Source organism: Actinomadura luzonensis (genome assembly GCF_022664455.2).
GTDB classification, from domain to species: Bacteria; Actinomycetota; Actinomycetes; order Streptosporangiales; family Streptosporangiaceae; genus Nonomuraea; species Nonomuraea luzonensis.
Map to the genome: position 1 here is coordinate 4,627,219 of NZ_JAKRKC020000001.1, position 57,671 is coordinate 4,684,889.

38 protein-coding genes and 3 pseudogenes (2 of these 41 only partly in view) are annotated in these 57,671 nt (G+C 75.6%); 22 read left to right on the forward strand and 19 right to left on the reverse strand.

The features are described 5' to 3' along the window. Positions 1-605, forward strand: the 3' portion of a protein-coding gene (locus MF672_RS22135; protein ID WP_242377946.1) for a trimeric intracellular cation channel family protein. Its footprint begins 4 nt before the window's first position; only the last 605 of its 609 coding nucleotides appear in the window; the start codon falls outside the window, past its left edge; it ends in the stop codon at positions 603-605. A 13-nt stretch (positions 606-618) separates the two neighbouring features. On the opposite strand, the gene yczR is transcribed toward MF672_RS22135, so the two are convergent. Continuing rightward, positions 619-2,043 carry a MocR-like transcription factor YczR gene (gene yczR, locus MF672_RS22140; protein WP_242377943.1) on the reverse strand — a complete coding sequence of 475 codons (1,425 nt, stop codon included), beginning with the start codon at positions 2,041-2,043 and terminating at the stop codon, positions 619-621. Positions 2,044-2,105: 62 nt separating this feature from the next. On the opposite strand from yczR, the gene yczE reads away from it, so the two are divergent. The 5 genes from yczE to MF672_RS22165 all read left to right on the forward strand — a co-directional run bounded on the left by yczE (position 2,106) and on the right by MF672_RS22165 (position 7,298). Then, positions 2,106-2,765 (forward strand): membrane protein YczE, encoded by a 660-nt coding sequence (yczE, locus tag MF672_RS22145; RefSeq protein ID WP_242377941.1) that lies wholly within the window; start codon positions 2,106-2,108, stop codon positions 2,763-2,765. 10 nt (positions 2,766-2,775) lie between these two features. Beyond that, complete coding sequence (locus tag MF672_RS22150) at positions 2,776-4,566, forward strand: glycoside hydrolase family 15 protein (RefSeq protein ID WP_242377938.1); 1,791 nt, start codon at positions 2,776-2,778, stop codon at positions 4,564-4,566. Further along, positions 4,563-4,946: a VOC family protein gene (locus tag MF672_RS22155; RefSeq protein ID WP_247815381.1), complete on the forward strand. Its 384-nt coding sequence runs from the start codon at positions 4,563-4,565 to the stop codon at positions 4,944-4,946. The genes MF672_RS22150 and MF672_RS22155 overlap by 4 nt, the downstream gene beginning before the upstream one ends. A 100-nt stretch (positions 4,947-5,046) precedes the next feature. Beyond that, entirely contained in the window at positions 5,047-6,747 is a 1,701-nt protein-coding gene (locus MF672_RS22160) for a hypothetical protein (protein WP_242377934.1), read from the forward strand. After that, entirely contained in the window at positions 6,744-7,298 is a 555-nt protein-coding gene (locus tag MF672_RS22165; protein ID WP_242377931.1) for a hypothetical protein, read from the forward strand. The genes MF672_RS22160 and MF672_RS22165 overlap by 4 nt, the downstream gene beginning before the upstream one ends. 3 nt (positions 7,299-7,301) lie before the next feature. Here MF672_RS22165 and MF672_RS51455 read toward each other — a convergent pair whose 3' ends face one another. Genes MF672_RS51455 through MF672_RS22185 form a run of 4 tightly spaced genes read right to left on the reverse strand, consistent with a single transcriptional unit; the run spans position 7,302 to position 11,555 of the window. Further along, entirely contained in the window at positions 7,302-8,309 is a 1,008-nt protein-coding gene (locus MF672_RS51455) for a lytic transglycosylase domain-containing protein (protein WP_302893247.1), read from the reverse strand. Between the two features lie 59 nt (positions 8,310-8,368). Continuing rightward, positions 8,369-8,737, reverse strand: coding sequence for an STAS domain-containing protein (locus MF672_RS22175; protein ID WP_242377929.1), 369 nt, complete (start codon positions 8,735-8,737; stop codon positions 8,369-8,371). Then, the gene (locus MF672_RS22180) at positions 8,734-9,861 is read right to left on the reverse strand and encodes a cobalamin B12-binding domain-containing protein (RefSeq protein WP_242377927.1); all 1,128 of its coding nucleotides are present in this window, start codon (positions 9,859-9,861) and stop codon (positions 8,734-8,736) included. The genes MF672_RS22175 and MF672_RS22180 overlap by 4 nt, the downstream gene beginning before the upstream one ends. Beyond that, positions 9,858-11,555: a PP2C family protein-serine/threonine phosphatase gene (locus MF672_RS22185; protein ID WP_242377926.1), complete on the reverse strand. Its 1,698-nt coding sequence runs from the start codon at positions 11,553-11,555 to the stop codon at positions 9,858-9,860. The genes MF672_RS22180 and MF672_RS22185 overlap by 4 nt, the downstream gene beginning before the upstream one ends. A 220-nt stretch (positions 11,556-11,775) precedes the next feature. On the opposite strand from MF672_RS22185, the gene MF672_RS22190 reads away from it, so the two are divergent. Beyond that, positions 11,776-13,326, forward strand: coding sequence for an SDR family oxidoreductase (locus tag MF672_RS22190; protein WP_242377925.1), 1,551 nt, complete (start codon positions 11,776-11,778; stop codon positions 13,324-13,326). A gap of 14 nt (positions 13,327-13,340) precedes the next feature. Here MF672_RS22190 and MF672_RS22195 read toward each other — a convergent pair whose 3' ends face one another. From MF672_RS22195 to MF672_RS22225, 7 genes and pseudogenes are all read right to left on the reverse strand, one after another. Continuing rightward, the gene (locus MF672_RS22195; RefSeq protein ID WP_242377924.1) at positions 13,341-14,768 is read right to left on the reverse strand and encodes a condensation domain-containing protein; all 1,428 of its coding nucleotides are present in this window, start codon (positions 14,766-14,768) and stop codon (positions 13,341-13,343) included. Then, positions 14,765-16,039: a 2-oxo acid dehydrogenase subunit E2 gene (locus MF672_RS22200; RefSeq protein WP_242377923.1), complete on the reverse strand. Its 1,275-nt coding sequence runs from the start codon at positions 16,037-16,039 to the stop codon at positions 14,765-14,767. Before MF672_RS22200 ends, MF672_RS22195 begins: the two co-directional genes overlap by 4 nt. After that, positions 16,036-17,049: an alpha-ketoacid dehydrogenase subunit beta gene (locus tag MF672_RS22205; RefSeq protein ID WP_242377922.1), complete on the reverse strand. Its 1,014-nt coding sequence runs from the start codon at positions 17,047-17,049 to the stop codon at positions 16,036-16,038. Before MF672_RS22205 ends, MF672_RS22200 begins: the two co-directional genes overlap by 4 nt. Next, a complete protein-coding gene (locus MF672_RS22210) occupies positions 17,046-18,014 on the reverse strand; it encodes a thiamine pyrophosphate-dependent dehydrogenase E1 component subunit alpha (protein WP_242377921.1) in 969 nt (322 codons plus the stop codon). The genes MF672_RS22205 and MF672_RS22210 overlap by 4 nt, the downstream gene beginning before the upstream one ends. Beyond that, positions 18,011-19,333, reverse strand: a complete 1,323-nt coding sequence (locus MF672_RS22215) for a glycosyltransferase family 4 protein (RefSeq protein ID WP_247815382.1) — start codon at positions 19,331-19,333, stop codon at positions 18,011-18,013. The genes MF672_RS22210 and MF672_RS22215 overlap by 4 nt, the downstream gene beginning before the upstream one ends. Positions 19,334-19,739: 406 nt before the next feature. Next, positions 19,740-20,762 (reverse strand): annotated as a pseudogene (locus MF672_RS52200) (glycosyltransferase); the annotation flags it as partial. Between the two features lie 23 nt (positions 20,763-20,785). Beyond that, on the reverse strand, positions 20,786-21,106 hold the full coding sequence (locus MF672_RS22225) for a phosphopantetheine-binding protein (protein ID WP_242384160.1): 321 nt from the start codon (positions 21,104-21,106) through the stop codon (positions 20,786-20,788). 328 nt (positions 21,107-21,434) lie between these two features. On the opposite strand from MF672_RS22225, the gene MF672_RS22230 reads away from it, so the two are divergent. The 5 genes and pseudogenes from MF672_RS22230 (at position 21,435) to MF672_RS22250 (ending at position 36,377) form a co-directional block, all read left to right on the forward strand. Then, a complete protein-coding gene (locus MF672_RS22230; RefSeq protein WP_247815384.1) occupies positions 21,435-27,788 on the forward strand; it encodes a non-ribosomal peptide synthetase in 6,354 nt (2,117 codons plus the stop codon). Continuing rightward, positions 27,785-29,059 (forward strand): annotated as a pseudogene (locus tag MF672_RS22235) (condensation domain-containing protein); the annotation flags it as partial. The gene MF672_RS22230 and the pseudogene MF672_RS22235, both read left to right, overlap by 4 nt. A gap of 58 nt (positions 29,060-29,117) precedes the next feature. Continuing rightward, positions 29,118-33,359 (forward strand): non-ribosomal peptide synthetase/MFS transporter, encoded by a 4,242-nt coding sequence (locus tag MF672_RS22240; RefSeq protein ID WP_247815385.1) that lies wholly within the window; start codon positions 29,118-29,120, stop codon positions 33,357-33,359. Beyond that, positions 33,338-33,508, forward strand: a complete 171-nt coding sequence (locus MF672_RS22245) for an MbtH family protein (protein ID WP_242382176.1) — start codon at positions 33,338-33,340, stop codon at positions 33,506-33,508. The genes MF672_RS22240 and MF672_RS22245 overlap by 22 nt, the downstream gene beginning before the upstream one ends. A gap of 79 nt (positions 33,509-33,587) precedes the next feature. Continuing rightward, complete coding sequence (locus MF672_RS22250) at positions 33,588-36,377, forward strand: WD40 repeat domain-containing serine/threonine protein kinase (RefSeq protein ID WP_242382175.1); 2,790 nt, start codon at positions 33,588-33,590, stop codon at positions 36,375-36,377. 145 nt (positions 36,378-36,522) lie between these two features. Here MF672_RS22250 and MF672_RS22255 read toward each other — a convergent pair whose 3' ends face one another. Next, positions 36,523-36,696 carry a DUF6203 family protein gene (locus MF672_RS22255; RefSeq protein WP_242382174.1) on the reverse strand — a complete coding sequence of 58 codons (174 nt, stop codon included), beginning with the start codon at positions 36,694-36,696 and terminating at the stop codon, positions 36,523-36,525. A 98-nt stretch (positions 36,697-36,794) separates the two neighbouring features. On the opposite strand from MF672_RS22255, the gene MF672_RS22260 reads away from it, so the two are divergent. Beyond that, the gene (locus MF672_RS22260) at positions 36,795-38,582 is read left to right on the forward strand and encodes an aldehyde ferredoxin oxidoreductase C-terminal domain-containing protein (RefSeq protein WP_242382173.1); all 1,788 of its coding nucleotides are present in this window, start codon (positions 36,795-36,797) and stop codon (positions 38,580-38,582) included. Between the two features lie 52 nt (positions 38,583-38,634). Beyond that, positions 38,635-39,855 carry a PP2C family protein-serine/threonine phosphatase gene (locus MF672_RS22265; RefSeq protein ID WP_242382172.1) on the forward strand — a complete coding sequence of 407 codons (1,221 nt, stop codon included), beginning with the start codon at positions 38,635-38,637 and terminating at the stop codon, positions 39,853-39,855. A 43-nt stretch (positions 39,856-39,898) separates the two neighbouring features. Here the strand turns inward: MF672_RS22265 and MF672_RS22270 are convergent, their stop codons facing one another. Next, positions 39,899-40,483 (reverse strand): hemerythrin domain-containing protein, encoded by a 585-nt coding sequence (locus MF672_RS22270; protein ID WP_242382171.1) that lies wholly within the window; start codon positions 40,481-40,483, stop codon positions 39,899-39,901. A 166-nt stretch (positions 40,484-40,649) separates the two neighbouring features. On the opposite strand from MF672_RS22270, the gene MF672_RS22275 reads away from it, so the two are divergent. Beyond that, positions 40,650-41,855 (forward strand): hypothetical protein, encoded by a 1,206-nt coding sequence (locus MF672_RS22275; RefSeq protein ID WP_242382170.1) that lies wholly within the window; start codon positions 40,650-40,652, stop codon positions 41,853-41,855. Between the two features lie 18 nt (positions 41,856-41,873). Here MF672_RS22275 and MF672_RS22280 read toward each other — a convergent pair whose 3' ends face one another. Then, positions 41,874-43,064: an SGNH/GDSL hydrolase family protein gene (locus MF672_RS22280; protein ID WP_242382169.1), complete on the reverse strand. Its 1,191-nt coding sequence runs from the start codon at positions 43,062-43,064 to the stop codon at positions 41,874-41,876. Further along, positions 43,061-45,676, reverse strand: coding sequence for a beta-galactosidase (locus MF672_RS22285; RefSeq protein WP_247815386.1), 2,616 nt, complete (start codon positions 45,674-45,676; stop codon positions 43,061-43,063). The genes MF672_RS22280 and MF672_RS22285 overlap by 4 nt, the downstream gene beginning before the upstream one ends. A gap of 109 nt (positions 45,677-45,785) precedes the next feature. On the opposite strand from MF672_RS22285, the gene MF672_RS22290 reads away from it, so the two are divergent. Genes MF672_RS22290 through MF672_RS22320 form a run of 7 tightly spaced genes read left to right on the forward strand, consistent with a single transcriptional unit; the run spans position 45,786 to position 55,696 of the window. After that, on the forward strand, positions 45,786-46,805 hold the full coding sequence (locus tag MF672_RS22290) for a LacI family DNA-binding transcriptional regulator (RefSeq protein ID WP_242381409.1): 1,020 nt from the start codon (positions 45,786-45,788) through the stop codon (positions 46,803-46,805). A 5-nt stretch (positions 46,806-46,810) separates the two neighbouring features. Then, on the forward strand, positions 46,811-48,877 hold the full coding sequence (locus tag MF672_RS22295) for a beta-galactosidase (protein ID WP_242381426.1): 2,067 nt from the start codon (positions 46,811-46,813) through the stop codon (positions 48,875-48,877). 21 nt (positions 48,878-48,898) lie between these two features. Then, the gene (locus MF672_RS22300) at positions 48,899-50,224 is read left to right on the forward strand and encodes an ABC transporter substrate-binding protein (RefSeq protein ID WP_242381410.1); all 1,326 of its coding nucleotides are present in this window, start codon (positions 48,899-48,901) and stop codon (positions 50,222-50,224) included. Continuing rightward, positions 50,221-51,126 (forward strand): carbohydrate ABC transporter permease, encoded by a 906-nt coding sequence (locus tag MF672_RS22305; RefSeq protein WP_242381411.1) that lies wholly within the window; start codon positions 50,221-50,223, stop codon positions 51,124-51,126. The genes MF672_RS22300 and MF672_RS22305 overlap by 4 nt, the downstream gene beginning before the upstream one ends. Further along, positions 51,123-51,962 carry a carbohydrate ABC transporter permease gene (locus MF672_RS22310; RefSeq protein ID WP_242381412.1) on the forward strand — a complete coding sequence of 280 codons (840 nt, stop codon included), beginning with the start codon at positions 51,123-51,125 and terminating at the stop codon, positions 51,960-51,962. Before MF672_RS22305 ends, MF672_RS22310 begins: the two co-directional genes overlap by 4 nt. 30 nt (positions 51,963-51,992) lie before the next feature. Beyond that, entirely contained in the window at positions 51,993-54,308 is a 2,316-nt protein-coding gene (yicI, locus tag MF672_RS22315; RefSeq protein ID WP_242381413.1) for an alpha-xylosidase, read from the forward strand. Continuing rightward, entirely contained in the window at positions 54,305-55,696 is a 1,392-nt protein-coding gene (locus MF672_RS22320; protein WP_242381414.1) for a GH1 family beta-glucosidase, read from the forward strand. Before yicI ends, MF672_RS22320 begins: the two co-directional genes overlap by 4 nt. 3 nt (positions 55,697-55,699) lie before the next feature. Here MF672_RS22320 and MF672_RS22325 read toward each other — a convergent pair whose 3' ends face one another. From MF672_RS22325 to MF672_RS22335, 3 genes and pseudogenes are all read right to left on the reverse strand, one after another. Then, a complete protein-coding gene (locus MF672_RS22325; protein ID WP_242381415.1) occupies positions 55,700-56,530 on the reverse strand; it encodes an SAM-dependent methyltransferase in 831 nt (276 codons plus the stop codon). Between the two features lie 112 nt (positions 56,531-56,642). After that, a complete protein-coding gene (locus tag MF672_RS22330) occupies positions 56,643-57,272 on the reverse strand; it encodes a nitroreductase family protein (RefSeq protein ID WP_242381416.1) in 630 nt (209 codons plus the stop codon). 46 nt (positions 57,273-57,318) lie between these two features. Next, positions 57,319-57,671 (reverse strand): annotated as a pseudogene (locus MF672_RS22335) (globin domain-containing protein) (it continues 689 nt past the right edge of the window).

Genomic DNA, 57,671 nt, shown 5'->3' on the forward strand with positions numbered 1-57,671 from the left:
CACAAATCCTGGATCTTGTCGGAATTTTCGTCTTCGCCCTGTCCGGCGCGCTGATGGGCGTGCGCAAGCGGCTCGACGCGGTCGGCATGCTCGTGCTGGCCGGGATGACCGCGCTCGGCGGCGGCGTGCTCCGCGACCTCGTGCTCAACGTGCGGCCGATCGCCTTCCAGAGCCTCGGCTACGTGCTGGTGCCCGTGGCGGCCACGGTCATCGTCTTCTTCTGGCACCCGCACGTGGCCCGGGTGATGCCGGCGATCCTGGTGCTGGACGCGGCCGGGCTCGGCCTGTTCTGCGCGGTCGGCACCGAGAAGGCCCTGGAGTACGGGCTGAACCCGCTGCACGCGACGCTGCTCGGCGTGACCACGGCCGTCGGCGGCGGCATGCTGCGCGACGTCCTGGCCGGCGAGATCCCCACCCTGCTCTACGACCGTCAGCTCTACGCCGTGCCGGCCATGCTGGGGTCGGGGGCGATGGCGGCGCTGTCGGCGTGGGGGCTGCACGGCTGGCCGGCGACGCTCGCGGCGGCGGTGCTGGCCTTCGGGCTGCGCGTCACCGCCATGCGCCGCAACTGGCGCGCCCCGCTGGCCAGGGGCGTCAGCGAGTGAGCGGCGGCGCGGCTCACACCAGGGCGATGAGGGACTCGGGCACGTGCCCGCGCGGGCCGTTCGCGCGGGCGTCGCGCAGCCGGAGCACGGCCTCGGCCAGGGTCTGCGGCGGGAGCGTGAACGGCAGCCGCAGGTAGCCCTCCAGGGTGCCCTCCAGCCCGAACCAGGGGCCGGGCGCGAGCCGCACGCCGTGCCCGGCGGCCGCCTCGGCGAGCGGCGTGGCGGCGTCGCCGTTCAGCCGGACCCAGAGCGTGCCGCCGCCGCGCGGCACCGTGAACGTCCACTCGGGCAGGTGCTCGCGCAGCCCCGACACCAGCGCCGCGCGGCCGGCGCGCAGGCCGCGGCGGCGCTCGGCGCGGGTCTCCTCCAGCCGGTCGAACAGCCGCGCCACGACGAGCTGCTCCAGCACGGGGCTGGCGATGTCGACGGCCGAGCGGTGCACGGCCAGGCGGCGGGCCAGCGCGGCGGTGGCCCGGATCCAGCCGACGCGCAGCCCGCCCCACCACAGCTTGGACGCCGACCCGATGCTGATCACCCGGCTGTCGGTGTCGAAGGCCGCCATCGGGGCGGTCTCCGGCACGTCGTCCAGGGCCAGCTCCTGCCAGGTCTCGTCGATGAGCAGCAGCGTGCCGGCGCGCCGGGCGGCGGCGGCGACGGCGGCGCGGGTGGCGTCGTCCATGAGGGCGCCGGTCGGGTTCTGGAAGTCGGGCATGAGGTAGGCCAGGCGCACCCCGGACTGGAGCATCGCGCCGGCCAGCAGGTCGGGCTGCCAGCCCTCGTGGGTGAGGCCGGCCGGGACGATCCTGGCGCCCCGCCGCCGGGCCGCGTCCACGGCGTGCGGGTACGTCGGCGACTCCACCAGCACCGGGTCGCCCGGGCCGACGAGCAGGTCGAGCGCGAGCAGGATGGCGTGCTGGGAGCCGGTGGTGACGAGGACCTGCTCGGGGCGGGTGGCCAGGCCGCGGGCGGTGTAGCGGGCGGCGATGCGCTCGCGCAGCACCGGCAGGCCCATGGGGTCGTAGCCGTTGCCGAGCCCGAAGCGCGGCAGGTCGTCGACCGCCTCCAGCATCGCCTCGCGCAGCGCGGAGGGCGCGGCCGGGGCGGCGCAGTGGAGCTGGGTCAGGCCGTCGCCGTCGGTGCTGAGCCACGGGTTGTCGGCGGTGGTGGCCGGGCGGGGCAGCGCGGTCCAGCTTCCCGAGCCCTGGCGGCTCTCCAGGTAGCCGCGCTCGCGCAGCAGGTCGTAGGCGGCGGTGACGGTGGTGCGGCTGACCCGCAGCTCCTCGGCCAGGTGCCGCTCGGCGGGCAGGCGGACGCGTACCGGGATCTGGCCGTCGAGGATGCGCGCGCGCACGCCGTCGGCGAGCGCGCGGTAGTAGGGGCGGGCGCCGGGCTCGACGGCGGCGAGCCGGGCCACCTGGACCGCCGAGAGATGTCGCATAAGGCCACTTTCCGGGATTGGCCCTGTTTTGGCAAGCCGGAGCCTGCCAATCTGGGGCCACTATGAGCGACGCCACCCTTCCGCGCCTTCCGCGAGCACGATCCCTCCCCGCCCGTCTGGCCCGCCTGTACGGCGGCCTGGCCCTGTACGGCGCCGGCATCGGCCTCCAGGTCGAGTCCGGGCTCGGCAACGACCCGTGGGACGTGTTCCACCAGGGCCTCGCGCTCCGCGCGCAGGTGTCCATCGGCACGGTCATCATCGCCGTGGGCGCGCTGGTGATGCTGCTGTGGATCCCGCTGCGTCAGCGCCCCGGCCTCGGCACCATCAGCAACGTGGTGTTCCTCGGCCTGTTCGCCGACGCCGCCGTCGCCCTGCTGCCGACGCCGCGCCTGCTCGTGCTCCAGGCCCTGTACGTGGCGCTGGGCGTGACCGCGATCGCGCTGGCGACCGTCCTCTACATCGGCGCCGGCCTCGGCCCCGGGCCGCGCGACGGGATCATGACCGGGCTGGTGCGGCTCGGCCTGTCGGTGCGGCTCGGGCGCTTCCTCATCGAGGTGACCGTGCTGGCCGCGGGCTGGCTGCTCGGCGGCACGGTCGGCGTCGGGACGCTGGTGTTCGCGCTGGCCATCGGGCCGCTGACGCAGTTGTTCACCCGCTGGTTCCCGCTGCGGCGGGAGGAGCCCGCGGGCGGCGTGATCGCCGGATCCCGTCGCGGCGAGTAGCGTCGTAGGCATGCGCCTCGAGGATTACGCCCTGATCGGAGACATGCAGTCGGCCGCGCTCGTGGCCAGGGACGGCTCCATCGACTGGTTGTGCCTGCCCCGGTTCGACTCCCCCTCGTGCTTCACCTCGCTGCTCGGCAACGAGCGCAACGGCCACTGGTGGCTCGGCCCGGCCGGCCGCCGGCCCGCCGACCGCCGGCGCTACCGCCCGGACACGCTCATCCTGGAGAGCGAGTGGGACACCCCGACGGGCACCGTCCGCGTGGTCGACTTCATGCCGCCCCGCGACCGCAACCCCGACGTCGTGCGCATCGTCGAGGGCGTCTCCGGCAGCGTCGAGGTCTCCACGGTGCTGCGCGTGCGCTTCGACTACGGCCGCATCGTGCCGTGGGTGCGGCGCACCGACGGGCACCTGCAGGCCATCGGCGGTCCCGACTCGGTGTGGCTGCACGCGCCGGTGCCGCTCAAGGGCGGCGACTACGCCCACCGCGCCACCTTCACCGTCAACGCGGGCGACCGGCTGCCGTTCGTGTTCACCTGGCACCCCTCGCACGAGCCGATGCCGCCCCGCATCGAGTGCGACGACCAGCTCGCCGAGACCGAGTCCTTCTGGCGCGACTGGGTGGCGCGGTGCAGCTACCAGGGCCCGTACCGGGAGGCGGTGGTGCGCTCGCTCATCACGCTGAAGGCGCTGACGTACGCGCCGACCGGCGGCATCGTCGCCGCCCCCACCACCTCGCTGCCCGAGGACATCGGCGGCGTGCGCAACTGGGACTACCGCTTCTGCTGGCTGCGCGACGCCACGCTCACCCTCGACGCGCTCATCTCCAACGGCTACCTGGAGGAGGCCGCCGACTGGCGGTCGTGGCTGCTGCGGGCCATCGCCGGCCGCCCCCAGGACCTGCAGATCATGTACGGCGTCGCCGGCGAGCGCCGCCTGCCCGAGCTGCGCCTGGACTGGCTGGACGGCTACGAGGACTCCCGGCCGGTCCGCATCGGCAACGAGGCGGTCCGCCAGCTCCAGCTCGACGTGTACGGCGAGGTCATGAACTCCCTGTTCGTCTCGCGCACCCGCGGCCTGGCAGCCGACGACCGGGCCTGGACGATCCAGCGCCAGCTCCTCGACTACGTGGAGGAGCACTGGGACGAGCCCGACGAGGGCCTGTGGGAGGTGCGCGGGCCGCGCCGGCACTTCGTCCACTCCAAGGTGATGTGCTGGGCGGCGCTCGACCGGGCCGTCAAGTACGTCGAGCGGTTCGGCCGCACCGGCCCCGTGGACCGGTGGCGCACGCTGCGCGACACCGTGCACGCCGAGATCTGCGCCAAGGGCTACGACCCCCGGCGCAACACCTTCACCCAGTCCTACGGCTCCTCCGAGCTGGACGCCGCCCTGCTGATGATCCCCATGGTGGGGTTCCTGCCGCCCGACGACCCCCGCGTGGTCGGCACGGTCGCCGCGATCGAGAAGGAGCTGATGTCGGACGGCTTCGTGCTCCGCTACCCGCTCGCCGAGGACAACGACGTGGACGGCCTGCCCGGCGGCGAGGGCGCGTTCCTCGCGTGCAGCTTCTGGCTGGTCGAGGTGATGGCCATGCAGGGCCGCGCGGAGGAGGCGAAGGACCTGTTCGAGCGGCTGCTGGCGCTGCGCAACGACGTCGGGCTGCTGGCCGAGGAGTACGACCCCCGCTACGGCCGGCTGGTCGGCAACTTCCCGCAGGCCTTCAGCCACGTGCCGCTGGTCCACGCGGCCCGCGCGCTGTCGGCGGCTCATCCCGAGACCGCGCCGGGCACCCCGTCGTGACGCCGCCGGACGGGGCTCCGCGGCCGGTCGCCGCCTCCGTGACGGTCGCGACGTCGCGGCCGCGGGAGCTGGCCCGCTTCTACGCCCGGCTGCTGGGGCTGGCGGTCACCACCGAGGAGGACGGCTGGGCGCAGATCCGGCCGCCCGGCGGCGGGCTCACGCTGAGCTTCGAGTTCGACCGCCACCACGCCCGCCCGGTGTGGCCCAGCGAGCCGGGGCGGCAGACCGCCACCCAGCACCTCGACCTCCAGGTACGCGACCTGGACGCGGCGGTGCGCCGGGCGGTGGACTGCGGCGCGGTCCTCGCCGGCCACCAGCCGCAGGACGACGTCCGGGTGCTCCTCGACCCCGACGGCCATCCCTTCTGCCTCTTCCTCTGAAGGCGCCGATCGTCCGGCGTTCACAACCGGTTCATCCGGTTCCGCCACGCTCCGGCCGTAGCCGGAGCACCCTCAGCCCGGCGGGAACGGAGAACGGGCCATGGGCCACGGTCATCACCACGACCACGACCACCAGCACGACCACGCGGCGGGCGAGGAGCGGGACCTGTCGGTCCCCGACGAGGAGCTGCCGCCCGGCCAGCTCTCCCGGCGGCGGATGTTCCGCCGCGCGGGGCTGCTCGGCGCGGGGCTGACCGCCGCCGGCGTGCTGGCCACGACGGGCGAGGCCGCCGCCGACGGCGACCCGCGGCAGGACGCGGGACGCGGCCGCGAGCCCAAGGACGGCTACCTGTGGCTGGCCGGCGACCACCACATCCACACCCAGTACAGCAGCGACGCCGTCTACCGCGTGGTCGACCAGGTCAGGCACGGCAACGCCTACGGCCTCGGCTGGATGGTCATCACCGACCACGGCGGCGCGACGCACGCCAAGATCGGCGTCGACAAGGTCAACCCGGACATCGTGGCCGCCCGCGAGGCCGTCCAGGACACCCTCGTCTTCCAGGGGCTGGAGTGGAACATCCCGGCCGCCGAGCACGGCACGGTGTTCGTCGCCCCCGGCCGCGGCGAGGTGGCGACGCTGAAGGAGTTCGAGAGCTCCTTCGACGGATCGGTGCAGGGCGCGGGCGCGAGCACCCCGCAGAACGAGGCCCTCGCCATCGCCGGGCTGAACTTCCTGGCCGACGCCGTCAGCCGCCGCCGCGTCCCCGACGCGCTGTTCCTCGCCAACCACCCCTCGCGCAAGGGCATCGACTCGCCGCACGAGATCCGCGGCTGGCGCGACGCCCAGCCGCGCATCGCGATCGGCATGGAGGGCGCGCCCGGCCACCAGGCGGCCGGCATCCCCAAGCCGAACGGCCCCGGCGGCGGGCGCGGCTACTACGACGGCAACCCGGGCGCGGACTCCTTCCCCGGCTACCCGGCGGAGAGCTACAGGACGTTCGGCGGGTTCGACTGGATGACGGCGACCGTCGGCGGCCTCTGGGACAGCCTGCTGGCCGAGGGCAAGCCGTGGTGGATCACCGCCAACTCCGACTCGCACTGGGTGCACGGCGACACCAGCGACCGCGGCCCCGGCGGCGACTTCAACGCCAACGGCCGCCACGAGGACCCCGTCTACAAGGGCGTGCCGAACCTCGGCTCCGGCGACTTCTGGCCCGGCTTCTACAGCCGCACCCACGTCGGCGCCGAGTCGTTCTCCTACGCCGCCGTCATGGACGCGCTGCGCGGCGGCCGCGTCTGGGTGGACCACGGCGGGCTCATCGGCGGCCTGGTGGTGCGGGCCCGGCAGGCGGGCGCCGGCGGGCGCGGCGTCACGCTCGGCGGCACCCTCCAGGTCAGGAAGGGCGCGCGGGTCGAGCTGGCCGTCGAGGTCACGCTCGCCGGCCGGCCGAACTGGGCGCAGTTCGTGCCGTCGCTGGCCCGGGTGGACGTCATCCAGGGCGACGTCACCGGCCCGGCCGCCGACAAGGACGTCTTCACCACGCCGGCCACCAAGGTCGTGCAGTCGTACGAGGTGGGCAGGAGCACCGGGACGGTGACGTTCACCTACCAGCTCGGCGCGGTGGACCACCCGGTGTACGTGCGGCTGCGCGGCACCGACGGCAGGCGGAGCGCGCCGGGCCTGCTGGGCGCGGCCGTGGACCCGCACGGGCCGCGGATCGACGTGTACGGCGACGCCGACCCGTGGAACGACCTGTGGTTCTACAGCAACCCGATCTGGGTCCTGGCGCACACATGATCCTCGGCATCGACGCCGGGTCGCGCACCCTCGCGGAGGCCGAGCACCTGCTCCACACCGTGGCGCGGGCGCTCGGCCTGCCGCCGGACGCGATCGGCTGCACGCACTTCGTCCCGGCCGCCGGCGACCGGGAGCCGCACGTGGCCTGCTCGCTGGAGCTGCCGGACGACGCCGCGGACCCCGTACCGCCGGAGGGCGTGTCGTGGGCGCTCGGCGCGCGGCGCGGCGGGCCGCTCGCCGAGGGGACGGCGCTGGCGGCCCGTGAGCACGCGGCGCGCGACGGCGGGCGGGCCGTCACCTACCCCGGCCGGGAGCGGCTGACGGGGGTCCTCACCGTCGCGGACCTGCTCGCCGGGTCGGCCATCGAGCGCGTGACCGTGCTCGCCTCCCCCGGCCCGCCGGATCCCGGCACGGAGGTGGCGACCGCCGGGCACGTCCGGCCGGTGTGGCGGGACGGCGTGCTGACGCTGCCGGTCATGCCCGCCGTGGGCGGCCGGCTCGCCCCCGCCGAGGTGCCGCACCCCACGCCGTGCTGCGCCGACCACGGCTGAGCCCTACCGGGGGCCGGTCAGGCGGCGCTCCCCCCTCGTGGTGATCACGAAGACCTGCCAGTTGTAGTACGCGTAGTAGGCGCGCGGGTCGCGCTCGATCTGGCGGGCGTGCAGGAGGACGGCGTCCACGTACGCCTGGGACGGGTTGTAGGCGCGCAGGGCCCGCCGGTAGTCGCGGGGCGCGCCGGTGGCGCGGAGGTAGTTGGCCGCCGCCATGACCGCGTCCCGGGGGTCCTGGATGTCGCCGCCCATCCCGTACGCCCGCCACGTCGCCGGCATGAACTGCATCGGCCCCTGCGCCCCGGCGTGGCTGTCGGAGCGCACCCGGCCGAACTTCGTCTCGGCGAACATCACCGCCGCCAGCACCTCCCACTTCACCCCGAAGCGGCGCTCGGCCCGCTTGAAGTGGCCGAGCAGCTCGGCGGCCGGGCGGGCCGGCTGCACCTTGAACACGGCGGACGGCTTGATCGGGCGGGCCAGGGCCAGCAGCTCGCGGATGGCGGCGACGTTGTCCCTGGCCTGGGCGGCGAGGGCGGCCGGCAGGCGGGCGAAGGCGCGGTCGGCGAGGTCGCGGTGGCGGGCGGCGTGGCGGTAGAGGCGCTGCTGGTAGAGGGCCAGCAGCTCGACGTCCTGCGGCGGGGCGCTGCTGGCGTCGGGGCGCCAGCGGTCGATGGCGGCGTTCAGCGCGGTGGTGGTCTCGCGGAGCGCGCTCGCCAGGGCGGCGGGGGCGGTGGGGAGCGGCGCGCCCGGGGCGGGGAGCGCCCGGCCGGAGGCGGCGCCGGAGCTGGAGGCCGGGCCGGGCGTGGCGGCAGGGGTCGCGGTGGGCGGGGCGGCAGGGGTCGTCGCGGTCCTGGCGGGGGCGGAGGCGCGGGGCGTGTCCGAGGTCGTCCCGGTGGTGCCCGGGCCGCCGCCGCAGCCCGCCGTCCCGGCGACGACCGCGCCGGCGAGCGCGAGGCGGGCCAGCGTGCGGGCGGGCCAGCGGTCAGGGCGGGGGCGTCGGAGATCGTCCATGGTCGGTCAACCTACCCAAGATCACCGCCGTACCGCGCCCGCCCGCCGGTCCCTGAGGGTCAGTCCTGCGTGGAGGAGTGGCGCGAGGCGGCGGCGGGGGCGCCGGTCAGGTGCTCGTACGTGCCGCTGACGTGCAGCATCCGCTCCAGCACCGGCGGGCGCCGCTCCAGGTGCAGCCGCGTCCCGGCCGCCGTGGCGTGCCGGTGGATCATCAGCAGGGCCGCCAGCCCGCTGGAGTCGCAGATGCGCAGGCCGCCGCAGTCGAGGTGCAGGTCGGTCAGCCGGCCGCCGTCGAGCGCCGCGACGGCGGTGGTCAGGAGGTCTTCGGCGGTGGTGAAGTCCAGGTCGCCGTCGACGGCGACGCGCAGCGCCCCCGGGTGGAGCGTGGCCAGGGCGAGGGTGAGCGGATCGGGGACGAAGGCGGTCATGCGGTCTTTCCGTGGCCAGGGAGAGGGTGGTCATCATCGGCGGCGGAGGAGGAAGGGGGGTCCGGGGAGGACGCGGCGCGCACGGCCTCGCGCCCGTACGCGATCATGCCGGAGGCGCGCGGGAAGTCCTCCAGCCGCCCGCCCAGCAGGTCGAGGGCCGGCAGCAGCGTCGCGGCCGGGACGCCGCGCGCGGTCAGGACGCCGGCCGTCCAGGTGAGGAAGCGGCCGAACAGCCCGGCGTCGTCCACGTAGAGCGCGGCGGCCAGGAAGTCGACGATGTGCGCGAGGTCCTCGGCGGTGTGCCGGCGCTGCTGCGGGGTGTAGGCCGCCATGGCGGGGATGCGTTCCTGGAGGTCGCCGAGGACGTCCCTGACCAGCCGCCGGGCCGACCGGCTGACCATGGTGTACTCCTGGTCGTCCAGGTGCGGCAGGTCGTCCACGGCCTGGCGGGGCGCGGCCGGGCGGGGCAGCGGGCCGGCGGCGAGCCGGTCGGCGGCGGCGCGGCCGTCCGGCGCCCAGGCGTCGGCGCCGAGCAGACGGGCGTAGCGGCCCTCCGGCCCGAACGCGGCGCCGCCCGCCATCACCGGCGTGCCGGTCGCCTGGCAGGCGGTGATGGCGGCGTGCGCGGCGGGCAGCCGGGTCGCGATCGAGCTGGACAGCGCCACCACGTCGCAGGCGGTGCGGTGCAGGTGCGAGATGAGGTGCGGCGTCGGCACCTGCGCGCCGAGGTAGTCGACCCGCCAGCCGCGCAGCCGCAGCACCTCGGCGAGGATCCGGGCCGGCATGGAGTGCCATTCGCCGTCGATGCAGGCGACCGCGAGACGTCCGGTGGCCGGGCCGCTCGCGGCGGCGGCGCGGGCGGCCGGGTGGTGGGCGAGCGCGGCCAGCACCCGCTCGTTGACGGCGGTCGCGGTGTGCTCCTGCGCGACCGAGATCCGGTTGGTCTCCCACTCGCTGCCGACCCGGGCCTGCACGGGGGCGACGATCTCCAGCAGCAGCGTCTCCAGCGGGATGTCGTGGTCGAGCGCGGCGAGCGCGGCGTCGGCCGCGGCGTACTCGTCGCCGGCCACGGCGGCGTTCCAGAGCTTTTCGCGCCAGGCGGAGAACCCGTCTGCGTGCGTCATGCGGTGAACCTTCCCCGTCCGAGACCTCCCACCGCGCTCAGGTGCGCGCCGCGCGGCGCGGTGATGGCGATGACGGCCATGTCGTCGTGATCGCCGCCTCCTACCCACTGGGAGGCCAACATCTCCACCCGTTCGGCGATGGCCTCGGGCGGCATGCCGCCGCACTGCCGGAGGTCCTCCAGCAGCCGCTCCTCGCCGAACATCTCGTCGCCGAGCGGGCCGCCCATGGCCTCGGTGATGCCGTCGGTGAACAGCAGGCAGGTCTCGCCGGGTTCGAGGGTCACCGTGTCGGTGACGCTCGTGACGCGTTCGAGCATGCCGATGAGGGTGCCCCTGGTGCTGGCGGCCTCGACCCGCCCGTCGCCGCGCACGATGAGCGGCGGCGCGTGGCCGGCGCTGGTGAGCCGCAGCCGCACGCGGCCGCCGGCACGCCGGATCGAGGCCAGGACGAGCGTGACGAAGCGGGTGCGTTCGCCGCTCTTGAGCAGCACGCCGTTGAGCAGCTCCAGCACGCGCTGGTGGTCGTCGGCCAGCGGCAGCAGCGCCTGCAGGGTGTGCCGGATCTTGCCGGTCAGCACGGCCGCCTCCAGGCCCTTGCCGGCCACGTCGCCGAGCACCACCAGCGACTCCTGGCCGGGCTCGGCGGACGGGTGGAGGTCGTAGAAGTCGCCGCCGACGCGGGCGGTGTGCTCGGAGGGGCGGTAGCGGGCGGCGAGCTCGACGCCCTCCAGGCTCCGTACGCGGGGCGGCAGGAGCTCGCGCATCAGGGTCTCGGTGATGCCGGCCTGCTCGGCGTACAGGCGGGCCGCGGACATGGCGGCGCCCGCGCGGGCCGCGAACAGCCGCGCGATCACCTCCTCGCCGTCGGAGAAGCAGGACTGGCCGCCGCCGCGCAGCAGCACCAGCGCCCCGGCGGGGACGCCGTGCCCGGGCAGGGCGCTCACCACCATCGAGCCGACCGCGCCCAGCCCGTCGCGGGCCAGCCAGCCGGGGGCGGCGGCGGGGTCGATCCAGCGGGAGGGCAGGGGCGGGTAGCCCTGCAGCGCCTCGGCGAGGCCCGGCACGGTCTCGGGGTCGACGGCCAGCTCCTCGCGGACGACGACGCCGTCCGGGCCGCAGTAGGCGATCGGGTGCCTGCGCCGGTGCGGCGGCAGGATGACCAGGGCGGCGTCGGCCAGGTGGCGGGCGGCCAGCCGGGCGGTGACCTCCATGCAGCGGTCGAGGTTGAGCGAGGACAGCAGCTCGCTGGAGGCGGTGTCGAGGAACGCGGTCCGCTCGCGTTCGACGCGCAGGGCGCGGGTGGCGCGTTCGAGGTCGGTGACGTCGGAGAGCCACCAGGCGACGAGGTCGCCGTCGCGCGCCGGGCGGGCCTCGAACGTGGCCTCGCCGACGGGCCCGCGCACGACGCCGTCCGGTCGCGTGCCGTTGGCCGGAGGTGTGCCGCCGGCCGGTCGCGTGCCGTTGGCCGGGTGGGCGGCGCCGGCGGTCAGGGCTTGATCGTGGGCTTGGGACAGCCAGGCGGGAGCGGCGTCCGCCAGCGACGCGCCCGGCGCCGCCGCAGGCAGCAGGCGCAGCGCCACGTCGTTGGCCTGGGCGATGACACCTGCGGCGTCCACCACCAGAACCGGGTGAGGGGCGCCGCGCCACACGGCCCCGGTCTTGTCCTGCCCCAGGCTGCTCGTCAGACCTGTCACAACAGCGAGCCCGCCGCGGCGGGCTCTGCCTCCCTAAAGTCAATCGACGCATTACACGATCTCCTCCTCACTGTAGCCGAGGCTCGCCGCAGCGGAAGTCGCCGCGTTGATCGGGGGGCCTGGAGCTGCGGCGCGACGGGCGGCGCGCATGGACGCGGGGACCTGCGGGAACGGTGGCGGGCACGGGATCCGCGGCACGCGGGGGACGAGGGGGACGGCGATGGCACGCTGCCTGGTCACGGGGGCGACCGGCTACATCGGGGGACGGCTGGTTCCCGAGCTGCTGGCCGCCGGTCACGAGGTGCGGTGCATGGCGCGGTCGGCGTCCCGGCTGCGGGGCCTACCGTGGGCGGGACGGACGGAGGTCGCCGAGGCCGACGCCACCGACCCCGCCGCGACCCGCCGCGCCCTGGAGGGCGTCGAGGTCGCCTACTACCTGATCCACACGATGGCGGCGACCCGCGAGTTCGCCGAGCGTGACCGGCTGGCGGCCCGCACGTTCGCCGCGGCGGCGGCCGAGGCGGGGGTGCGGCGGATCGTCTACCTGGGCGGGCTCACGGCAGGTGAGGAGCTGCCGGCGGGTGAGGAGCTGCCGGCGGGTGAGGAGCTGCCGGCGGGTGGGGCGCTGTCGGCGGGTGGGGAGCTGTCGCCGCACATGCGCTCGCGGCGCGAGGTGGGCGAGATCTTCCTGCGCGCGCCGGTGCCCGCCGTGGTGCTGCGGGCCGCGGTGATCATCGGGTCGGGCTCGGCCTCGTTCGAGATGTTGCGCCACCTCACCGAGCGGCTGCCGGTCATGACGACGCCGCGCTGGGTCCGTACCCGTACGCAGCCCGTCGCCGTGCGGGACGTGCTGCGCTACCTCACGGCGTGGGCGTCCGTCCCCGGCGAGGTGAACCGGGCCTTCGACATCGGCGGCCCGGACGTGCTGACCTACGCCGACATGATGCGCGGGTACGCGGCCGTGGCCGGGCTCCCCCGCCGGGTGATCATCCCGGTGCCGCCGCTGACGCCCAAGCTGTCGAGCTACTGGGTGGGGCTGGTGACGCCGGTCCCGGCGGGCATCGCCCGTCCGCTGGTGGAGTCGCTGCGCAACGAGGCGGTCTGCCGGGAGCACGACATCGCCCGGTACGTGCCGGACCCGGAGGGCGGGCTCATCGGGTTCCGGCGGGCGGTGGCGCTGGCCCTGATGAAGATCAAGGAGGCGGACGTGGCGACGCGCTGGTCGTCGGCGTCCACGCCGGGCGCCCCCAGCGACCCGCTGCCGACCGACCCTGGCTGGGCGGGCGGCAGCCTCTACATCGACCGCCGCGTCGCCGAGGTCGCCGACCCGGACGCGCTGTGGCGGGTGATCGAGTCGATCGGCGGCGACAACGGCTGGTACTCGCTGCCGGTCGCCTGGCACCTGCGCGGCCTGCTCGACCGCCTGGTGGGCGGCGTCGGCCTGCGGCGCGGCCGGCGCGACCCGGCCCGGCTGCGGGTCGGCGACTCCGTGGACTTCTGGCGGGTGGAGGAGCTGGAGCCGGGCCGGCTGCTGCGCCTGCGCGCCGAGATGCGGCTGCCCGGCCTGGCCTGGCTGGAGCTGGGCGTGGCGCGGAGGGGCGGGCGGGCGTACTACACGCAGCGCGCGATCTTCCACCCGAAGGGCCTGCTCGGGCACCTCTACTGGTGGGGCATCTCCCCGTTCCACGGGCTGATCTTCGGCCGCATGCCGGTCAACGTCGCCGCCGCCGCGAGGATCCGCGCCCGGCGGCCCGCGGAGGGCGCGCGTTAGCGCCCGGCCGGGGCTCAGAGAGACGGGTCCGCGACGACGGCGGCGAGGCGGGCGGCGAGCGCGCCCAGCTCGGCGGGGGCGAAACGGGCCAGGCGGCCGGTCAGCGCCAGCTCGTACCGCGTGCCGCGCGGCGTCGCGGTCAGGCCCAGGTCGAAGCCGCCGTCGTCCACCTCGTGCTCCCAGACGCGGACGTCGAGGCCGGGCCAGCCGCGCGGCGGGGCCGGGTCCTCGCGGTGCACGAAGGCCGCCTGGAACGACGGGTGCACGCCGGGCAGCCGGTGCCCGCCGAGCCCGGAGACCAGCGCGTCGAACGGGATCTCGTTGGCCAGCGCCCCCGCCACGGTCTCGCGTACGCGGGCGAGCAGGGCGGGGAAGCCGGTCAGGCCGCCGAGGTCCACGCGGAGCGGCACCAGGTTGATGAAGCAGCCGACGACCGGCTCCAGCTCGCGGCGGGCGCGGCCCGAGGTGACCGTCCCCACCACCAGGTCGGACCGGCCGGTGAGGCGGCGCAGCAGCACCAGATAGGCGGCCAGCAGCGCGGCGAACGCGGTCACCGGAGCGCCCCCGCCGCCCCCGGCCGGGGCGGCGCGCAGCCGGTCGACCAGGTCCCGCTCGACGCGCACGCTCGCCGTCGCGGCGGCCCGCCCTCCTGTCGCGCCGATCGCGGCGGTGGCGGGGAGGCGCGGGAACAGCGGTTCGAGGCCGGCCAGGCGGTCCCGCCAGTACGGCAGCCGCCCCGGCAGGCGCTCGGCCGCCCGGCGCACCGACCAGGCGGCGTAGTCCGCGTACTGCGGGACGACGGGCGGCAGGTCGGCGCCCCCGTACAGGGCGGCCAGGTCATCCGCGACCAGCGCCACGCCCGCCCCGTCGCAGGCGATGTGGTGACACACCAGGAACAGGCGGTGCTCCAGCGGCCCGAGCCGGTAGACGGTGAGCCGCAGCAGGGGCCCCCGCGCCAGGTCGAACCGCTCCCCCGCCGCGGTCAGGGCGAGGGCCAGCGCCTCGGGCTCGCGGGCGGGCTCCGGCAGGCAGGTCAGGTCCACCAGCTCAAGCGGCACCGGCTGCGCCGGGCGGACCACCTGGTGCGGCAGCCCGTCGGGGGCGGCGTAGCGGGTGCGCAGCGCCTCGTGCCTGGACACCAGCGCGCTCAGCGCCGCCGCGAGCCGCGGCAGGTCCAGCTCGCCGGTGACGGCCAGGCCCAGGGTGACGTTCGGCGGGGCGGCCTCCGGGGTGACCTGGCCGGCCAGCCAGACGCGGCGCTGCTCGTGGGAGCACTCCATCGGCTCGCCGGCGCGCGGCAGGACGGGGACGGCCGCGGCGGCGGCCTTGCGGGCCAGCAGCCGGGTCATGAGCTCCCGCCGATCAGCGGACAGAGCGGCGGACGGGGCGGCGGACGGGGCGGCGGACGGGGCGGCGGGCCGGTCGGCGGGCTGCCGCGTCATGCCGGGTCCTCGGCGAGGGCGGCGGGGGCTTCGAGCGCGGCGCGGAGGGCGTCCAGGAAGACGATGGCGTCGTGGCCGTTGACGTAGCGGTGGTCGTAGGCCAGGCCGAGGTGGACGGTGTGGCGCACGGCGAACCCGGCGGAGCCGTCCCCGCCGCCCGGCGCCGGGACGATCTCGCGTTGCGGAGCCGCCAGCGACAGGGCGCAGATCTGGCCGGGGAAGACGATGGGGATGGCCAGCGTGACCGTGCTCTCGTTGTGCAGGGTGAGCGTGATGTTGCCGCCGCTCAGGTCCTCCTCGTGCAGGCCGCCGCGGAGCGCCGCCACCCGGTACGCCATCAGCGTCCGGGAGATCTCGCGCAGCGAGCGGCCGGTGGCGTCGCGCACCACCGGCACGAACAGGCCCTTGCCGACGTCCATCGTCACGCCCACGTGCGCGGCGGCGGCGCGCCGCACCCGGCCGGGGCCGACCGGCGTGGCGAACAGCAGCTCGAACCGGCCCGCCAGGCCCGCCACCGCCTTCACCAGCAGCTCCGGCAGGCCGATCAGGGTGCGCAGGGCGGGGGTGAGCTCGCGGCCGAGCCGCAGCGCGTCCTCGACGTCGACCTTGACGACCGTGCAGGCGGCCGGGACCTCGCGGTGGGCGCGCGCCACGACCTCGGCCACCCGCCGCTGCGACACCGGCAGGACGATGTCGTCAGCCGTTCTCCCGCTGCCGGGACCGGTCTCCTCCCGGGCCGCGCCCCGCCGTGACACGTCCGCTACGGACGGGGCCCCCACGGGTGCGGTGCTCGCGGTGTCGAGGGCGGAGCGGGTAGGGGCGGGGTGGGTGGGGGCGGGGTGAGTGAGGGCGGCGACGTCCTCGCGGCGGATGAGCTTCTTGCCGAGGGAGCGGAGGGCGTCCTCGCCGATGCCGAGCTCGTCCATGAGGCGGCGGGCCGGGGCGGTGACGACCAGCTCGGGACCGGCGGCCGGGGCGGCGTCAGGGGCGGCGTCAGGGGCGGCGTCAGGGGCGGCGTCTGGGGCGGGCCGGACGGGGGCGGGGCCGGCGAGGCTGGCGATGGCCTCGCCGGGCGCGCACTCGGCGCCCTCCGCCACCAGGTGCCGCAGCACGCCCTCGCGTTCGGCGGCCAGCTCCTCCACGGTCTTGGAGGTCTCGACGAGGGCCAGCACGTCGCCGGGCCGCACCGTCGCGCCGTCCGCGGCGACCCACTCCAGCAGCAGGTACCGGGCGTCGTTGCTGTTGATCTTGGGGACGACGACCGCGGTCATGCCAGCGCCTCCAGGACGGCCAGGCGGATGGTGTGGGCGTGCACGAGCACCTCGCGTTCCAGGTGTGGGGCGGCCGGGATGATGCTGTCGGCGGCGCTGACGAGCGTGATGGGCCGCGCCAGCCGCCCCCACAGGACGGGGTACAGCCGGGTGGCCACCTCCGCGCCCCAGGTGCCGCCGGCCGGGCCGTCCTCGGCGACGCAGACGTGCCGCCCGCGCGGCAGCAGCCCGCCGAGGTCGAACGGGTACAGCCGGGCGGGCACCAGCAGCTCGCACAGCACGTCGTGCTCCAGCAGCAGCTCCCGCATGGCCTCCAGGGCGCGGTGCGCCATCCCGCCGGGCGCGATGATCGTGCAGTCGTAGCCGGTGACGCCCTCGACGCCGACGCGGACGACGCCGTCCGGCCGGTCCGGGGGCTCGTACCTGAACAGCTCGTCCACGACGCCGTCGCGGAACATGCGGCGGGTGTAGAGCACCTTGTCCTCGAACAGCAGGGCCGGCCGGCCGGCGGCGAACCCGTCCTCCAGCAGGGCGCGCGCGTCGTGGAACGGGGTCAGCTCCAGCACCGACAGCCCGGGGACGCCGAGGAAGTGCTTCTGCGGGCTCTGGCTGTGCGTGGGCCCGTAGCCGCGCCGGCCGCCCGACGGGCAGCGCACGATCAGCGGCATCGGCACCGGGCGGCCGTACATGGCGGTGGACTTGCTGGCGAAGTTGAGGAGCTGGTCGAAGGCGAGCGCCGCGAAGTCGGCGAACATGATCTCGACGATGGCCTTGTCGCCGCCGAGCGCCAGCCCGGCGCCCGCGCCGACGATGGCGCTCTCGCTGATCGGCGTGGAGCGCACCCGCTCCCCGAACCGCGAGGACAGCCCCTTAGTGATCTTGAAGGCGCCTCCGTACGGGTCGGCGATGTCCTCGCCCAGCACGTGGACGGCGGGGTCGGCGGCCAGGACGTCGTGCAGCGCGCGGTTCAGGTGCTCCGACACCCGCTCCGCGCGGACGGGCTCCCTCATCGCACCGTCCAGAGGGCCGGCGGGCGGGAGGAGACCTCGGCGACCAGGTCGTCCACGTACCCCCGCCAGGTGGCGTCGGCCGCGGCGAAGGCGCGCGGGAAGGCGGCGGCGTACCGTTCGTACCAGTCGCCGGCCCGCGCGCGCCGCAGCTCGTCGGCGGTGCGGGTGTCGTCGCCCTTGCTGTGCGGCCCGAGCCGCCGCGTCACGAACTCCACCACCAGCGGGGACGCTTCCTTCCTGACGGCGGCGACCGGCCCGGCCAGTTCGGCGCGGACGGCGGCCAGGTCGATCGACTCGACGCGCCGGTACGGGAGGCCGAAGGCGGCCACGCGGCCCGCGATGGTCCCGGCCATGCCGCGCTCGGTGGGGGTGGACTGAGCGATGCCGTTGTTCTCGACGACGACCAGCAGCGGCGCGTTCCACAGCGCGGCCAGGTTGAGCGCCTCGTAGACCGAGCCCTCGCCCCACGTGCCGTCCCCGAGGTAGGCGCAGGCCAGCGCGCCGTGCCCGGCCCTGCGCAGCCGCAGCGCCATGCCGACCGCGACCGGCAGGCTCTCGCCCTGCACGCCGGTGGACATGAACGTGCGGTGGTAGACGTGCTGGCTGCCGCCCACGCCGTCGCAGAGCGCGCCCCGGCGGCCCATGATCTCGGCGAGCAGCGCCGGGGCCTCCTCGGGGTAGCGGGCGAGGAAGTGGCCGTGGCCGCGGTGGTGGCTGAAGGTGAAGTCGTCCTCGCGCAGCAGGGGGTTCAGCGCGACGGGGACGTGCTCCTGGCCGAGGCAGGTGTGCGTGGTGCCGCTGAGCAGGCCCTCGCCGAACAGCCGGAGGAGGGCGTTCTCGAAGTGCCTGATGAGCAGGAGCCGGTCGAGGTCGGCGGCGTCGAGCGGGCCCAGGGCGGGCGGCCCGGCCGGTCCGGCGACCGGTTCCAGCGGCGGCCGGGCGGGGGACACGGGGGTACGGGTCATGGGGCCGCTTCCCGGCCGGCGGCGCGGGCGGCGGCCAGCCTGGCCAGCGCGGCGCGGCGGTGGGGCGGCAGCGGCGCCCGCGGTTCCGGCCGCGACTGCGCCGGTGTCTGCGCCGACGACTGCGCCGGTGTCTGGGGCGGCGCCGGGGTGAGCGCGGTGAGGTACGTCTCCAGCGCGTCCCGGTCCAGGCCGCGGACGAAGGCGCCGGCGGCCGCGGCGGAGCGGGCGGCGAGGGCGGCGTGGTGCGCGGGGTCGTCCAGGAGCCGGCGCAGGGCCGCCAGCCACGGGCCGAGGTCCTGCCGCGGGACGACGGGCACCGGGCGGGCGTGGCCGGAGGCGGCCTCGTACCGCTCGATGGGGGTGACCGGCAGCAGGTACGGCACGCCGCGCTTGGCCTCGGCCAGGCCGCCGACGCCGGCGGCGAGCACGGGGACGCCGCGCAGCATGGCCTCGACGCAGGTGTAGCCGAAGGTCTCGTCCCAGAGGGAGGGCATGAGCAGGGCGCGGCTGCCGGCGAGGACGGGGCCGAGGTCGTCGGCGGGGGGCGTGAGGCGGATGTTGGGGCGGCTGGCCAGGGCCGCGCGTTCGCCGGGGGTGGTGCCCCAGGTGGGCACGGCCTGGAAGGCGACGCCGGGGCAGGCGTCGGCGAGGCCGAGCAGGATCGGCAGACCCTTGTAGCCGCACGGGTTGATCATGGTGACGTACGGGGCGGCGGCGGTCGCGGCGGGGGACGGCGGCGCGGGCGGGTCGTCATATATATGCGGATAAATCACCGTGGAACGGAGTCCGGCGTGCCGGCGGCAGTAGTCCTGCGCCGCGCGGCTGACGGCCACCACCCCGGCGGCGCGCCGCACCATCCGGGTGCCGGCCGCGCTCGGGTAGAACGCGCCCGGCCCGAACGGGAGCTGCTGCAGGGTGTGGACCAGGTAGACGACCCGGCGGGGCGTCGCGCGCAGCGCCGCGCCCAGGACGACCAGGCCGGGGTCGTCGGAGGGCACCAGCGTCCAGTCGGGGGCCAGGCGGGCGGCCACCTCGGCGACGCGGCGCGGCAGGGCGGCCGGGTCGGTCACGGCGTGGACCAGGACGCCCCGGTAGGTGTAGGCGTGCACGTCCGGGTCGCCGGACGGGACGGGGACCGCGCCCCGGCGGGCGAGCTCGTCGCGGGCGGAGGCCCCGGTGCCCAGGGCGCCGGAGAGGGGGGCGACGACGTGGACCTCGTGGCCGCGGGCGGCCAGGTGCTCCATGAGGAGGCGGTTGGACTTGTTGGCGCCGCCGTGGGAGGGCAAATGGATGAGGTTCTGGGCGAGCAGGATCCTCACGGCGTCGCCTCCCGCTCGGCCAGCCGCCTGCGGAGGCGGGCGGCGACCAGCCTGCGCTGCTCGGCGGGCAGCCCGGCCAGCCGCCTGCCCAGGTCGCCGTGCCCCTCGGACCGGCCGGGCCGTGGCCCGGCGCCGCCGGGCCGGTCGGCGCCGTGGGCGTGGCCCTGCTCCCGGCCCTGCTCCCGGCCCTGCTCCCGGCCCTGCTCCCGGACGGGGTCGGCGGCGCGGGCGCGGGCGGTGGCGGCGGGGGCGGCGGGGCCAGGTCGGTGAGGAGGCGTTCGAGGTGGGCGGCGGCGAGGGCGAGCCCGTCGGCGGCGTCGCCGGAGCCGGTCCGCGGCGCGCGGCGGCCGTCGCGCAGCGCCGCCAGCAGCGCCGCGGCGACCTCGTCGGCGTCCCAGCGGTCCGCGGGCAGCCAGCGGGCCAGCCCCTCCTTCTCCAGGCGGGCGGCGTTGTCCGGCCGGTCGGCGCCGTGGGCGAGGACGACCTGCGGCACCCCGGCGGCCAGCGCCCGGGTCAGGGTGCCGATCCCGCCGTGGTGCAGCACGGCCGCGGCCCGCGGCACGACCTCGCGGAACGGCAGCCGCGCGAAGCGCCGCACGTGCGCCGGCAGCGGGTGCGGCACCGCCTCGGCGTGCGGGGCGACGAGCAGCACGGGCAGCCCGGCCCGCCGGCAGCCCTCCAGGGCGGCGGCGTGGAAGCCGGTGTGGAGCATGCGCCCGGTGCCGCCGGTGACGAGCACCGGCCGGACGGCGCCGTTCAGCAGCTCGGCCGCCGCCTCGGGGACGGGGTCCGCGCTGTCGTCGTCCGGCAGCGGGAAGCCGGTCAGCCGGATCGGCGTGCCGGAGGCCGGTCCGGCCGCGTCGAACCAGCGCGGCCAGAGGCCGAGCCGCAGGTCGGCGGAGGCGAACCAGGCCCGCCAGTCGCTCACCCTGGGCAGCCCGAGGTCGGCGCGGGCCGCGTCGAAGCCGGGGGCGAGCGCGTGCTGGTGCAGGTGGCGGGCGACGTCGGCGGCCAGCGGCTGGATCGGCGCGACCGCGATCCAGGCGGCCGGGACGCCCAGCAGCTCCCGCACGGCCAGCACCGACAGCGCCGAGGTGTGCCGGCCGGCCAGGACCGTGCGCCCGGGCACGACCCGGGCGGCCAGGGCCCGGCACTCCCTGGCGAACTGGTCGAACAGGTGGTTGCGCCGGTAGAAGGACAGCCAGTCCAGGGCGCCGAGGCCGTCGGGGAGCAGCGCGGTGTCGGCGGAGTAGCGGGCGAAAGAGTCGAGGGTGTCGATCGGGACGAAGTCGAGGCCCGCGGCCTCCGCCCGCTCCCGGTAAGGGGCGTGGGTCAGGAGGGTCACGTCGTGCCCGCGCTCGCGCAGCACGCCGCCCAGCCGGACGAACGGCAGCACGTCGCCGTCGCTGCCGTGCGTCACCAGCAGCATGCGCGTCAGCGGGCCGCCCGCGGTCACGGCGAGGACTCGCCGAGCGGGGAGCCCTCGTCCAGCAGGGCCCGCACGTCCTGCTCGGACATGCCCTCCAGCTCGTCGAGCAGCTCCGCGAGCTGGTCCTCGGTGACGGCGCCGAGCAGTGTCTCGTCGATGAGCCGGGCCGCGGCGGCGACGGTGAAGTCGCCGGCGAACAGCTCGTCCACGGGCAGCTCGACGCCGTAGCGCTCCTGCACGTCGGCCAGGAAGCGCACGACGGTGAGCGACTGCGCGCCGAGCGCGAAGAAGTCGTCGGCGAGGGACGTCGGAGGCGTGCTCAGGAGGTCGGTCCAGATCCCCATGACGACTTCCTCGGTCGGTGTCATTACCGTTCTCCGGAGGTTCAGAGGGCAGGGCTGTCATCTTGGGAGCGCTCCCAAAATTGACCCCGGAAGCGCCCCCAGAAAGAGCCTGGGATCACGGCACGGCATTGTCAAGAGAACAGTCGCTGTAATGTTTCCGAAACGCCCTTGTAAGACTCCGCAGCTAGAAGCGTTATCGGCGGGTTTCGGGGCCGATTTCCATCAAATCTTCAACTGACGTTGACCGTGACCGGAAGCTCTCCTTACCCTGACAGTCCCGTGGGAGCGTTCCCACGAAATCCCCCGCCTGTCCGACGAAGGTTGGCGCATGCGCGAACTCCGCGAAATGAACGAGACCGCGATGGCGTTGCCCCCCGCACCTGGCATGGTCCCGCTGTTCGAGGCGCAGCCGCCGGAGCGGGTCGCCGTGGTCGACGGCGGCGAGCGCTGGTCGTACGGCGAGCTCAACGCCGCCGCCAACCGGCTCGCCCGCCGCCTGGCCGACGCCGGCGTCGCCCGCGGGGACGTCGTCGCCCTCTACGCCGGACGCTCCGCCCGCACCCTGGCCGCCATGCTCGCCGTCCTCAAGAGCGGCGCCGCCTACCTCCCCCTCGACCCCGGCTACCCCGCCGCCCGCATCCGCCTCGTCCTGGAGGACTCCGGCGCCGGGGTCGTCCTCGCGCCGCATGAGCTGCGGGAACGCTTACCGCCGGAGAACACCGCGCCCGTTCTAGCACTTGACGCCGATTTATCCGCATATAGCGACACAAATGTAGAGGTGGCGGTTGATCCGGCGGATCCTGCCTATCTGCTCTACACCTCCGGCTCCACCGGCCGCCCCAAAGGCGTGGTCATTCCGCACCGGGCGCTGCTGAACTTCCTCGTCGCCATGCGCGACCTGCTGAAATGCGGCCCCGACGACGCCTGGCTGGCGCTCACGTCGTTGTCGTTCGACATTTCCGGGCTCGAACTCTATTTGCCGCTGGTCACCGGCGGCCGCACCGTGATCGCCGACAGCGCCGCCGCCCGCGACGGGCGCCGCCTGGCGGCGCTGATCCGCGCCGAGGGCGTCACGCACGTGCAGGCCACGCCGTCGGGCTGGCGGGTGCTGCTCGACGGGGACTTCCCGGGCCGGGACGTCACGGCGCTCACCGGCGGGGAGGCGCTGACCCTGCCGCTCGCCCGCGAGCTGCGCTCCCGCGTCCGGCGGCTGTTCAACGTCTACGGCCCGACCGAGACGACGATCTGGTCCACCGCCTGGGAGGTGCCGCAGGACCCCGGGCACGTCTCCATCGGCCGGCCGATCGGCAACACCCAGGTCCACGTCCTGGACGAGCGCGGCCGGCCCGCCGCGACCGGCGAGCTGCACCTCGGCGGCCACGGCCTGGCCCTGGGCTACCACCGGCGGCCGGGCCTGACCGCCGAGCGGTTCGTGCCCGACCCGGCCGGGCCGCCCGGCAGCCGCCTCTACCGGACCGGCGACGTCGTACGGGTGGAGCCCGGCGGGCTGAGCTACCTCGGCCGCACCGACGACCAGGTGAAGCTGCGCGGCCACCGCATCGAGCTGGGCGAGGTCGAATCCGCCCTGGAGGACCTGCCCGGCGTCCGCCAGGCCGCCACCGCCGTGCACCACGAGACCCTCACCGCCTACCTCGTCGGCGACATCCCCGCCGACGCCCGCGAACGCCTCGCCGACCGCCTGCCCGCCCACATGCTCCCGTCCGCCATCGTCCCCATGGACGCCCTCCCGCTCACCCCGAACGGGAAGGTGGACCGCAGAGCGCTGCCGGAGCCGGCGGCGCCGCGGGGCGGTACGGGGCCCGCGCCGCGCACAGCGGCCGAGCGGGCGGTGGCGGAGGTGTTCGCCGAGGTCCTCGGGCTGGGCTCGGCCGCCGCCGGGGACGACTTCTTCCTGCTGGGCGGCCACTCGCTGCTCGCGGCCAGGGCGGCGGCCCGGCTCACCGGGCGGCTGGGCGTCGAGACGCCGGTCGCGGCGCTGTTCGAGCACCCGACCGTGGCGGGCCTGGCGCGGGCGCTGGAGGACCTGGCCGCGCCCTCGGCGCCGCTCACGCGGGGGCCGGCGGGGGTCGCGCCGCCGCTGTCGCCCGGGCAGGAGCGGCTGTGGTTCCTGTACCGGCTCGACCCGGAGGACGCCTCCTACAACATCCACCTGGCGCGGCGGCTGCGCGGCCCGCTCGACGCCGGCCGCCTGGCGGACGCGCTCACCCGCGTCGCGGCCAGGCACGAGCCGCTGCGCACCCGCTACCCGGAGGTGGACGGCCGGCCGGTCGCGGTGGTCGAGCCGCCCGGGCCGCTGCCGCTGGAGCGGGCGGACCTGTCCGGGCTGCCCCCGGAGGAGCGGGAGGCGGCGGCCGGGCGGCTGGTCGCCGAGCGGGTCAACACGCCCTTCGACCTCGCCGCCGCGCCGCCAGTGCGGGCGACGCTGATCCGGCTGTCGGCGTCGGAGCACGTGTTGTGCGTGGTGTTCCACCACGTGGCCGGCGACGGCTGGTCGCAGAACGTGCTGCTGTCCGACCTGGCCGCCTGCTACGCGGGCCGGGAGCTGCCGGAGCTCGCCGTCGGCCACGGCGACGTGGTCCGCTGGCGGCGCGAGCGGGAGGCGGCCGGCGCGGGCGAGGCGGCGCTGGCGTACTGGCGGGAGCGGCTGGCCGGCGCGCCGCCGCTGGAGCTGCCCGCCGACCGGCCCCGCTCCCCCGGCCTGGCCCGGCGCGGCGCCTCCCACCGGGTACGCCTGCCGCGCGCGACGGTCGCCGCCCTGGAGGAGCTGGGCCGGCGGACGGGGACGACGCTGTTCATGGTGCTGCTGGCCGGCTACCAGGCGCTGCTGTCCCGGCACTCCGGCCAGGAGGACCTGACGGTCGGCACCGCCGTCGCCGGGCGGGACCGGGTGGAGCTGGAGCCGCTGGTCGGGTTCCTGGCCGAGACGCTGGTGCTGCGCGGCGACCTGTCCGGCGACCCGGCGTTCACCGAGCTGCTGGCGCGCACCAGGGAGGCGGTGCTCGGCGCGCTCACCCACGGGGACGTGCCGGTGGAGCGGCTGGGCGCGGGCGACGGCCGCGCGCCGTTCCGCACCATGATGATCCTGCACACGCAGGACGACGGCGCGCCGGTGCCGCTCGGGGACGTCACGGCCGAGGTGTTCCACGCCGCGTACACGCCCGCGCGCTTCGACCTGTCGCTGGACGCCTGGCCCGCGCCGGACGGCCTGGACCTGGTCTTCGGCTACGAGACGGCGCTGTTCGACGCGGCGACCGTGGCGGGCCTGGCCCGCCGGCTGATCGCCCTGCTGGGCGCGGCCGTCGCCGCCCCGGGGGCGCGGCTGTCGCGGCTGGCCCGGGTGACGGGCGAGGAGCGGGAGCGGCTGCTGCGCGGCCCGAACGACACCGCGATGGCGCTGCCCGCCGTGCCCGGCCTGGTCCCGCTGTTCGAGGCGCAGCCGCCGGAGCGGGTCGCCGTGGTCGACGGCGGCGAGCGCTGGTTGTACGGCGAGCTGAACGCCGCCGCCAACCGGCTCGCCCGCCGCCTGGCCGACGCCGGCGTCGCCCGCGGGGACGTCGTCGCCCTCTACGCCGGACGCTCCGCCCGCACCCTGGCCGCCATGCTCGCCGTCCTCAAGAGCGGCGCCGCCTACCTCCCCCTCGACCCCGGCTACCCCGCCGCCCGCATCCGCCTCGTCCTGGAGGACTCCGGCGCCCGCACCGTCCTCGCGCCGGACGAGCTGCGCGAGCGCCTGCCCGCGGGCGGCGCGGTGACGGCGGTGCTGCCGCTGGACGACGACCTCCGGGGCTACGACGGCAGCGACCCCGGCCTGCCGGTGCGCCCGGAGGACCCGGCGTACGTGCTGTACACCTCGGGCTCCACCGGCCGGCCGAAGGGCGTGGTCGTCCCGCACCGGGCGCTGCTGAACTTCCTCGTCGCCATGCGCGGCCTGCTCGGGGCGGGCCCGGACGACGCCTGGCTGGCGCTCACGTCGTTGTCGTTCGACATCTCGGGGCTGGAGCTGTACCTGCCGCTGGTGACCGGCGGCCGCACGGTGATCGCGGACCAGGAGGCGGCGCTGGACGGGGCGCGGCTCGCCGGGCTGGTGCGGGCCGAGGGCGTCACGCACGTGCAGGCGACGCCGTCGGGCTGGCGGGTGCTGCTCGCGGGCGGCTTCGCCGCTCCTGAGGTGACGGCGCTGGCGGGCGGTGAGGCGCTGAGCGAGCCGCTGGCGCGCGAGCTGCGCTCGCGCACGCGGCGGCTGTTCAACGTCTACGGCCCGACCGAGACGACGATCTGGTCCACCGCCTGGGAGGTGCCGCAGGACCCCGGGCACGTCTCCATCGGCCGGCCGATCGGCAACACCCAGGTCTACGTCCTGGACGGGCACGGCGAGCCGGCGCACACCGGCGAGCTGCACCTCGGCGGCCACGGCCTGGCGCTGGGCTACCACCGGCGGCCGGGCCTGACGGCCGAGCGGTTCGTGCCCGACCCGTTCGGGGACGCCCCGGGCGGCCGGCTCTACCAGACGGGTGACGTGGTGCGGCTGCGCTCCGACGGGACCCTGCAGTACCTGGGCCGCACCGACGACCAGGTGAAGCTGCGCGGCCACCGCATCGAGCTGGGCGAGGTCGAATCCGCCCTGGAGGACCTGCCCGGCGTCCGCCAGGCCGCCACCGCCGTGCACCACGAGACCCTCACCGCCTACCTCGTCGGCGACATCCCCGCCGACGCCCGCGAACGCCTCGCCGACCGCCTGCCCGCCCACATGCTCCCGTCCGCCATCGTCCCCATGGACGCCCTCCCGCTCACCCCGAACGGCAAGATCGACCGCAGGGCGCTGCCCGCGCCGGGGGCGCGGGCGGGCGAGGACGTGCCGCTGCGGCCGCGCGAGCCCGGGGCGGCGGTGCCGCTGTCGCCCGCGCAGGAACGCCTCTGGTTCCTGCACTCCTACCTGGAGGGCGACACCTCCGGCCACCTGTGCCTGGCCCGCCGGCTGCGCGGCCCCCTGGACGAGGACGCCCTGGCGCGCGCGGTCGCCGCGCTGCCGGCCCGGCACGAGGCGCTGCGCACCCGGTTCGAGACCGACGGCGAGGGCCGGCCGCGCGCCGTGCTGGCGGACGCGCACCCGCTCGCGCTGGCCAGGCACGACCTGACCGGGCGGGCGGAGCCGGCCGAGCAGGTGGTGGCGGACCTCGCCGCGGAGCCGTTCGACCTGCGGGCCGCGCCGCCGGTCCGGGCCGCGCTGCTCCGCCTGGCCGCGGACGACCACGTGGTGTGCCTGGCCGCGCACCCCGTCGCGGCCGACGAATGGACACTGCCGATGGTGCTGGCCGACCTGGCCGCCCTGTACGAGGGCCGGGACGTCCCCGCGCCGCCCGTGCAGGCGGGCGACGTCACGCTCTGGCGGGCGCGCCGCGAGCGGCTGGCCGAGCCCGCGCTGGAGCAGTGGTGTGCCCGGCTGGCCGGGTCCCCGGTCCTCGACCTGCCATCGGATCGGCCCCGGCCAGCCGTACCCGCCCGGATCCCGGCCCGCCACGAGATCCACGTGGACGCGGACCTGGCGGCGGCGCTGCGGCGGCTCGGCGCGGAGGCCGGGGGCGGGCCGTCCACGGCGCTGCTGGCCGCGTACCAGGTGCTGCTGGCCCGGCAGGCGGGGCAGACCGGGTTCATGGTCGGGCTGCCGGTGCCGGGGCGGGAACGGCCCGAGCTGGCCCGGGTCGCCGGGCACCTCACCCGGCACCTGGTGGTGCGCGGCGACCTGTCGGGCGACCCGGACCTCGCCGAGCTGCTGCGCCGTACGGCGGAGGCCGAGCGGGAGGCGGCCGAGCACGCCGACCTGTCCCCGGAGCGGCTGGTCACCGCGCTCGGCGTGGAGCGCGACCCGGGCCGCGAGCCGCTGTTCCAGACCACGCTGACCGTGCGCGACCAGGCCCCGCCGCCGGCCGGCCTCGGCGAGCCCTTCGCGCCGCGCCCCGCCGCCCTCGACCACGACCTGGAGCTGGAGGCCGTGCCCGGCCCGGACGGGCTGGCCCTGGTGCTCCACTACGACGCTGCGCTGTTCACCGCCGACACCGCCGCGCTGCTGGCCGGGCGGTACGTGGCGCTGCTCCGCGCGATGGCGGCCGACCCGGGGCGGCGGCTGTCGGAGCCGGCCGGCGACCCTGCTGCGGAGCCGTGGGGCGCGGGGCCCGAGCGGGTCCTCGACCCGTGGGGCGTCCCCGTGCCGCCCGGCGCGGCCGGCGAGCTGTGGCGGGACGGCGTACGGACCGGCGAGCGGGTCCGGCGGCATCCGGACGGGCGGCTGGAGCGCCTGCCCGAGCCGCCCACCGTCGGCACCGCCGGAGCCGGCCCCCGCCCCGCCTACGTGGCGCCCCGCACCGACGCCGAGGCGCTGGTCGCCGAGGTGTGGGGCGACCTGCTCGGCGTCGCCAAGGTCGGCGCGCACGACGACTTCTTCCGGCTCGGCGGCCACTCCCTGCTGGCCGTGCGGGCCGCCGCCCGGCTGCGCGCCACCCTGGAGGTGGACGTGCCGATCAGGACGTTCTTCACGCACCGGACACTGGCCGGGTTCGCCGCGGCGACGGAGGAGATCCTGCTGGCCGAGCTGGAGGGCCTGTCCGACGAGGAGGCTTTGCGCCTGCTCGATCCCGCCCTGCTGGAGTCCGGGGAGGCCCTGTGACCGCCGTCTCCTCCCCCGGCGGCCTGTCGCCCGCCAAGCAGGCGCTGCTCGCGCAGCGGCTGCGGCGGCGCTCGGCCGCGACCACCGTCCCGCCGCGCCCGCCGGGCACGCCGCCGCCGCTGTCGCACGCGCAGGAGCGGCTGTGGTTCCTGGAGCAGTACGCGCCCGGCACCGCCGCCTACACCGTCTCCTGCACCGCCCGCGTCAAGGGCGAGCTGGACGCCGAGGCGCTGCGGCGGGCCGTGCGCGAGGTGAGCGCCCGCCACGAGAGCCTGCGCAGCCGGTTCGCCACGGCCGAGGACGGCACCCCGCGCCTCGTCCTCGACGCCGAGCCCGCCGCCGCGTTCCGCACCGCCGACGCCGGGACGCCGGAGGAGGCGCGGGCGCTGGTGTCGGCGGAGCTGGCCCGGCCGTTCGACCTGGAGACGGGGCCGCTGCTGCGGGTGCTGCTGGTCCGGCTCGGCCCGGCCGACCACGTGCTCATGCTGGCCGCGCACCACGCCGTCGCCGACGGCTGGAGCTGGGACGTGGTGCTGGAGGAGCTGTTCGCGCTGCTCGCCGGCCGCCCCCTGGAGCCGCTGCCGGTCCAGTACGGCGACTACGCCCGCTGGCAGCGCGAGCGCACCGGCACCGCGGCCTGGCGGGCCGACGTGGACCACTGGCGCGCGCGGCTCGCCGGCGTGCCGCCGCTGGAGCTGCCGACGGACCTGCCGCGCCCGGCCGAGCAGGCGTTCACCGGGGCCGCGCACGGGTTCCGGCTGGACCCCGGGCTGGCCGGCGCGGTGCGGGCCCTCGCCGAGTCGCACGGGGCGACGCCGTACATGGTGCTGCTGGCCGCCTTCCAGGCGCTGCTCGGGCGGTGGTCGGGGCAGGAGGCGTTCGCGGTGGGCACCCCGGTCAGCGGGCGGGGGCTGCCGGAGCTGGACCGGCTGGTCGGCATGTTCGTCAACACCCTGGCGCTGCCGGCCGACCTGTCGGGGAACCCGACGTTCGCCGCGCTGCTGGCGCGGGTGCGGGACACGGCGCTGGACGCCTTCGCCCACCAGGAGCTGCCGTTCGACCAGCTCGTCGGCGAGCTGGACGTCGAGCGGGACGTCAGCCGCCCCGCCGTGTTCCAGGTGATGTTCGCGCTGCAGAACTACACCGCCCGGCCGGTGGACGCCGGGCCGCTGGAGCTGTCCTGGTTCCACGCCGACACCGTCACCAGCCGCTTCGACCTCAGCCTGTACCTGCACGAGGCCGCCGGGGGCGGGCTCGACGGGACGCTCGTGCACAACACCGCGCTGTTCACCCCGGCGACGGCCGCGCGGCTGGCGGCGTCGCTGGAACGTGCTGCGCGCCGCCGTCGCCGCGCCCGGCACGCCGATCGCCGACCTGGAGATCCTCCCGGCGGGCGAGCGGGCCGCGCTGGCGGCGCTGGAGAGCGCCCCGCCGCCCGCCCCGCCGGAGGCGGAGCTGCTGCACGAGCTGGTGTTCGCGCAGGCCGCGCGGACCCCGGACGCGCCCGCCGTGACCTTCGGCGGCGACCTGCTGACCTACCGGGAGCTGGCCGGACGCGCCCGCCGGCTGGCCGCGCACCTGCGCGGGCGCGGGGTGCGGCCGGGCGACCGGGTCGCGGTGTGCCTGGAGCAGTCGGCGTCGCTGGCGGTGGCGCTGCTCGGCGTGCTGGCGGCCGGGGCGGCGTACGTGCCGCTGGACCCGGAGCAGCCGCCGGCGCGGCTGGCGTACCTGGTCGGCGACGCCGGGGTGCGCACGGTGATCACCTCGGCCGGGGCGCGGGCGGCGCTGCCGGACGGCCTGACGGAGATCGACCCGGACCGGGTGCCGGACGCGGGCGCGCCGGTCGAGGCCGGGGTGCGGCCGGCGGACCTGGCGTACGTCATCTACACCTCGGGCACCACCGGGCGGCCGAAGGGGGTGGCGGTCCAGCACCGGGAGGTGGTGACGTACCTGGCGGGCGTGCGCGAGCGGTTCGCCGTCGCGCCCGGGGCGGCGTTCGCGCTGCTGCAGTCCCTGGCCTTCGACTTCGGGGTGACGGTCTTCTACCTGGCGCTCATGACCGGCGGGCGGCTCGACCTGCTGCCGTCGCGGACGTCGGCGCGCGAGCTGGCCGAGCGCTTCCGCACCAGCCCCGCCGACTACCTGAAGATCACCCCGTCGCACCTGGCCGCGCTGCTGGCCGAGGCCGGGCCCGCCGAGCTGCTGCCGCGCCGGCTGCTGATCCTCGGCGGCGAGGCGTCGGGGTGGGCGTGGGCGCGCGAGCTGGCCGCGCTCGGCCGCTGCGCGGTGGTCAACCACTACGGGCCGACCGAGGCGACGGTCGGCATCAGCACGTTCGCCGTGCACCCCGGCGAGCCGGCGCGGGAGACGACGCTGCCGATCGGCCGGCCGCTGCCCGGCGCCCGGGTGCGGGTGCTGGACGAGCGGCTGCGGCCGGTGCCCGTCGGCGTCGCCGGGGAGATCTGCCTCGGCGGGGACCGGCTGGCCCGCGGCTACCTGGGCAGGCCCGCGCTGACCGCCGAGCGGTTCGTGCCGGACCCGGACGGTGGGCCGGGGGCGCGCCTGTACCGGACCGGCGACCTCGGGCGGTGGCTGCCGGACGGCACCCTGCAGTTCCTCGGCCGCCGCGACCTCCAGGTGAAGATCCGCGGGTACCGGGTCGAGCTGGGCGAGGTGGAGTCGGTGCTGGCCGAGCTGCCCGGGGTCGCGCAGGCCGTGGCCGAGCTGCGCGGGGAGCGCCTGGTCGGCTACCTGCTGCCGGTGGAGGGCGGGACGCGGGCGCCGGCCGGCGAGCTGCGGGCCTGGCTGCGCGAGCGGCTGCCCGACTACATGGTCCCGTCCCGCTACGTGTGGCTGGAGGACCTGCCGCTGAAGTCGCACGGCAAGGTCGACCGCGCCGCGCTGCCCGACCCCGAGGACGAGCGGCCGGACGGCGGCGCGGCCTTCACCCCGCCGGACGGGCCGGTGGAGGAGGCCGTCGCGGCGGTCTGGGCCGACGTGCTCGGCATCGCCCGGGTGGGCGCGCTCGACGACTTCTTCGAGCTGGGCGGGCACTCGCTGCTGGCCATGCGGGTGCTGGCGCGCCTGCGCAGGATCGCGCCGGAGCGCCGCGTCACGCTCATGGACCTGTTCAAGCACACCACCGTACGGGAGACCGCGGCGCTGCTCACCGGCCCTCCGCCGGCCGCGGACGCCGGGCGCGGCGGGCTGCTGCAGCGGCTCACGCCCGAGCGTCCCGCCGTCACGGCCACGCTGGTGTGCGCGCCGTACGGGGGCGGCAGCGCGGTGATCTACAAGCCGCTGGCCGACGCGCTGCCCGGCGACTGGGCGCTGTACTCGATCGCCGTGCCCGGGCACGAGCTCGGCGAGGAGGCGATGCCGCCGGAGGAGGTGGCGCGGCGCTGCGCCGAGGAGATCAGGGACGGCGTCGCCGGGCCGGTCGTGCTGTACGGGCACTGCGGGCTCGGCGCGATGATCATGGCCGAGACCGCGCGGCTGCTGCACGCCGCCGGCCGCGAGGCGGAGGCGGTCTACCTGGGCGGGGTGTTCCCGTTCGCGCGGCCGGGCGGCCGGCTGGCCCGGCTGCGGGACCGGCTGGACGACCTGCGCGGCGACCAGGGGCGGGTCAACGCGCTGACGGCGGCCGGGCTCGACGTCTCCGAGCTCGGGCCCGAGGAGCTGAAGCTGATCGTCCGCAACCGGCGGGAGGGGACGCGGGCGGCGGAGCGGTACTTCACCCGGCTGTTCGAGCAGGACGCCGGGCGGATCGGCGCGCCGGTCGTGGCGGTGGCCGGCGAGCGGGACCCGATCATGGAGTTCTACCAGGAGCGGTACCGGGAGTGGCATGTGCTGTCACCGGTGACCGCGTGCGCGGTGCTGGACGAAGCCGCACACTTCTTCCTGAAGTATCGGGCGGATGAGCTGGCGGAGATCGTCACCCGGACGCACGTCGCCCTCGCCACCGGCGAGACGGCGGCGCTGGAGCGCGTCACCGGCACGGAGACGTGGTGGCTCCAGGGCGTCTCCCGCGACACCCCCGCCGAGCCCGCGCCGATCGCAGAACGTGCCCCCGCCGAGGAGCGTGCGCCCGGCGGGGGCGCCGGGGACGGCCCGGCGGCCGAGGCGAGGGCGGCCGCCGGGACCGGACCAGGCCCCGCGCGAGGGGCCGCACCAGGGGCCGCGCCCGGGGGTGGGCCCGGGGGTGGGCCACGGCCGAGCATGCGGCGCTTCTTCGGGGTCGCGGCCGGGCAGGCGGTGTCGATCGTCGGCTCGGCGCTGACCGAGTTCGCCGTCCCCCTGTGGATCTACCTGACGACGGACTCGCTCGTCGACTTCGCCCTGTTCTCGGTGCTGGCCCTGGTCCCGGGCATGCTCGTCGCGCCGCTCGCCGGCACGATCGTGGACCGCAGCGACCGCCGCCGCGTGATGCTGCTCGGCGACGCGGGCGCCTTCACCTCGCAACTGCTGCTCGGCCTCCTGCTGTGGACCGGGAACCTCCAGGTCTGGCACATCTATCCGCTGCTGGTCTGCCTGTCGGTGGCGCTGGCGTTCCAGCGGGTCGCCTACCAGTCCGCCGTCCCGCAGCTCGTGCCCAAACGCTTCCTCGGCCACGCCAACGGCGTCGTCGGCATGATCAACGGCGTCGCGCAGCTCGTCGTGCCGCTGGCCGCCGCAGGGCTGATGGCGCTGATCGGCCTGGAGGGCATCCTGGCCCTCGACGTCGTCAGCTACGCGATCGCGATCGTCACCCTGCTGCTGATCCGCTTCCCGGCCGCGATGGCGCTGCGCCGCCGCGAGTCGGTGGCCGCCGAGCTGGCCGGCGGGTTCCGCTACTCGTGGGGCAACAAGGGCTTCCGGCGGATGGTGACGTTCTTCGCGGTGGTCAACCTGTTCATGGCGGCGCTGTTCCTGATGATCTCACCGCTGGTGCTGGCGTCCGGGACGATCGCGGACGTGGGGCGGGTGTCGTTCGCCGGCGGGCTCGGGGTGTTCCTCGGCGGCCTGGTCATGGCGGTGTGGGGCGGGCCGCGGGTGCGGCGGTTCCGGGGGCAGCTCATGTTCACCTTGTCGCTGGCGGTGTCGGCCGTGGTGATCGGGTCGCGGCCGGACCTCGTGGTGATCACAGCGGGGGTGTTCGGGCTGTTCCTGTCGCTGACGCTGCTCAACGGGGTCTACACGACGATCGTGCAGGTCAAGATCCCGCAGCGCTACCACGGGCGGGTGTTCGCGCTCAACCAGCTCGTGGCCTTCTCGACGCTGCCGGTCGGGTACGCGGTGGTCGCGCCGCTGGGCACATCCCTGCTCGAACCGCTGCTCGCCGACGGCGGCGCGCTCGCGGACACGGTCGGCCGGGTCGTCGGCACCGGCGAGGGCCGCGGCATCGGCCTGCTGTACGTGCTGCTCGGCACGGCCATCGCGCTCTGCGTGCTGGTGGCGCGGCGGCGGCGGACGCTGTGGGACTTCGACGCGCTCGTGCCGGACGCGCTGCCCGACGACCTCATCGGGTTCCAGGCCCTGCGCGAACGCGGGGCCCCGATCAAGGAGAACACATGGACGACTACCAGGTCGTGATCAACGACGAGGAGCAGTACTCGGTGTGGCCCGCGGACCGGGAGCTCCCGGGCGGGTGGCGGGCGGCCGGGTTCCAGGGCGCCAAGGACGCCTGCCTGGCGCACATCGAGGAGGTCTGGACCGACATGCGCCCTCTCAGCGCCCGCTGACGCCCCTCCCGGGCCATCCACGGCGAGCGGATTACGGCTATCGTGTGGATCGCTCAAGGACGTCCGGGAAAGGAGCGGGATGCCGGAAATCCGCCCGCTCCGGCCGAGTGATCCCGAACGGGTGGCACGCTGGCGGCTCGTCGGCGTGCTCGGCTCCGGCGGCCAGGGAACGGTCTACAAGGCGGTCGGCGACGACGGGCGCGAGGTCGCCGTCAAGCTGCTGCACAGCCACCTGAGCGGCGACGACGCCATCACCCGCGGGTTCCTGCGCGAGGTGGAGGCGGCGCGGCGGGTGGCGGCCTTCTGCACGGCGGCCGTGCTCGACGTCGGAACCGCCGGCGAGCAGCCGTACATCGTCAGCGAGTACGTCGCGGGCGACACGCTGCAGCACGTCGTCCGGACGGCCGGACCGCGCGCGGGCGGGGCGCTGGACCGGCTGGCGATCTCCACGCTCACCGCCCTGGCCGCCATCCACGAGGCCGGGATCGTGCACCGGGACTTCAAGCCCGGCAACGTGCTCATGGGCCCCGAAGGGCCGATCGTCATCGACTTCGGCATCGCCAAGGCGCTGGACGCCACGACCATGGCGTCCGGGGTGGTGGGGACGCCCGCGTACATGTCGCCCGAGCAGTTCGAGGGGCTGCGGGTCGCGCCCGCGTCGGACGTGTTCAGCTGGGCCGGGACCATGGTGTTCGCCGCCACGGGACGGCCGCCGTTCGCCGGGGAGACCGTCCCGGCCATCCTGAACGCCGTGCTCAGCGGGTCCCCTGACCTGAGCGGGGTGCCGGAACGGCTGGCCGGGGTCCTGCGGGAGTGCTTCGCCAAGGACCCGGCGGCGCGGCCCCTGCCCACGGCCCTGATGAAACGCCTCATGGCCGGCCCCTCCCCTTCGTCCGGCTCCCCCTCGGGCGCGTCGCCCATGGGTGGCTTCCCCTCGGGCGCGTCCCCTTCGGGCGCGTCCCCTTCAGGCGCGTCGCCGATGGGCGGATTCCCAGCCGGCGGACCGCTTCCGGACTGGTCGCCTTCGGGCGGATCCCCCTCGGGCGCGTCGCCTTCGGGTGCCTCACACTCGGGAGCGTCACCTTCCAGACCCTCGCCGTCCGGACCCTCGCCGTCCGGACCCTCGCCGTCCGGGGCCTCGCCTTCCGGGCCCTCGTCCGATCCCTCGGCGTCCGGGGCCTCGGCGTCCGGGGCCTCGGCGTCCGGGGCCTCGCCGTCGGGGGCGGGGGCTTTTGGGGCGTCGCCTTCCACCCCCTTGCCTTTCGGGACGTCCGGGCAAGCGGCGGGTTCGGGGCCGTCGGCGGCGCGGGCGTCCGGGGGTGGCTCCGATGGCCGGCGTGCGATGGGGAGCGCGGGGCCCGGGCAGGCGCGCTCGGGGCAGAGCGGTCCTGAGACGCCACGACCGGACGGGGTGCCACCCTCCAGCGGGTCACCGCTACCGTCCGCGTCCAGGGCATCGCACCCGCAAACGCCGCAGTCCGGGCCGCCGCAGTCCCAGCCTCCCGGTGCGGCGGCACCCCCGGCCGCGGGTCCGCGTCCTGCGGGGTGGGCGGCTCAGGGCGGGCAGTCGCCACCGCGTGCCGGCGGCGCGCCGTGGGGCGGGAACGGGGCGACGTACGGGAACCGGCGGCCGGAGGAGACGACGGCGCCGGGCGGCGCGAAGCGGATCAGCCGCCGGGCCGTGCTCAGCGCCGGAGCGGCGGCCCTGGCGACGGCAGCGGTGTCGGCGTTCGTCGTCCTCAGGCCGGACCCGAGCACCGGCCGCCGGGGCGAGACCGGGACGAGGCAGGACGCATCGCCCTCCCCCACCGGCACGGGCAGTACCCCCGGCGAGACGACGACGGCCTCCGCCACACCGGAGCCGACAGCCGCCACCACCGCCCCCGCCGAGCCGTTCGGGACGCGGATCGGCGACCCCGTGCCGCTCCCCTCCGGCGTGGGGACCCCGGCGGTGATGGCGGCGAGCGGACCGGCCGTCGCGTCCGGCACGGGCAACGGTTCCGTCGTCACCTGGGACCTCACCACCGGCGGCGCCACGGTCAGGAAGCTCGGCGACGGCGGCGCCGGGACGGCGGCCATCGCGTACGGCGTCCGCGCCGGCGCGCCGGTGATCGCCTCGGGCCACGCCGACGGCGCGATGCGGCTGTGGGGGCCGGACGGCGCGGACACGCCCGCCCGCAAAGCCGGTGACCCGATCGTCGCCGTGACGGTCGCGGGCGGCCGGGTGGTCGCGGTGTCGCAGAAGTACGACAGCCTGCGGGACCTGCGCGGCACCGTCCGCCTGTGGGACGTCGTCACCGGCCGGCAGATCGGCCCCACCAGCACCGAGCACTTCCAGGGCATCAACGGCCTGGCCTTCGGCCGCCTGGACGGCGAGGACGTGCTGGTGACGGGCGACGGCGCGAACCGGGTGCGGGTGCGCCCGCTGTCCACGGGCGTGGTGACGCGCACGTACAAGACGGGCGAGGTCGGCGGCATCGAGCGGCTGGCGTGCGGCGAGCTGAAGGGCGAGCCGGTGCTCGTCTCGACGCACCTGGACGCCACCTTGCGGGTGTACGACCTGGCGAGCGGCAAGCGCAGGAAGAAGTGGGCCTTCAGCGACCGCAGCCCGGACGACCGGGGCACCGCCGCGCTGGTGACCGGCGTCCTGGACGGCGCGCCGGTCGCGGTGGTGGCGCACACGCCGTACGGCGGGGACGCGTTCGTGCGGGTGTGGAGCCTGGCGGACGGGGAGATCGTCGGCGAGTTCGGCGTCGGTGAGGGCGGCGCCGTCCGCGCGCTGGCGCTGGCCGAGCGGGCCGGCCGGCCGGTCGTGGTGACGGCGGGCACGGACCGGCGGCTGCGTCTCTGGAGCCTCGGCCCCGCCTGACCCCGCCCCGCCCCTGACACCGCCTCGCTCCTCGGCGTCGGGTTCGGAACCGGGTCAGAGGCAGGCCGCCCGGCAGCGGGCCGACGGCGGGCGGTAGCGGGTGGGCGGGGGGGCGGTAGCGGGTGGGCGGGGGGGCGGTAGCGGGTCAGTGGTGGGTGGTTCGGCGAGCGGTGGGGGTGCGGCGGGCGGGGGCGGGGGTGGGGGGCTGGGCGCGGCGACGGCGGCGGCGGCCGAGGAGCCAGCCGGCCGCGAGGAAGGCGAGCCCGAGCGGGGTGGCCGCCAGGCGGCGCGCGACGAGGACCTTGAGGAGACGCTTCATGACGCCCTCCCCTGCCCCGTACGGGCGCGGTGTCACCGGGCTTGCGATCCGCGCGTGGGATGTGATGTGTTACTGCCCCTGTGCAGAGGAGGCAGGACGTGCTGATCACCGTGGACCTGACCAGCGGCGCCGTCGCCCGGGAGGACCGCTCCGACGGGTGCGGCGGGACGATTCTCGGGCTGCGGCTGCTGACCGGGCGGACCCCGCCGGGCCTGGACCCGTACGACCCGAGGGCGCTGCTGTTCGTGGCGGCCGGGCGGCTCGGCGGGGTGCGCGCGCCGGGCCTGGCCAAGGCGGTGTTCCTGGCCAAGTCGCCGCTGACCGGGGTGGCCGGGGAGGCGCACGCGCTGGGGCCGTTCGCGGCCGGGATGCGCGGCGCCGGGGCCGAGGCGCTGGCGGTGACCGGGCGGGCGGCGCGGCTGTCGTACCTGCTGGTGGCGGACGGCGAGGTGAGCGTGCGCGCGGCGGAGGACCTGCGCGGCCTGGGCACCGCCGCCACCACCGACGCGCTCAGGCGGCGCCACGGCGGCGGCGCCTCCGTGGCGGCGATCGGCCCGGCCGGGGAGAACCTGGTCAGGTACGCGAGCGTCGTCACCGACCTCGCCCACCCGGCGGCCAGGTACGGGCTCGGCGCGGTGTTCGGGGCGAAGAACCTCAAGGCGGTCGTGTGCGCCGGTGACGCCCCGGCCCCGGTCGCCGACCCGGCCGCGCTGGCGGGCATCGCCGCCTTCTACCGCTCTGCGCTGCCCGTCAACCGGCTCGCGGCCTGGCAGCACGGCGAGCCGGGGTTCGCCGGGTGGACGGGCGAGCCGCCCGCGCCCGGCTACATCGCCGTCCGCAACTTCTCCGACACCGCCGCGACGGCGCTGCGCGTGCCCTCGCCCGGCGACTACGACGGCCGGGCGGGGACGCTGCGCGGGGCCTGCCCCGGCTGTCCCAACGACTGCCTGAAGGTCTACGCCCCGCCGTCGCTGCCGCAGCACCGCTCGGGCGGCCTCGGCCAGGAGGCGTTCCCGTCGCTCGGCTGGAACCTCGGCATCGACGACGTCGACGCCGTCCTGACCGCGAACGCGCTCTGCAACGACCTCGGCCTCGACCCGGTCAGCCTGGGCGGCACGCTGGCCTTCGCCATGGAGTGCGCCGCGCGCGGCCTGCTGCCCGGCGGGCCCGCCTTCGGCGCCGCGGCGGCGCTGCCCGGCCTGATCAGGGACGTCGCGGCCCGCGCGGGCGAGCTGGGCGGCCTGCTGGCGGAGGGCGCTGCGCGGGCCGCGCGGCGGCTCGGCCCGGCCGCGGCCCGGTACGCGATGACGGTCAAGGGCGCCGAGCTGCCCTGCTTCGACCCGCGCGTCCAGCCGGGACTCGGCCTCGGCTACGCCCTCGCCCCCGGCGGCCCCCGCTACGACGCCCTGGAGCACGACCTCGACTTCGACCCGGACGAGGGGCTCGCGTACTGCTTCCCGGAGGCGGCCAGGATCGGCGCGGAGCCGGCGCCGGCGGGCCGCCTCGACGCGGAGCGGGGCGCCCGCACCGCCCGCCTGCTGCGGCTGTGGAGCGCGCTCGACGCGCTCAACGTGTGCCTGTTCGCCTCCTCCCCCACCCGGCCGCTCACCCTGGATCACCTGACCGGGCTGGCCGCCGCCGTGCTGGGACGCGAGTTCCCCGTCGCGGAGCTGCTGGCGGCCGGGCAGGAACGGCTGGACGCCATGCGCGCCTACGCCGCCCGCGAGGGGCTGCCGGGCCGCGACGAGCTGCCCGCGCGGCTGCACGAGGAGCCGGTCGCCGCCGGGCCGTACCAGGGGGCGGTGCTGGAGCGGGAGGCGTTCGCCGCGGCCCGCGCGGCCTTCCGCGAGGAGCTGGGCCGGGGCGGCGCGGGCACTCCTGGGTGAGCCGGTGCGGCCGGGGTAAGCATGACTTACGCCCGGCGGGAAGGAGATGCTGATGCTCAGCGACGGCGAGCGCGCCCTGGGCGGCCTGCTGGAGGCCAGCCACCTGACGGCGATGGAGGACCTGCCCGCGCTGGTCGCCGAGCACGCCCGGCTGATCGGCTTCTCCGGCGTCCTGATCTACGTCGCGGACCTGCAGCAGCAGTCCCTGATGCCGCTGCCGGGCCAGCGCGACCCGGCGGGCCGCGAGCTCGAGCCGCTGGGCGTCGACGACACGCTGCCCGGCCGGGCGTTCCGGGCCGTGGAGCTGGTGCACGCCGCGCCCGCGCCGGGCGGCGGCCCCCAGCGGGTGTGGGCGCCGCTGCTGGACGGCACCGAGCGGGTGGGGGTGATCGGCGCGGACCTGCCGGAGGAGGACCAGAAGCTGGTGGAGTGGCGGCTCAGGCAGCTCGCCGGGCTGCTCGCGGTGCTGATCGTCAGCAAACGGCCGCACAGCGACTCCTACGCCCGGCTGGTGCGGGCCCGGTCGATGACGCTGTCTGCGGAGGTGATGTGGGCCCTGCTGCCGCCGGGCACGTTCGCCGCCGAGGGGGTGGTGGTGAGCGCCGCCCTGGAGCCCGCGTACGAGGTGGGCGGCGACGCCTACGACTACGCCATCGACGGGGACGTGCTGCACGTGTCGCTGTTCGACGCGATGGGCCACGACACCTCGGCCGGGCTGACCGCCACGGTCGCGATGGGCGCCTGCCGCCACAACCGCCGCAGGGGCGCGGACCTGCCCGAGCTGAGCCAGGCGGTGGACGCGGCGATCAGGGAGCAGTTCACCGGCCGGTTCGCGACCGGGGTCCTCGCCACGCTGGAGCTCGGCACCGGGCTGCTGAGATGGGTCAACCGCGGCCATCCGCCGCTGCTGGTGATCCGCGGCGGGCAGCGGGTGGCGACGCTGGAGAGCGTCCCCGCGCCGGACCCGCCCATGGGCTTCGGGATGAGCCTGTCGGCGGGCCTGCAGCAGTACCGGCTCGAACCCGGCGACCGGCTGCTGTGCTACACCGACGGCATCATCGAGGCGCGCAGCCCGGACGGCGAGGTGTTCGGGCTGGAGCAGTTCGTCGACTTCGTGGTCCGCCAGGAGGCCGACGGGGTGTCGGCGCCGGAGACCCTGCGCCGGCTCATCCAGGCCATCCTGCGCCACCAGGGCGGCCGGCTGCAGGACGACGCGACGGTGGTGACGGTCGAGTGGAGGGGCGAGCGGCAGCGCCTGCTCACGCCCTCCTGACCGGGACCGGCGGGCCCGGAGGGACCGGAGGGACCCGGCGGGCTCAGGGCCGCTTGCCCATGGCCTGGCGGATCACGTCGCGGGCCCGGTCCATCATCGCGGCGGGCGTGCCCACCAGGACGTTCTTGGTCGCCGACTCGACGCCGGGGTGCGGATGGGTGGGGGCCATGGCCTCGGCGGCCTTGACGCCGGCCGCCATGCCGCGCCGCTCGGCCTCGCTGGTGTGGGCGCGCAGCTTGGCGAACTCGTAGCGCTCCTCGGCGCGGGCGTGCGCCTCGACGGCGCCGCGCAGCAGGAGCAGCTTCTCGGCGAAGCCGGGCGCGTCCGGGCCGGCCTGGTCCAGCTCCATGAGCAGTTCCTTGGCCTCGCGCTCCTCGGCGAGGCGGTCGTCGACGATGCCGTCGCCGCCCTCGAACTTGCCCCGGGCGTAGGGGTGCACCAGCTCCTCCTCCGCCGTCTCGTGCACGGCGAGGAGCCGCACGAGGCGGGTGAACGCCTCGCCGCGCCGGTCGGCCGGCGCCTGCTCGACCTCGTCGAACAGATCCCTGATCATCCCGTGCTGCGCCTGCAGCAGGTCGATGACGTCCGTCTCGGCCATCTTCTCGGGCGCGGTGTGCTGTGCGGTCATGATCGTCCTTCCTCGTGTCCGGCCCCGTGCCTACCCGGGCCCGTGAAGGTCACGCGCCGCATTACCCATTCCGGGCGCTCAGCCGGTGCCGAGAGGAGGTTGTCGCAGGTCACGCCGGGTACGCCCCGGCCCGGACGTTTCCGACCAGCGCAAGGAGCGCGGCGTCATGCCATTCAACCCATTGCAGGAGCGGGGCATCCCGCTGGACAAGCAGCTCCGGAGCTGGCGCGAGCTGAACGTCACCCCGGTCGATCCCGACCACGTCGACCCGTACACGCTGTGCCGCGTCATCACGATGAACGGCATCGAGGTCGAGGCGATCCTCTTCAGCCACCAGCTCGCCCGCCACTGCCCGGACATCGAGCTGAAGCAGCAGCTCGCCCGCACCCGCTACATCGAGGCGCAGCAGCAGAAGGCCGTGAACTGGCTGCTACCGGGCGTGTCGTCGGTGCTGGAGACGACCATCTCCTACGAGCAGGTCGCCGTGGACCTGACCTCGTGGGTGGCCAGGATGGAGCCGGACCCGTACCTGCAGCAGGCCTACCAGTTCGGCGTGCTGGAGGACTTCGACCACCTCTACCGGTACGCGAACCTGTACGAGATGATCGAGCACCGCAAGGCCGAGAAGATCGTGGACGGCGTCACCGAGGTGATGCCGGGGCGGCCGACGTACCTGCATCACCGCAACCCGGTGGACAACGTGCGCGAGCCTTATGACAGGAGCTCGGCCGCGCCGATCAGCAAGCTGCACGCGCTGACGATCATGTCGACCGAGCAGCAGACGATGAACTTCTACATGAACGTCGGCCCGACGTACATGGAGCCGATCGCCCGGCAGCTCTACCAGGAGATCGGAATGGTGGAGGAGGAGCACGTCACCCACTACGAGTCCCTGGTGGACCCGGGCGAGAGCTGGTGGGAGATGCTGCTCAACCACGAGTACAACGAGTGCTACCTGTACCACTCGTTCATGGCGACCGAGTCCGACCCGAAGGTGCGGGCGATCTGGGAGCTGCACCTCAACATGGAGCTGGAGCACCTGCGGCTGGCGGCCGAGCTGTTCAAGCAGCACGACGGCCGCGACCCGGAGGAGGTGTGCGCGCCCGAGCTGCCGCAGCCGGTGACGTTCGAGCCGAACAAGGCGTACCTGCGGGAGCTGCTCGCCACCCAGATCGACTGCACCACCCTCGGCACCGGCTACGTGCAGGAGGCCCACGAGCGGTTCCAGCAGATGCAGGACGCGCTCATGGGCGGCGAGAAGCCGGCCTCGGAGCGGGTCATCGCGGAGAACCGCGCCAAGTCGGGCGAGGAGTACCGGCTGCAGACCGAGGGCGAGCACCCGGTCCACAGCCTGGCGCTCAGCCGCCACTGACCCGCCGCCGCCAGGCCCCTACCGCGTGAACAGCTCGGCGGGGACGGCGGCGGCCAGCGCCGCGTACCCGGCCGGGCTCAGGTGCAGGCCGTCGCCGACGTCGAAGGCCGCCCGCAGCCGCCGCGGCTCGGCCGGGTCGCGGACGGCGCGGTCGAAGTCGAGCACGGCGTCGAAGCGCCCGCCGGCGCGGATCCAGTCGTTGACCGCCTGGCGGGCCGCCTCGCGTGAGCCGTCGGGGTCGTCGTAGTCGTTGCCGCCGAACGGGGTCAGCGTCGCCCCGTAGACGATCAGGCCGCCGGCGTGAGCGCGGGTCACGATCTGCTCGTAGCCGGCGATCAGGTCGGCGGCGGCGCGCTTCTGGGCGGCGGGGGCGGCCCCGGCGGTGCCGAGGTCGTTGACGCCCTCGAAGACGATCAGCCAGCGGGCGCCGCTGCGGGCCAGCACGTCGCGGTCCAGGCGGGCCAGCGCGCTCGGGCCGAGGCCGTCGGCGAGCACCCGGTTGCCGCCCGCCGCCTGGTTGGCGATGGCCGGGGCGGCCTCGCCGAGCCGGTCGAGGAGCCGGTCGTAGAGCTGGTCGGGCCAGCGGTCGTTGCCGTTGGTCGTGGAGCCGCGGCCGTCGGTCAGCGAGTCGCCGAGCAGCACCAGCGCGGAGGTGTCCGGCCCGGCCCACACCTCGGCCGCGCCGAGCAGGTACCAGTGGTCCACGGGCGTCGCGCCGGTCAGCTCCGCGGCGTCGCACTGGTCGCCGGGCGCCAGGTGGGAGGTCGTGCGGGAGCCCGGGTGGGCGGTGACGGCGGCCGAGCGCTGGCCCTCGGCGAGGTGGATCGTCACGGTGACGACCGAGGCGGGCGCGAGCGGCAGGTCCACCGGGTCGGACACCGCCTGCGCGCCCGGCGGGGCCACCACCGAGGGCCGCCCGGAGAACGTCACCGGCCGCGAGGTGCCCGGCTCGATCGCGCTCCCGCCCGCCCGGCCGCCCGCCGGCAGGGCCACGGTGAGCCGGGTGACGGGCAGGGGCGCGCCACCGAAGGCGTTCGACAGCCGCAGCCGCAGGCGGGGGCCGCCCGCCGAGACGCGGACGGTCTGCCGCAGGGTGGCGCCGGCCAGGACGGGACGGCCGCCGCCGCCCCCGTACGGCGCGGGCGGCAGGTCGGCGGGCTCGGCCCGCTGGGGCATGGCGGTCCAGGTGTCCACCCAGTGGCCGCTCATCGGGCATCAGCTCCCGTCGTGAGGGTGGTGCGCGGGACCGGCACGAACGTCGCCGCCCGCAGCGCGGGCGGGCCGAGGTGGGCGCGGGCCGCCGGGGAGATGTGGACGGGGGCGCTCTCCGGCGCGTTCCCTTGAGCGCCGCCCGCGCCGGGCAGGGCGCCGGGGAGGGCGCCGGGGAAGGGCAGCAGGCGCAGCTCGATCGCGCCGTGCTCCAGCAGGGCGCGGCGGTGGCGGCGCAGGCCGATCTCCCACGGCGGGCCGTGCCAGAACCGGTCCGCGACCAGCCGCCCGCCGATGTAGGCGCGGCCGGCGTCGCCGGTCCAGTCGAGCCGCAGCAGCACCTCGTCGCCGGTGGCCAGCAGGCGGGCGGGGACGGGGACGCGGTGCACGGCGGCGTGCGCGAAGTCGGCGTCCACCGGCGCGGAGGCGCGGCCGGAGGCCGGATCGACGACGACCGCCCGGGGCGGTCCGGCCGCCGCCACCTGCTCGGTCACGGCGGCCTCGGGCTCGCCGGCGGCGGGCGCGGGCAGCACCACGGCCGAGAAGACACCGTCGGCCGCCCCGGCAGCGACGCCCGCCCCGGAAGCGACGCCCGCCCCGGCAGTGACGCCCGCCCCGGCAGTGACGCCCGCCCTGGCAGTGACCTCCGCCCCCACAGCGGCGCCCGCCCCGGACACGCCTCCGGGCTCGGGCGCGGCGGCGGCGGTCAGGGCGGTTCCGGGGAGGGGCGGGAAGACGCGCAGCCGGTCGCCGTCGCGGCCGCCGTACAGGACCAGCCGGTCGCCGTCCGGGACGAGCGGCCGGTCGCCGAGCAGCAGCCGGTCCGCGCCGCCCAGCCGGGCGCGGGTGGCCGAGAGCGCGCTCTCCTCGGTGAGCACCAGCACGTGCCCGGCCGCCCCGCCGGGGGCGACGACGCGCAGCAGGCAGCCGGTCCCGGGACGCAGGTCGCGTACGACCAGGTCGGCGCCGTCCCGCTCCACCACGGCCGCGCCCTCGGCGCCGGGCCCCTCGACCCGGGCGGCGCCGTGCAGGGTCAGCTCGACCGGCAGGCCCGCGACCTGGGCGAGCACCATCACGGGCCCGTCGAGCGTGCACACCGGCTGGGCGGTGGCCGTCACGCGGAGGCCGGTGCCGCCGAGCGGCCGGGCGAGCGGCCAGGCGAAGTACGCCCCCGCCGGCACGGTGACGGGCCGCCGCGGCAGCACGAGGGAGCGCTCCCCCGCCGGCGACCGGCCCAGCGTCACGCCGAACCGCACGCCGGGCCGCGCGGGCAGCGGCTCGCCGGGCCGGTGGTTGTTGACGAACAGGAACCCGGAGTCGCCGTCGGAGCGCACCGCCCACCGGACCGTGTCCCGGTCGGCGGGGTCGGCGGGCGCGCCGGGCGGCATGGTGAGCGTCATCGGGGCGAGGTCGGCGCCGTCGGAGGCGAGCCACAGGTGCTGCAGCCGCAGCCGGTGCCAGGACTCGCGGAACTGCCCGTACTGGCCGAGCGGCGCCTGGAAGTCGTAGTCGACGAGGGGGCAGTCGTTCGGGTAGCCGGTGGCGTGCGACTCCTGGAGGCCGGGGAGCTGGGCGCCGCCGTGGTAGAGGTAGTAGCCCTGCCAGACGGACCCGCTGCCCAGCTTGACCAGGGCGAGCGCGGCCACGTCCGCGGCGGTGACGAGGGGCCGCCGGTGGTAGGCGGTGAACATGCCGCCGCCCAGCTCGCAGGTGGCGAACGGGTAGCGCGCCAGGTGGTCCTCGCCTGCCGAGCCGCCTGCCGAGCCGCCTGCCGAGCCGCCGGTCGAGCCGCCGGTCGAGGGCGATGAGCCGGCGCGCAGGTCGGCGCCGATGGAGTCGTCGTCGCGGCCGGGGCCGAAGAAGTAGTGGGCGCGGCTCTGCTCGGGCGGCCCGTCGTGGGCGGTGTCCCAGGCCGCCTCGGGGTAGCCGCCGAACACCGGGATCACCTCGTCCTCCGGCAGCCGCGCGTGCCCCCAGCCGGTGGCGGTCCACAGCGGCGCGTCGATGCCGCACGCGCGGGCCAGCCGTTTGAGGGTGAGCAGGTGGCCGGGGCGGTCGTGCAGCTCGTTCTCCAGTTGCACGGCGACGACGGGGCCGCCGTCGCGGCGCAGCAGCCCGCGCAGCCGCTCGCCGATCTGGGTGAAGAACGCGCGGACGAGCGCCAGGTAGCGGGGGTCGTCGGTGCGGAGCGCGCAGCCGTCGGCGAGCAGCCAGTCGGGGAAGCCGCCGTTGCGCGACTCGCCGTGCGCCCACGGGCCGGCGCGCAGCACGACGTCCAGCCCGGCCTCGGCGCAGAGCGCGACGAAGCGGCGCAGGTCGCGGTCGCCGGTCCAGTCGAAGGCGCCGCGCCGCGGCTCGTGGGCGTTCCAGAACACGTACGTGGCCACGGCGGTGACGCCGCCGGCCCGGATCTTGAGCAGTTCCTCGCGCCACTCGGCCGCCGGGTGACGGGCGTAGTGGAACTCGCCGCTGACCGGGAACCAGGGCCGCCCGCCCCGCCACAGGTGCCGGGAGTCGGCCGTGACGGCGTCAGGGGCGGCCGGGTCCTCGCCCATGGCGAGGTGGCCGCGCAGCGGCGGCCCGGCAGGGCCGGGAACGGTGAGGGTGAGCACGCGGCTGATCGTAGCCCGGTTTCAGGTCGTCCGAATTAACGCCATTGACATCTCCACAAAACGGACTTTAGGTTGTGCGAAACGTTTCGACAACCCCCGTCGGAGTCTGATGTCCTCCCTACGTGACGTGGCCGAGCGGGCCCAGGTCGCGGTCAGCACGGTCTCCGCGGCGCTCAACGGCACCCGCCCGGTCGCCCCCGCGACCAAGCGCCGCATCGAGCAGGCCGCCGCCGAGCTCGGCTACCGCCCGAACCTGCTCGCGCGCGGCCTGCAGAGCAAGCGGACCCGGATCCTGGCGCTGCTGTTCCCGGCTCCGCGCAGCGGTTTCGGCCTGACCGAGATGCAGTTCGCGACCGGCGCCGCCGAGGCGGCCAAGGAGCTGGGCTACCACCTGCTGCTGTCGCCGGAGAGCGCCGAGCCGATCGACGAGCTGCGCCACATCACCGGCCTCGGGCTGGTGGACGGCGTGCTGCTCATGGAGGTGCGGATGGACGACGAGCGGACGGAGTTCCTGTCCGCGGCGGGGGTGCCGTTCAGCATGATAGGGCGGACCCGCGACCCCGGCTCGGTGGACTACGCCGACATCGACTTCGCCGCGACCGCCCGCGAGGCGGTGGCGCACGTGAGCGGCCTCGGCCACCGCACGCTGGCCTTCTTCAACCTCTCCACCGACCTGTACGCCGACGGCTACGGCCCGGCGACCCGGATGGGCGAGGAGTTCGCCGCCGCCGCCCGCGAGGCGGGCCTCGGCTACGTGGACGGCTTCCGCCCCGGCTCGGCCGAGGAGGGCAGGCAGGCGTTCGACCGGCTGCTGGAGCTGCACCCGGAGGTGACGGCGCTGGCCGTCATGGACGACCACGCCGCGGTCGGCGTGCTCGCGGGCGTGGCGGCGCGCGGCTGGCGCGTCCCCGAGCACCTGACGCTGCTGCTGGTGCTGTCGTCGGCGCAGGCCGCGGCGATGTTCCACCCCCGGCTGACCACGCTGGAGCCGCCGAGCGCCGAGCTGGGCCGGCTCGGCGCCCGCATGCTCATCGACCGGCTGGACGGCGCGGGCCCGCCGCAGCAGCGGCTGGTGCCGTGCCGCCTGGTGCCCGGCGACAGCTCGGCGGCCCCGAGGAGCGGCGCGTGACCGGGATGCGGCGGCTGACGGAGGGCCGCGGCCTGCTGTTCGGCGGGGACTACAACCCCGAGCAGTGGCCGGAGGAGGTCTGGGCCGAGGACGTCGAGCTGATGCGGGCCGCCGGGGTGAACCTGGTGACGGTCGGCGTGTTCAGCTGGGCGCGGCTGGAGCCGGAGCCGGGGGCGCGCGACTTCGGCTGGCTGGACCGGGTGATGGACCTGATGGCGGGGGCCGGCATCGCGGTGGACCTGGCCACCCCGACCGCCTCGCCGCCGCCCTGGCTGGGGCACCGCTGGCCGGAGACGCTGCCGGTGGACGCCTCCGGGCACCGGCTCTGGTGGGGCTCGCGCAACCAGTTCTGCCCGTCCTCGCCGGTCTACCGGGAGCGGGCGCTGGAGCTGGTGAGCGACCTGGCCGCCCGGTACGCGGGCCACCCGGCGCTGGCGCTGTGGCACGTCGGCAACGAGTACGGCCAGGTCTGCCACTGCGACGTCTCGGCGCAGGCGTTCCGCGCCTGGCTGGAGCGGCGCTACGGCGGCCTGGACGCGCTCAACGAGGCGTGGGGCACCACGTTCTGGAGTCAGCGCTACGCCGGGTGGGAGGAGATCCTGCCGCCCCGCCGCGCCCCCTACATGATCAACCCGACGCAGAGCCTCGACTGGTGGCGCTTCTGCTCCGACGCGCTGCTGGAGCACTTCCGCGCCGAGCGCGACGTGCTGCGGGCGCACACCCCGGACGTCCCGGTCACCACGAACTTCATGGGCCTGTTCAAGCCCGTGAACTCCTGGGCGTGGGCCGCCGAGGAGGACGTCGTCTCCAACGACTGGTACCCCGACCCGGGCGACCCGCTCTCCCCCGCCCGCACCGCGCTCGTCCACGACCTCATGCGCGGCCTGTCGCGCGGCCGGCCGTGGCTGCTCATGGAGCAGGCCACGAACGGCGTCAACTGGCGGCCCCACAACCTGCCGAAGCCGCCCGGGCAGCTCCGGCTGGAGTCGCTGCAGGCGCTGGCCAGGGGCGCGGACGGCCTGTGCTACTTCCAGTGGCGGGCCTCCCGCTTCGGCGCCGAGCGCTTCCACGCCGCGATGGTGCCGCACGCCGGCCCGGAGACCCGGCTGCACCGCGAGGTGCGCGCCCACGGGCAGGAGCTGCGCAGGCTCGCCGGGCTGGCCGGGCAGCCGGTGCCGGCGCGGGTGGCGCTGGTGTTCGGCTGGGAGAGCTGGTGGGCGCTGGAGGAGCGCGGCCGGCCGAGCGACCGGCTCAACGCCGCCGAGCAGCTTCTCGCCTACTACCTGCCGCTGTGGGAGCGGGGGGTGAGCGTGGACGTGGTCCCGCCGGGGGCCGACCTGAGCGGGTACGCGCTGGTCGTCGTCCCGAACCTGTTCCTCGTCGCGGACCGGGACGCGGCGGCGCTGACGGCGTACGCGCGGGGCGGCGGCGTGCTGGTCGTCGGCCCGTTCTCCGGCGTGGTGGACCCGGACGGCCACATCCGCACGGGCCGCTTCCCCGCGCCGCTCCGGGACGTGCTCGGCGCGTCCGGCGAGGAGTGGCTGCCGGTCGAGGGCGAGGTCCGCTGCCGCTGGACCGGCCCCCGGGACGGGCGGGCCGGCGGCCCCCAGGAGGAGCGCTCCGCCGCCCTCCAGGAGGAGCGCTCCACCGCCTCCCAGAACGGGCCGGGCTTCACGGCGGGCACCTGGACCGAGCTGATGGCCGCCGAGGGCGCCGAGCCGGTGGCCGAGTTCACCGAGGGCGACCTGGCCGGCCGGCCGGCGATCCTGCGCCACCGCAGCGGCGACGGGATCGCCTGGTACGTCGCCACCATGCCGGAGCCCGCCGCGCTGGCCGAGGTCGTCGCGCGGGCGCTGGCCGACGCGGGCGTGCGCGGGGCGGTGGCCGAGCTGCCGCCCGGCGTCGAGGCGGTGCGCCGCGGCGAGGTGTTGTTCCTGCTCAACCACGGCTCCTCGGCGGCCACCGTGCCGGTGCCCGGGCGAGCCGAAGACCTTCTCACCGGGGCCGTCACCGAAGGCGGCCCGGTGACGCTGGCGCCCCGCGCCGTCGTCGCGCTGCGCCATCACACCTAGCACCACGTTTGGAGTAATACCGTGCGTAGAAGAACGTTCCTCGCCACGTCGGCGGCCACGCTGTTCCTGGCTGGCTGCGGCGCCGACGACCAGGGCGCGGGAGGCGAGGCCGCGGCCCCGTCCCCGATCTCGGGCGACGAGAACGCCCCCGCCAACCTGGTCTTCTGGAGCTGGGCGGAGAACATCCAGCGCGTCGTCGACCTGTGGAACCGGAAGAACCCGACCCAGAAGGTCACCCTGAGCGGCCAGGCGGCCAGCGACGAGCTGATCGCCAAGTTCCTGACCGCGGTGAAGGCGGGCAACGCCCCCGACGTGCTGCAGGCCGAGTACCAGTCGCTGCCGACCCTCATCACCAACAACGCGCTGCAGGACCTGTCCAGCTCGGTCGCGCCGGTCAAGTCGGCCTTCCCCGAGGGCACCTGGAACCTGACCTCCTTCGGCGGCGCCACCTACGCGGTGCCCGCCGACGTCGGCCCGATGATGCTGTTCTACCGCGCGGACCTGTTCGAGAAGCTGGGCCTGGAGGTGCCGAAGACCTGGGAGGAGTTCGGCGCGCTGGCCGCGACCGTGCGGGAGAAGGACGCCAAGCGCTACCTGACCACGTTCTCGCCGGGCGACGCGGGCTGGCTGGCCGGCTTCGCCCAGCAGGCCGGCGCCAACTGGTGGACCAGCGACAACGGCGCCTGGAAGGTCGCGATCGACGACGAGCCCACCCGCAAGGTGCTCACCTTCTGGGGCGAGCTGGTCAAGTCGGGCGCGGTGCTCGGCGACCCGATGTACACCCCGCAGTGGAACGCTCAAATGAACGACGGCACCATCATCGCCTGGCCGAGCGCGGTGTGGGGGGCGGGCATCCTGGCCGGGGTGGCCCCGTCGAGCAAGGGCAAGTGGAAGATGGCCCCGCTGCCGCAGTGGGGCGCCGGCGAGAACGTCACCGGCTTCTGGGGCGGCTCCTCCACGGCGGTCAGCGCGACCTCGAAGCAGAAGCCGCAGGCGGCCAAGTTCGCCCGCTGGCTGAGCACCGACCCCGAGGCGTTGAAGGTGCTGGTCGAGATCGGCCTCTACCCGGCCGCCACGCTCGGCCAGACCTCCGGCGGCGGCCTGGACGCCGCCCCCGAGTACATGACGAGCCAGCCCGACTACTACGAGTCCGCCTCGAAGATCTCGCAGACCGCGCGCGGCTTCGCGAGCTGGGGCCCGAACACCAACGTCACCTACGGCGCCTTCGAGGACCAGCTCCCGACCGCCGTCAAGAACAAGGCCGACCTGGCGGCCGTGGCGACCCAGGTGCAGCAGGCGAGCGTGGCGGACCTGAAGAAGCAGGGCTACCAGGTCGTCGGCGGATGACCGGCAGCCGGGCCGACCGGGGCAGGAGCGCGGCGCCGTACGCGATGGCGGCGCCGGCCGTCATCCTGTTCGTCGTCTTCATCCTGGTCCCGATCGGGTACGCGATCTGGCTGAGCCTGCACGCCATGCGGGTGCGCGGCGCCGGGTTCGGCATCAGGACCGAGGTGTTCGTCGCGCTGGAGAACTACGTCACGGCGCTGCGGGACACGGCGCTGTTCGCCGCGCTGCGCCACATGCTGGCCTACGGCGTCATCATGGTGCCCGCCACCATGGGCCTGGCGCTGCTGTTCGCGCTGCTGCTGGACGCGCCCCGGGTGGGCGGCAAGCGGGCCTCGCGGATCACGATCTTCCTGCCGTACGCGGTGCCCGGCGTGATCGCGAGCCTGCTGTGGGGCTTCATCTACCTGCCCGCCGTCTCCCCGGTCAGCGCCGCGCTGGAGGCGGTGGGGCTGCCCGCGGCGAACTTCTTCGGCGACGTGTCGGTCTTCTTCTCGGTGGCCAACATCGCCGTGTGGGGGTCGGTCGGCTTCAACATGGTGGTGCTCTACACCACCCTGCGGGCCATCCCGAAGGAGCTGTACGAGGCCGCCCGCCTCGACGGCGCGAGCGAGTGGCGGATCGCGCTGCGGATCAAGATCCCGCTGCTGCGCCCGGCGCTCGTCATGACCTCGGTCTTCACGCTGATCGGCATGCTGCAGGTGTTCAGCGAGCCGGCCACGCTGCGGCCGATGACCAACACGATCACGCAGGACTGGGTGCCGCTGATGCGGATCTACCAGCAGGCGTTCGTGGACAACGACATCTATCTCGGCGCCGCCAGCTCGGTGCTGCTGGCGGGGGCGACGGTGCTGCTGTCGCTGGGCGCCCTGGCCGTCTTCAGGTTCCGGAGGCATGCCCGATGAGCCAGCGTACCAAGATCGTGCCCACGCTCGTGCTGGCGCTCGGCGGCGTGTACGCGCTGCTGCCGCTGCTGTGGGTGGTGATCGCGGCCACCAAGCGGTCGGACGAGCTGTTCACCACCTTCTCCGGCTGGCCCAGCTTCACCGGCGGCTTCTTCGACAACCTCGGGCAGCTCGGCGCCTACGGCGACGGCCGGTTCTGGCTGTGGATGCTGAACAGCCTCATCTACGCGGGCGGCGGCGCGTTCCTGACCGTGGTGATCTCCGTCGCCTGCGGGTACGCCCTGGCCAAGTACCGCTTCGCCGGGCGGAAGCTGATCTTCGCGGCGCTGCTGGCCGGCGTGCTGGTCCCGCAGATCACCCTGGCCATCCCGCAGTACCTGCTGCTGTCGGACCTGAACCTGGTCGGCACCTACTGGTCGGTGATCCTGCCCAGCGTGATCAGCCCGTACAGCATCTACCTGTGCCGCATCTACGCCGAGGCCGCGGTGCCGGACGAGATCCTGGAGGCCGGGCGGGTGGACGGGGCCGGCGAGTTCCGGCTGCTGTGGTCGGTCGGCGTGCCGATCATGACGCCGGGCCTGGTGACGGTGTTCCTGCTGCAGTTCATCGGGATCTGGAACAACTTCCTGCTGCCGTACATCATGCTCGCCGACGACAACCTGTTCCCGCTCACCGTGGGGCTCTACTCGCTGCTCAACCGGGGCGCCTCGCAGCCCGCGCTGTACACGCTGGTCATCAGCGGGTCGCTGCTGTCGATCATCCCGATCATCGCGCTGTTCCTGTTCCTGCAACGCTTCTGGCGGCTCGACCTGGTCGCCGGCAGCGTCAAGGGCTGACCCCTCCCGACTCCCGAGGACGAACAACTCATGAAGTTCAAAGACGGCTACTGGCGGATGCGCCCGGGGGTGCGGGCGTCGTACGCCGCCGCTGCCCACGACGTGACCGCGGACGCCGCCTCGCTGCGGGTGCTCGCGCCGACCCGGCCGATCACCCGCCGCGGCAACACCATCGACGGCCCGGTGCTGCGCGTGGACGTCTCCTCGCCGATGCCGGACGTGATCCGGGTCCGCACGGTGCACTTCGCCGGGTCGGTGCCGGACTCCCCCGTCTTCGAGGTGCGCGACGAGGCCCCCGGCGTGGAGATCTCGGTGGACGCCGGGCACGCCGGCCTGACCAGCGGCGCGCTGAGCGTGCGGCTGCGCAGGGACGCGCCGTGGGAGATGACCTTCAGCGCCGGCGGCCGGGAGCTGACCCGCAGCGACGGCAGGAGCCTCGGCGTCATGGAGGACCGGGACGACCGGCACTTCCTCGTCGAGCAGCTCCGGCTCGGCGCCGGGGAGCTGGTGTACGGGCTCGGCGAGCGCTTCGGCCCGCTGGTGCGCAACGGGCAGACGGTCGACATCTGGAACGACGACGGCGGCACGACCAGCGAGCTGGCCTACAAGAACATCCCGTTCTACCTGACCAACCGCGGCTACGGCGTGTTCGTCAACCATCCCGGGCGGGTGTCGTTCGAGGTGGGCTCGGAGACGGTGTCGCGGGTGCAGTTCAGCGTCGAGGGCCACGACCTGGAGTACCTGGTCATCCACGGGCCGACGCCGGCCGACATCCTGCGCCGCTACACCGCGCTGACCGGCCGCCCGGCGCTGCCGCCCGCGTGGTCGTTCGGGCTGTGGCTGTCCACGTCGTTCACCACCGACTACGACGAGGCCACGGTCGCCTCGTTCGTGGACGGCATGGCCGAGCGGGACATCCCGCTCAGCGTGTTCCACTTCGACTGCTTCTGGATGCGGCAGTTCCGCTGGTGCGACTTCGAGTGGGACCCGGAGGTGTTCCCCGACCCGGAGGGCATGCTGCGGCGGCTGAAGGAGCGCGGGCTGCGGGTGTGCGTGTGGCTGAACCCGTACATCGGGCAGGCGTCGGCGCTGTTCGAGGAGGGCCGGCGCCTCGGCCACCTGCTGCGCCGCCCGGACGGCACGGTGTGGCAGGACGACCACTGGCAGGCGGGGCGGGCGCTGGTGGACTTCACCTCGCCGGCCGCCCGGGAGTGGTACGCGGGCAAGCTGCGCGGGCTCATGGACATGGGGGTGGACGCGTTCAAGACCGACTTCGGCGAGCGCATCCCGACCGACGTGGTCTACGCCGACGGCGCCGACCCCGAGCGGATGCACAACTACTACACGCTGCTGTACAACCGGACCGTGCACGACGTGCTGGCCGAGCGCGGCCAGGCCGTGCTGTTCGCCCGGTCGGCGACGGTGGGCGGCCAGCGGCTGCCGGTGCACTGGGGCGGCGACTGCGAGTCCACCTACGAGGCGATGGCCGAGTCGCTGCGCGGCGGGCTGTCGCTCGGCCTGGCCGGGTTCGGGTTCTGGAGCCACGACATCGGCGGGTTCGAGGGCATGCCGGACCCGGCGGTGTTCAAACGGTGGGTGGCCTTCGGGCTGCTGTCGTCGCACAGCCGGCTGCACGGCAGCGGGTCCTACCGGGTGCCGTGGCTGTTCGACGAGGAGTCGGTGGACGTGCTGCGCGCGTTCACGAAGCTGAAGGCGCGGCTCATGCCCTACCTGTACGGCGTCGCGGCGCGGGCGGCGGCGGAGGGCCTGCCGGTGATGCGGGCCATGCAGCTGGAGTTCCCCGGCGACCGGGCCTGCGACCACCTCGACGCGCAGTACATGCTCGGGCCCGACCTGCTGGTCGCGCCGGTGCTGTCGGGCGAGGGCGAGGTGTCGTACTACGTGCCGGCCGGCGAGTGGACCCGGCTGCTGGACGGCGAGGTCGTCACCGGGCCCGCCTGGCGGACCGAGCGGCACGGGTTCGACAGCCTGCCGCTGCTGGTGCGGCCGGGCGCGGTGCTGCCGGTGGGGGCGCGCGAGGACCGGCCCGACTACGACTTCGCCGACGGCGTCACGCTTCAGGTGTACCGGCTCGCGGACGGCGAGGCGCGCACTGTTACCGTTCCCACCGTGGACGGGGGCATCGGCGCGGTCTTCGCGGTGTCGCGCGCCGGCGACCGGGTGCGGGCCCGCCGGGTCGAAGGGGCGCCCGCGCCCTGGAGCCTGCTGCTCGCCGGGGTCCGCGAGGCCCGGCACGCGCGGCTGGAGAGCGTCCCCGGCGGCGTGCGGGCGGCCGCCGGCCCGGACACGGAAGAGATCGAGATCATCCTTGAAGGAGCAGCATGACGACCTTCCCCGAGAGCTTCCTGTGGGGCACCGCCACCGCCGCGTACCAGGTGGAGGGCGCCTGGAACGAGGACGGCCGCGGCCCGTCCATCTGGGACACCTTCTCGCACACCCCCGGGCTGGTCGCGGGCGGCGACACCGGTGACGTGGCCTGCGACCACTACCACCGGCTGGAGGAGGACCTGGACCTGCTGGCCGGGCTCGGCGTGGGCGCCTACCGGTTCTCGATCTCCTGGCCGCGGGTGCAGCCGGGCGGGACGGGCTCGCTCAACGAGCCGGGCGCGGCGTTCTACGACCGGCTGATCGACGGCCTGCTCGCCAGGAACATCGCCCCGGTGGCGACCCTCTACCACTGGGACCTGCCGCAGGAGCTGGAGGACGCGGGCGGCTGGCCGGCCCGGGACACCGCGCTGCGCTTCGCCGACTACGCCCGCCTGATGGGCGAGCGCTACGGCGACCGGGTGGACACCTGGATCACCCTGAACGAGCCGTGGTGCTCGGCCTACCTGGGCTACGCCTCCGGCGTGCACGCCCCGGCGCGCACCGACCCGGCCGCCGCCCTGGCCGCCGTCCACCACCTCAACCTGGGCCACGGCCTGGCCGTGCAGGCGCTGCGCTCGACCCCGGCCGCGGACGCGAAGATGTCGGTCACGCTCAACCTGCACCACGTGCGCGGCGTCTCGGAGGCCGACGCGCCCGCGGTGCGCAAGGCGGACCTGCTGGCGAACATGGCCTTCCTCGGGCCGATGGTGGAGGGCGCCTACCCGCGCGAGCTGTTCGAGGTGACCTCCTCGGTGACCGATTGGGCGTTCGTCCGCGACGGCGACGAGGCGACCGCCCGCCAGCCGCTCGACGTGCTCGGCGTCAACTACTACAACCCGACGCTGGTGCGGCACTGGGACGGCTCGGGGCCGAAGGAGACCGCCGACGGCCACCAGGACGGGGCCGCCTCGCCGTGGATCGCCTGCGAGGACGTCGAGTTCGTCAGGCAGCCCGGCCCGTACACCGAGATGGGCTGGAACATCGACGAGACCGGCCTGACCGAGCTGCTGCTGCGGCTGCGCCGCGACTACCCGGACCTGCCCACCATGATCACCGAGAACGGCGCGGCGTTCCCCGACCCGGCCGGGCCGGACGGCGTGGTCCACGACGCCGACCGGGTCGACTACCTGCGCCGGCACCTGTCCGCCGTGGCCGAGGCCATCAAGGGCGGCGCGGACGTGCGGGGCTACTTCGTGTGGTCGCTGATGGACAACTTCGAGTGGGCGCACGGCTACGCCAAGCGGTTCGGCATCGTCCGCGTGGACCGCGCGACGATGGAGCGCACCTGGAAGGACAGCGCCCACTGGTACCGCGACGTGGTGGCCGCCGGCAAGCTGCCGGAGTAGCCCCTACGGCTTGCGTCCCACGCCGCCGACGAAGGTGTGGTAGGTGATCCCCGGAGTGGCCTGGTCGCTGTCGTCCGGCCGCCACTCCGGGAGCGGCACCAGGCCCGGCTCCAGCAGCTCCAGGCCGTCGAAGCAGGCCAGGATCTCCTCCCGGGTGCGCCAGCGGCCGGTGCCGAGATGTTCGTTGAACAGCTTCTCGGCGCCGGCCGCCTGCTCGGCGATCTCGGGGAGGGCGGCGCCCGGGTTGTGGAAGTGGGAGATCACCACGTGGCTGCCGGGGGCGAGCCGGGCCACCAGGCGGGCCACGATGCCGGCCGGGTCCTCCTCGTCGGCCAGGTGGTGCAGCAGCCCGAACATCAGCAGCCCCACCGGCCGGTCGAGGTCGATGAGGGCCAGCACCCGCGGGTCGGCGAGGACGCGCTCCGGCTCGCGGGCGTCGCCCTGCACGACCGCGGTGGTGTCGTCGCCGGCGAGCAGCGCCCCGCCGTGGACCTGCACGATCGGGTCGTGGTCGACGTAGACGACGTGCGCGCCTGGCGCGACCGACTGGGCGATCTCGTGCACGTTGCCCTGGGTCGGCAGGCCCGAGCCGAGGTCGAGGAACTGCCGGACGCCGGCTTCGCCGGCGAGGTGGCGGACGGTGCGCCGCAGGAACTCCCGGTTGGCCCTGGCGGCCTCCGGCGCGTCCGGCGCGATCTTCAGCGCCAGCTCGGCGACCTGCCGGTCGACGGCGTAGTTGTCCTTGCCGCCCAGCATGTAGTCGTAGACGCGCGAGACGCTCGGCTTGCTGGTGTCGATTCCCTGCGGCGCGCTCTCCTGCTCGCTTGCGGGCACTGACGGCTCCTTGGGGGTGCGGGGGGACTACGCCGGTGATCTTAACGGGGCCGGCCGGAGAACGTGAGCCTTCATCGCGAATCGGCCGGCGCGTCACCAGGAGGGCGGCGCCTCACCAGGAGTCGACGTGCAGCACCTCGTCGAGCGGCTGACGGCGGGCGGGGCGGAACGTCTCGCCCGTGTAGTAGGCGGTGGGCATGAGCACGCCCTGCCGGACGTTCGCCGGGATGCCGAGCAGGTCGGCGATCTCGCTCTCGTACACCAGGTGCAGGCTCGTCCAGGCGGTGCCGAGGCCGCGGGCGCGGGCGGCCAGCATGTAGCTCCACGCGGCCGGCAGCAGCGACCCCCACAGCCCCGCCTGGTTGCCCTCGGGCAGCCGCGCCGCCTCGATGCAGGCGATCACCAGGACCGGCACGTCCCCCATGTGCTCGCCCAGGAAGGCGGCGCTGTCGGAGACCCGCCGCTGGGTGGCCGCCCGCTCCGGGTCGTCCTGGAACAGGTCGCCGGCCGAGGAGCCCGAGCCGAGGTAGGCGCGGGTGGCCCGGCCGTAGTAGTCGCCGACCGCCTTGCGTTTGTCCGGGTCGGTGATCACGATCCAGTGCCAGCCCTGGCTGTTGCCCCCGGTGGGGGCCTGCAGCGCGATCTCCAGGCACTCGCGCACGAGCTCCATCGGGACCGGCCGGGTCAGGTCGAGGCGCTTGCGGACGCTGCGGATGGTGGTGAGCAGCTCGTCTGGGGTCATGGGCCCATCATGTCAACTCCCGGCGCGCCGCCCCGGGAGGCGCGGCTCAGGCGGCCGCGAGCCAGAGGTCGGGGCCGAAGACCTCGTAGTGGATGTCCTGGGGCGCGACCCCGGCCCTGATGAGCCGGCCGCGGAGCGACCGCATGAACTCCACCGGCCCGCGCATGTAGACCACCGCCCCCTCGGGGATCGGCACCCCGTCCAGGTCCATGAGGCCGGAGCGGGCGCCTTCGAGGGCTGCGGTCGGCGTGCAGCAGCAGCACCTCGCGGCGGTCGCCGGTGCGGGCCAGGTGGCTCAGCATGGCGGCGATCGGGGTGCCGCCGATGCCGGCCGAGACGAGCACGAGCGGGGCGTCGCCGGCCTCCAGCGTGACGTCGCCGAAGGGCGCCGACAGGGTC

Coding starts and splice junctions, on each gene's coding strand:
- MF672_RS22180 (WP_242377927.1), bottom strand. CDS start 9,861: ATGACGCACGCAGACGGGTTCTCCGCCTGGCGCGAAAAGCTCTGGAAC.
- MF672_RS22305 (WP_242381411.1), top strand. CDS start 50,221: ATGACCGGCAGCCGGGCCGACCGGGGCAGGAGCGCGGCGCCGTACGCG.
- MF672_RS22280 (WP_242382169.1), bottom strand. CDS start 43,064: ATGAGCGGCCACTGGGTGGACACCTGGACCGCCATGCCCCAGCGGGCC.
- MF672_RS22320 (WP_242381414.1), top strand. CDS start 54,305: ATGACGACCTTCCCCGAGAGCTTCCTGTGGGGCACCGCCACCGCCGCG.
- MF672_RS22310 (WP_242381412.1), top strand. CDS start 51,123: ATGAGCCAGCGTACCAAGATCGTGCCCACGCTCGTGCTGGCGCTCGGC.
- MF672_RS51455 (WP_302893247.1), bottom strand. CDS start 8,309: ATGGACGATCTCCGACGCCCCCGCCCTGACCGCTGGCCCGCCCGCACG.
- MF672_RS22330 (WP_242381416.1), bottom strand. CDS start 57,272: ATGACCCCAGACGAGCTGCTCACCACCATCCGCAGCGTCCGCAAGCGC.
- yczR (WP_242377943.1), bottom strand. CDS start 2,043: ATGCGACATCTCTCGGCGGTCCAGGTGGCCCGGCTCGCCGCCGTCGAG.
- MF672_RS22225 (WP_242384160.1), bottom strand. CDS start 21,106: ATGGGGATCTGGACCGACCTCCTGAGCACGCCTCCGACGTCCCTCGCC.
- MF672_RS22165 (WP_242377931.1), top strand. CDS start 6,744: ATGATCCTCGGCATCGACGCCGGGTCGCGCACCCTCGCGGAGGCCGAG.
- MF672_RS22230 (WP_247815384.1), top strand. CDS start 21,435: ATGCGCGAACTCCGCGAAATGAACGAGACCGCGATGGCGTTGCCCCCC.
- MF672_RS22295 (WP_242381426.1), top strand. CDS start 46,811: ATGCGGCGGCTGACGGAGGGCCGCGGCCTGCTGTTCGGCGGGGACTAC.
- yicI (WP_242381413.1), top strand. CDS start 51,993: ATGAAGTTCAAAGACGGCTACTGGCGGATGCGCCCGGGGGTGCGGGCG.
- MF672_RS22200 (WP_242377923.1), bottom strand. CDS start 16,039: ATGACCGCGGTCGTCGTCCCCAAGATCAACAGCAACGACGCCCGGTAC.
- MF672_RS22270 (WP_242382171.1), bottom strand. CDS start 40,483: ATGACCGCACAGCACACCGCGCCCGAGAAGATGGCCGAGACGGACGTC.
- MF672_RS22175 (WP_242377929.1), bottom strand. CDS start 8,737: ATGACCGCCTTCGTCCCCGATCCGCTCACCCTCGCCCTGGCCACGCTC.
- MF672_RS22210 (WP_242377921.1), bottom strand. CDS start 18,014: ATGACCCGTACCCCCGTGTCCCCCGCCCGGCCGCCGCTGGAACCGGTC.
- MF672_RS22245 (WP_242382176.1), top strand. CDS start 33,338: ATGGACGACTACCAGGTCGTGATCAACGACGAGGAGCAGTACTCGGTG.
- yczE (WP_242377941.1), top strand. CDS start 2,106: ATGAGCGACGCCACCCTTCCGCGCCTTCCGCGAGCACGATCCCTCCCC.
- MF672_RS22150 (WP_242377938.1), top strand. CDS start 2,776: ATGCGCCTCGAGGATTACGCCCTGATCGGAGACATGCAGTCGGCCGCG.
- MF672_RS22205 (WP_242377922.1), bottom strand. CDS start 17,049: ATGAGGGAGCCCGTCCGCGCGGAGCGGGTGTCGGAGCACCTGAACCGC.
- MF672_RS22265 (WP_242382172.1), top strand. CDS start 38,635: ATGCTCAGCGACGGCGAGCGCGCCCTGGGCGGCCTGCTGGAGGCCAGC.
- MF672_RS22250 (WP_242382175.1), top strand. CDS start 33,588: ATGCCGGAAATCCGCCCGCTCCGGCCGAGTGATCCCGAACGGGTGGCA.
- MF672_RS22290 (WP_242381409.1), top strand. CDS start 45,786: ATGTCCTCCCTACGTGACGTGGCCGAGCGGGCCCAGGTCGCGGTCAGC.
- MF672_RS22195 (WP_242377924.1), bottom strand. CDS start 14,768: ATGACGCGGCAGCCCGCCGACCGGCCCGCCGCCCCGTCCGCCGCCCCG.
- MF672_RS22160 (WP_242377934.1), top strand. CDS start 5,047: ATGGGCCACGGTCATCACCACGACCACGACCACCAGCACGACCACGCG.
- MF672_RS22275 (WP_242382170.1), top strand. CDS start 40,650: ATGCCATTCAACCCATTGCAGGAGCGGGGCATCCCGCTGGACAAGCAG.
- MF672_RS22255 (WP_242382174.1), bottom strand. CDS start 36,696: ATGAAGCGTCTCCTCAAGGTCCTCGTCGCGCGCCGCCTGGCGGCCACC.
- MF672_RS22190 (WP_242377925.1), top strand. CDS start 11,776: ATGGCACGCTGCCTGGTCACGGGGGCGACCGGCTACATCGGGGGACGG.